The sequence below is a fragment of the Nannocystis bainbridge genome, assembly GCF_028368995.1.
In the GTDB taxonomy this organism is placed as follows: Bacteria; Myxococcota_A; Polyangia; order Nannocystales; family Nannocystaceae; genus Nannocystis; species Nannocystis bainbridge.
On sequence record NZ_JAQNDL010000003.1, the window covers coordinates 864,213 to 921,883 of the forward strand.

Annotated in this window: 40 protein-coding genes (2 of these 40 cut by a window edge); 18 read left to right on the forward strand and 22 right to left on the reverse strand. The window is 72.4% G+C overall.

Annotated elements, in window-relative coordinates:
• On the reverse strand, nucleotides 1-270 hold the 5' portion of the coding sequence (locus tag POL25_RS28790) for a molybdopterin-dependent oxidoreductase (RefSeq protein WP_272089440.1). It extends 444 nt beyond the left edge of the window; 270 of the gene's 714 nt are visible here — the first part of the coding sequence; the start codon lies at nucleotides 268-270; the stop codon falls past the left edge of the window.
• Between the two features lie 327 nt (nucleotides 271-597).
• Nucleotides 598-2,649: an NAD-dependent DNA ligase LigA gene (ligA, locus tag POL25_RS28795; protein WP_272089441.1), complete on the reverse strand. Its 2,052-nt coding sequence runs from the start codon at nucleotides 2,647-2,649 to the stop codon at nucleotides 598-600.
• A gap of 617 nt (nucleotides 2,650-3,266) precedes the next feature.
• Between ligA and POL25_RS28800 the strand changes: the two genes are divergently transcribed.
• A complete protein-coding gene (locus POL25_RS28800; RefSeq protein ID WP_272089442.1) occupies nucleotides 3,267-4,547 on the forward strand; it encodes a vWA domain-containing protein in 1,281 nt (426 codons plus the stop codon).
• A gap of 157 nt (nucleotides 4,548-4,704) precedes the next feature.
• Nucleotides 4,705-7,734 (forward strand): AgmX/PglI C-terminal domain-containing protein, encoded by a 3,030-nt coding sequence (locus POL25_RS28805; protein ID WP_272089443.1) that lies wholly within the window; start codon nucleotides 4,705-4,707, stop codon nucleotides 7,732-7,734.
• A gap of 51 nt (nucleotides 7,735-7,785) precedes the next feature.
• On the opposite strand, the gene POL25_RS28810 is transcribed toward POL25_RS28805, so the two are convergent.
• The 4 genes from POL25_RS28810 to POL25_RS28825 form a co-directional block, all read right to left on the reverse strand.
• Nucleotides 7,786-8,724 (reverse strand): hypothetical protein, encoded by a 939-nt coding sequence (locus tag POL25_RS28810; RefSeq protein ID WP_272089444.1) that lies wholly within the window; start codon nucleotides 8,722-8,724, stop codon nucleotides 7,786-7,788.
• A 135-nt stretch (nucleotides 8,725-8,859) separates the two neighbouring features.
• A complete protein-coding gene (locus POL25_RS28815) occupies nucleotides 8,860-9,576 on the reverse strand; it encodes a tetratricopeptide repeat protein (RefSeq protein ID WP_272089445.1) in 717 nt (238 codons plus the stop codon).
• A complete protein-coding gene (locus POL25_RS28820; RefSeq protein ID WP_272089446.1) occupies nucleotides 9,557-10,108 on the reverse strand; it encodes an RNA polymerase sigma factor in 552 nt (183 codons plus the stop codon). The genes POL25_RS28815 and POL25_RS28820 overlap by 20 nt, the downstream gene beginning before the upstream one ends.
• Nucleotides 10,109-10,153: 45 nt before the next feature.
• On the reverse strand, nucleotides 10,154-11,302 hold the full coding sequence (locus POL25_RS28825; protein WP_272089447.1) for a hypothetical protein: 1,149 nt from the start codon (nucleotides 11,300-11,302) through the stop codon (nucleotides 10,154-10,156).
• A 336-nt stretch (nucleotides 11,303-11,638) separates the two neighbouring features.
• On the opposite strand from POL25_RS28825, the gene POL25_RS28830 reads away from it, so the two are divergent.
• Nucleotides 11,639-12,559 carry a hypothetical protein gene (locus POL25_RS28830; RefSeq protein ID WP_272089448.1) on the forward strand — a complete coding sequence of 307 codons (921 nt, stop codon included), beginning with the start codon at nucleotides 11,639-11,641 and terminating at the stop codon, nucleotides 12,557-12,559.
• A 161-nt stretch (nucleotides 12,560-12,720) separates the two neighbouring features.
• On the opposite strand, the gene POL25_RS28835 is transcribed toward POL25_RS28830, so the two are convergent.
• Nucleotides 12,721-15,927 carry a PAS domain-containing hybrid sensor histidine kinase/response regulator gene (locus tag POL25_RS28835; RefSeq protein WP_272089449.1) on the reverse strand — a complete coding sequence of 1,069 codons (3,207 nt, stop codon included), beginning with the start codon at nucleotides 15,925-15,927 and terminating at the stop codon, nucleotides 12,721-12,723.
• Nucleotides 15,928-16,148: 221 nt separating this feature from the next.
• On the opposite strand from POL25_RS28835, the gene POL25_RS28840 reads away from it, so the two are divergent.
• Both POL25_RS28840 and POL25_RS28845 read left to right on the forward strand, forming a co-directional pair.
• The gene (locus tag POL25_RS28840) at nucleotides 16,149-17,042 is read left to right on the forward strand and encodes an SIR2 family protein (protein ID WP_272089450.1); all 894 of its coding nucleotides are present in this window, start codon (nucleotides 16,149-16,151) and stop codon (nucleotides 17,040-17,042) included.
• A gap of 13 nt (nucleotides 17,043-17,055) precedes the next feature.
• Complete coding sequence (locus tag POL25_RS28845; RefSeq protein WP_272089451.1) at nucleotides 17,056-19,332, forward strand: nSTAND1 domain-containing NTPase; 2,277 nt, start codon at nucleotides 17,056-17,058, stop codon at nucleotides 19,330-19,332.
• 1,782 nt (nucleotides 19,333-21,114) lie between these two features.
• Here POL25_RS28845 and POL25_RS28850 read toward each other — a convergent pair.
• Both POL25_RS28850 and POL25_RS28855 read right to left on the reverse strand, forming a co-directional pair.
• Complete coding sequence (locus POL25_RS28850) at nucleotides 21,115-22,074, reverse strand: ADYC domain-containing protein (RefSeq protein ID WP_272089452.1); 960 nt, start codon at nucleotides 22,072-22,074, stop codon at nucleotides 21,115-21,117.
• A 184-nt stretch (nucleotides 22,075-22,258) separates the two neighbouring features.
• Entirely contained in the window at nucleotides 22,259-25,612 is a 3,354-nt protein-coding gene (locus tag POL25_RS28855; RefSeq protein WP_272089453.1) for a serine/threonine protein kinase, read from the reverse strand.
• A gap of 887 nt (nucleotides 25,613-26,499) precedes the next feature.
• Between POL25_RS28855 and POL25_RS28860 the strand changes: the two genes are divergently transcribed.
• A complete protein-coding gene (locus tag POL25_RS28860; protein WP_272089454.1) occupies nucleotides 26,500-27,363 on the forward strand; it encodes a hypothetical protein in 864 nt (287 codons plus the stop codon).
• Nucleotides 27,364-27,470: 107 nt separating this feature from the next.
• Nucleotides 27,471-28,841, forward strand: coding sequence for an OmpA family protein (locus tag POL25_RS28865; protein WP_272089455.1), 1,371 nt, complete (start codon nucleotides 27,471-27,473; stop codon nucleotides 28,839-28,841).
• 262 nt (nucleotides 28,842-29,103) lie between these two features.
• Here the strand turns inward: POL25_RS28865 and POL25_RS28870 are convergent, their stop codons facing one another.
• The 3 genes from POL25_RS28870 to POL25_RS28880 all read right to left on the reverse strand — a co-directional run bounded on the left by POL25_RS28870 (nucleotide 29,104) and on the right by POL25_RS28880 (nucleotide 31,482).
• Nucleotides 29,104-30,351, reverse strand: a complete 1,248-nt coding sequence (locus tag POL25_RS28870) for a S41 family peptidase (protein ID WP_272089456.1) — start codon at nucleotides 30,349-30,351, stop codon at nucleotides 29,104-29,106.
• A 54-nt stretch (nucleotides 30,352-30,405) separates the two neighbouring features.
• The gene (locus POL25_RS28875; protein ID WP_272089457.1) at nucleotides 30,406-30,831 is read right to left on the reverse strand and encodes an anti-sigma factor family protein; all 426 of its coding nucleotides are present in this window, start codon (nucleotides 30,829-30,831) and stop codon (nucleotides 30,406-30,408) included.
• A 96-nt stretch (nucleotides 30,832-30,927) separates the two neighbouring features.
• Complete coding sequence (locus POL25_RS28880; RefSeq protein ID WP_272089458.1) at nucleotides 30,928-31,482, reverse strand: RNA polymerase sigma factor; 555 nt, start codon at nucleotides 31,480-31,482, stop codon at nucleotides 30,928-30,930.
• Between the two features lie 134 nt (nucleotides 31,483-31,616).
• On the opposite strand from POL25_RS28880, the gene POL25_RS28885 reads away from it, so the two are divergent.
• From POL25_RS28885 to POL25_RS28895, 3 genes are all read left to right on the forward strand, one after another.
• Complete coding sequence (locus POL25_RS28885; protein WP_272089459.1) at nucleotides 31,617-32,621, forward strand: hypothetical protein; 1,005 nt, start codon at nucleotides 31,617-31,619, stop codon at nucleotides 32,619-32,621.
• A 196-nt stretch (nucleotides 32,622-32,817) separates the two neighbouring features.
• A complete protein-coding gene (locus POL25_RS28890) occupies nucleotides 32,818-33,225 on the forward strand; it encodes a hypothetical protein (RefSeq protein ID WP_272089460.1) in 408 nt (135 codons plus the stop codon).
• A gap of 3 nt (nucleotides 33,226-33,228) precedes the next feature.
• On the forward strand, nucleotides 33,229-34,452 hold the full coding sequence (locus POL25_RS28895) for a phospholipase effector Tle1 domain-containing protein (RefSeq protein WP_272089461.1): 1,224 nt from the start codon (nucleotides 33,229-33,231) through the stop codon (nucleotides 34,450-34,452).
• Here POL25_RS28895 and POL25_RS28900 read toward each other — a convergent pair.
• Nucleotides 34,439-35,473 (reverse strand): Rieske 2Fe-2S domain-containing protein, encoded by a 1,035-nt coding sequence (locus tag POL25_RS28900; RefSeq protein WP_272089462.1) that lies wholly within the window; start codon nucleotides 35,471-35,473, stop codon nucleotides 34,439-34,441. The two genes, POL25_RS28895 and POL25_RS28900, sit on opposite strands and share 14 nt — an antisense overlap.
• Before the next feature lie 130 nt (nucleotides 35,474-35,603).
• Here POL25_RS28900 and POL25_RS28905 point away from each other — a divergent pair, with 130 nt between their 5' ends.
• Entirely contained in the window at nucleotides 35,604-36,596 is a 993-nt protein-coding gene (locus POL25_RS28905; RefSeq protein ID WP_272089463.1) for an AraC family transcriptional regulator, read from the forward strand.
• Between the two features lie 125 nt (nucleotides 36,597-36,721).
• Here the strand turns inward: POL25_RS28905 and POL25_RS28910 are convergent, their stop codons facing one another.
• From POL25_RS28910 to POL25_RS28935, 6 genes are all read right to left on the reverse strand, one after another.
• Nucleotides 36,722-37,012 (reverse strand): hypothetical protein, encoded by a 291-nt coding sequence (locus tag POL25_RS28910; RefSeq protein WP_272089464.1) that lies wholly within the window; start codon nucleotides 37,010-37,012, stop codon nucleotides 36,722-36,724.
• A gap of 21 nt (nucleotides 37,013-37,033) precedes the next feature.
• The gene (locus POL25_RS28915; protein ID WP_272089465.1) at nucleotides 37,034-39,082 is read right to left on the reverse strand and encodes an MYXO-CTERM sorting domain-containing protein; all 2,049 of its coding nucleotides are present in this window, start codon (nucleotides 39,080-39,082) and stop codon (nucleotides 37,034-37,036) included.
• Nucleotides 39,083-39,168: 86 nt separating this feature from the next.
• Entirely contained in the window at nucleotides 39,169-40,851 is a 1,683-nt protein-coding gene (locus POL25_RS28920; protein ID WP_272089466.1) for a metallophosphoesterase, read from the reverse strand.
• A 115-nt stretch (nucleotides 40,852-40,966) separates the two neighbouring features.
• A complete protein-coding gene (locus tag POL25_RS28925) occupies nucleotides 40,967-41,524 on the reverse strand; it encodes a superoxide dismutase family protein (protein WP_272089467.1) in 558 nt (185 codons plus the stop codon).
• A gap of 441 nt (nucleotides 41,525-41,965) precedes the next feature.
• On the reverse strand, nucleotides 41,966-42,691 hold the full coding sequence (locus POL25_RS28930; protein ID WP_272089468.1) for a hypothetical protein: 726 nt from the start codon (nucleotides 42,689-42,691) through the stop codon (nucleotides 41,966-41,968).
• Nucleotides 42,692-42,950: 259 nt separating this feature from the next.
• Nucleotides 42,951-43,955, reverse strand: a complete 1,005-nt coding sequence (locus tag POL25_RS28935; protein WP_272089469.1) for an ABC transporter substrate-binding protein — start codon at nucleotides 43,953-43,955, stop codon at nucleotides 42,951-42,953.
• A gap of 103 nt (nucleotides 43,956-44,058) precedes the next feature.
• On the opposite strand from POL25_RS28935, the gene POL25_RS28940 reads away from it, so the two are divergent.
• The 3 genes from POL25_RS28940 (at nucleotide 44,059) to POL25_RS28950 (ending at nucleotide 49,916) form a co-directional block, all read left to right on the forward strand.
• Nucleotides 44,059-45,294, forward strand: a complete 1,236-nt coding sequence (locus tag POL25_RS28940) for a putative porin (RefSeq protein ID WP_272089470.1) — start codon at nucleotides 44,059-44,061, stop codon at nucleotides 45,292-45,294.
• 103 nt (nucleotides 45,295-45,397) lie between these two features.
• Nucleotides 45,398-48,307, forward strand: a complete 2,910-nt coding sequence (locus POL25_RS28945) for a serine/threonine-protein kinase (protein WP_272089471.1) — start codon at nucleotides 45,398-45,400, stop codon at nucleotides 48,305-48,307.
• Nucleotides 48,308-49,352: 1,045 nt separating this feature from the next.
• Nucleotides 49,353-49,916, forward strand: a complete 564-nt coding sequence (locus tag POL25_RS28950) for a hypothetical protein (RefSeq protein WP_272089472.1) — start codon at nucleotides 49,353-49,355, stop codon at nucleotides 49,914-49,916.
• Between the two features lie 141 nt (nucleotides 49,917-50,057).
• Here POL25_RS28950 and POL25_RS28955 read toward each other — a convergent pair whose 3' ends face one another.
• On the reverse strand, nucleotides 50,058-50,534 hold the full coding sequence (locus tag POL25_RS28955) for a nuclear transport factor 2 family protein (protein ID WP_272089473.1): 477 nt from the start codon (nucleotides 50,532-50,534) through the stop codon (nucleotides 50,058-50,060).
• Between the two features lie 112 nt (nucleotides 50,535-50,646).
• On the opposite strand from POL25_RS28955, the gene POL25_RS28960 reads away from it, so the two are divergent.
• Nucleotides 50,647-51,156, forward strand: a complete 510-nt coding sequence (locus tag POL25_RS28960) for a hypothetical protein (protein ID WP_272089474.1) — start codon at nucleotides 50,647-50,649, stop codon at nucleotides 51,154-51,156.
• 296 nt (nucleotides 51,157-51,452) lie between these two features.
• Nucleotides 51,453-52,382, forward strand: coding sequence for a glycine-rich protein (locus tag POL25_RS28965; protein WP_272089475.1), 930 nt, complete (start codon nucleotides 51,453-51,455; stop codon nucleotides 52,380-52,382).
• A 147-nt stretch (nucleotides 52,383-52,529) separates the two neighbouring features.
• On the opposite strand, the gene POL25_RS28970 is transcribed toward POL25_RS28965, so the two are convergent.
• Nucleotides 52,530-55,049 carry a M56 family metallopeptidase gene (locus POL25_RS28970; protein ID WP_272089476.1) on the reverse strand — a complete coding sequence of 840 codons (2,520 nt, stop codon included), beginning with the start codon at nucleotides 55,047-55,049 and terminating at the stop codon, nucleotides 52,530-52,532.
• A complete protein-coding gene (locus tag POL25_RS28975; RefSeq protein ID WP_272089477.1) occupies nucleotides 55,042-55,443 on the reverse strand; it encodes a BlaI/MecI/CopY family transcriptional regulator in 402 nt (133 codons plus the stop codon). Before POL25_RS28975 ends, POL25_RS28970 begins: the two co-directional genes overlap by 8 nt.
• A 351-nt stretch (nucleotides 55,444-55,794) precedes the next feature.
• Here POL25_RS28975 and POL25_RS28980 point away from each other — a divergent pair, with 351 nt between their 5' ends.
• Both POL25_RS28980 and POL25_RS28985 read left to right on the forward strand, forming a co-directional pair.
• Nucleotides 55,795-57,240: a hypothetical protein gene (locus tag POL25_RS28980; protein ID WP_272089478.1), complete on the forward strand. Its 1,446-nt coding sequence runs from the start codon at nucleotides 55,795-55,797 to the stop codon at nucleotides 57,238-57,240.
• A gap of 158 nt (nucleotides 57,241-57,398) precedes the next feature.
• Nucleotides 57,399-57,671 carry the start of a peptidoglycan DD-metalloendopeptidase family protein gene (locus POL25_RS28985; protein ID WP_272089479.1) on the forward strand. The gene runs 786 nt beyond the window's last position, so 273 of the gene's 1,059 nt are visible here — the first part of the coding sequence; the start codon lies at nucleotides 57,399-57,401; the stop codon falls past the right edge of the window.

A 57,671-nucleotide genomic window follows, 5' to 3' on the forward strand; every position in this document is an offset into this window, starting at 1 on the left:
CAGCGGCTGCTCGACCGCTCCGTCGACCACCAGCTGCCACCTGTCCTTCGGCACGACCGGCTTGCGGCCGAGGTCGAGCACTGGCCACTTTCGCGTCTCCGTCTGGCCGACCGGCAGCTTCGGCATCCCGTGGCGATTCGGCGGCCCCGAGCCTTGCGGGCGCGCGTCGGACAGCGCCGGCGAGTCGCGCATCCGCTGCTCCCAGCGCTCCATCAGCTTGTGCCGCGCCTCGACGATCCGCCGCTCCTTCTCGTCCGCGTCCTCGCTCATCGCCGCCGATTGTACTCGAGCCCGCCCGCGCCGCCGAGCGACCTCCCAGGCGCCGGCGCGACGCTCGTCCTGCGGCCCATGACCGCCCACGGACGCGGCGCGGCGGTGACCACGTCCTCGCCCTGGGCCCGCCGCGTCCGCGACCTCGGCGAGGCTTCGTTGACGCGTGGTCCGCCGCGGCCGCGACCGTGCTCCACGGCTGCCGCCGGTCTTCGCCCGCTCCGGCCCGGACAGCGCGCCCTCCTTCCACATGCCCTCCCGGACATGCCCTTATAGACCTGTCGCAAGGGACATGCATCTTCAGACATGTCCATCACACCACCCCGCTCACTCGAGCGAGCCGACCATCGCCAGGAATTCCTCCTCGCTGAGGATCTTCAGCGGCGCCCCGGCGGCGATCAGCTCTTCGGCCTTCTTCTGCTTGCTCGACTTGGCCCCGCGGCCGGCGCCGACCACCAGGAACGACAGCGCCTTCGTCACCCCGGACGGGTTCTCGCCGCCGAGGGCTTGCACGCGGGCTTGCGCGACCTCGCGGGTGAACGCCTCGAGCGTACCGGTGAACACGAAGCTCTTGCCGGACAGCGCCGCGCCCTCGACCGGGGCTGGCGCCGCCTCGCCGGGCAGCACCGTCACGAACTCGAGCAGCCCGTCGATCAGCTCCTTGCGGGCCGCGAGGCCGTGCACGATCGCATCGGCGATCGCGTCCTTGATCCCGCGGACCGCCGTGAGGTCCGCCTGCGTCAGCTCGCGGATCCGCTCGAGCGTGCGGAACTCGCCCGCCAGCAGCAGCGCGTTCTGCCGGCCCAGGTGCTCGATCCCCAGCGCTTGCAGGAACACCGCCAGCGGCAGCTCCTTGTGCCCCTCGATCTGCTCGATCAGGTTCTGCGCGCTCTTCTCGCCCAGCCGCTCGAGCCCCTGCAGATCGACCGCGCGCAGGCGGTAGTAGTCCGCCGGCGTGCTCAGGAGCTCGGCGTCGACCGCTGCGCCGATCACCTTCGGCCCGAAGCCTTGCAGGTCGACCACCTTCGCGAAGTGCTCGAGCTCGCCGAGGCGGGCCTGCACGCATTTCTTCGGCTCGGCGCACCACAGGTTCTCGCCGTCGCGCTTCTTGCGGCGCTCGATCGGCCCGCCGCAGGCCGGGCACTGCGTCGGCAGCTCGAACGGGCGCGACGCCGGGCCCGACTCGACCACGCGCTCGACGTTGGGGATCACCCCGCCGCGGCGGGTCACCTCGACGCGGCAGTTGTGAGTCAGCCCGAGCGCCTCGAAGATGTTGAGGTTGTGCAGGCTGGCGCGGCCGATCCGCGCCCCGCTGAGCTCCACCGGCTCGAGCATGGCCACCGGCGTGATCACCCCGGTGCGGCTGACCGACCAGAGCACGTCGAGCAGGTCGGTCACGCCCGAGTCGCCCTGGAACTTGTAGGCGATCGCGTAGCGCGGGTGATGCCCGGTGAGGCCGAGGCGGCGCTGCTCCTTGACCGACGCCGTGCGGTACACGACCCCGTCGATCTCGTAGTCGAGCTCGGGCCGGTTGCGGGCCCAGCGATCGTAGCTGGCCTGCAGCCCCTCGCGGTCGACGAACTCGTGGTCGATGCCGCCGAGCCCGAGCTTCTTCAGCAGCTCGAACTTGTCGCGCTCGCTGTCGAATTCGGGGCCGATGATGTCGTAGGCGAAGAAGCTCAGGTGCGCGTTGCGGGTGTTCTTGCGCTCCTTCTGCTTGATCGACCCGGCGGTCAGGTTGCGCGGGTTGGCGAAGTCGCCCTTGAACTTGGCGAAGTCGCTGAGCTTCATGTAGAGCTCGCCGCGGACCTCGAGCTCGACCCCGCCGGAGTCGACCGTGCGCGGGATGTCCTTCACCTCGAGCGCGTTCATCGTGATGTCCTCGCCCTCGGTGCCCGAGCCGCGGGTGGCCGCCATCACCAGCTTGCCCTTCTTGTCGTAGCGCAGGCTGCAGGCCACGCCGTCCATCTTCGGCATCACCAGGATCTCGCTGCTGAACTTGCCGGCCCAGCTCTGCAGGTCGGTCTCGCTGTAGCACTTCTCGAGCGACAGCATCGGCCGCAGGTGGCGGACCGCCGCGCCGAACCGCTGCTCCGGCGCCAGCTGCAGCGCCTCGTCGGCGTCCATCGCCGGCGCCTCGGCCGCCTGCGGACCCATCTCGTCGAGCACCGCCGCGTCGGGCCGGACCCGCTTGAGCCGCTCGACCAGTTGGTCGTACAGCGTGTCCGGCAGCGTCGCCGCGTGGTCGTCCCAGTACTCCTTGTTGGCCCGCCGCACCAGCGCCTCGAGCTCGTCGGCCGTGAACGAGGGCAGCCTGGCGTTCACCGCGGCGGCGTCGAGGGTCAGCAGGTCGGAGGCGGGGGTCGTCGAGGCGCTCATGAGGGGCCGCGATGTTAACAAAACCGCGCCCGCACGTCCCCGGCTCGCTTTCGCGCGCACATGCGCGCGACGGGCCCTGCGAGGCCGCAGCGACCTGCGGGCGCGACGTGCGAACCCACGCCGCGAGGTCGATCCCTCGTGACCTCCGCGCCCGCGACCTGCCGCGGCGGCACGGCGACCGCTCGCGCCCCGGCCGACCCCGCCTCACCTCTCCCGTAGCGATGCGACCGGTACCGCGGCGATCCGTGAATCCTGGAACAGCCTTCCTTGTGATGCCGCGTACGATCCTCGTCGATGGCGTGCGCGTCACTCGGCGCCGCGACCTCGCACCTCCGTCACACGGGGTCGCGTTCATTGTCGCCAGCTCGAATGCCAATGTCTTGACTCCGCGTGACGGCGACGACAGCCAACGTGCGACCGCGGGTGCTCGCTCGGTCCACGCGGTCGGCGGATCATGACAGCCGTGTCGTGCGGCCGCGCGCCGTCGCCCGCCGCGGCGCCGTGAAACCGCCCCGCAGCCCGTTTGGAGCCGTGGCACGCCTCTTGAAGAGCTCGGGGAACCTATGACTTTCGCCGCCTGTCGTCCCCTTCGTCTCGCGCTTCTCACCCTTCCGCTCATGACCCTGGCTGTCGGCTGCGGCGATGATGCTCCGAGCGACGAAGGCAGCAGTGCCACGAATGCGTCCTCGCCCGTCGGCACTGAAGGCGGGAGCGGCGGCGAAGAGCCCGGGGACGGTTGGGGCACCGACGCGCCGGGCGACTCGGGCGGCGCCAGCACTTCCGGCGGCGATCCGGGCGGCGGCGGCACCGACAGCGGGCCCGACTCGGGCGGCGGTAGTGACACCGACACCGGCGGCGAGGAGCCGATCGATCCGGGCCAGTTGACGGCCGGCGAATGGCGGGACCTCGATCACTGGGACTTCTGGATCGGTCTGCTCGGCAATGACATGTGGTCGCCGATGCAAAACCTGTGGAAGCTCTACACCAGCCAGCGCTTCGCCGTGGTCGCGCTCTCCGAGCAGGCCCCGGTGGTCGACGCCGAGGTCGTCCTGCTCGGCGGCGATCAGAAGCCGCTGTGGAGCGCGCGCACCGACGTCCGCGGCCGCGCCGAGCTGTTCAACGGCCTCGTCGGCGCCGCGGGCGAGGGCCCGTTCACGATCGAGGTCAGCTCCGGCGAATCGTCCGTCACCCTCGCCGACGTCCAGCCGTTCGCCGGCGACCCCGCGATCGCCAACCTCGACGCCGCCGAGGCGCCGGCCAAGGTGCTCGATCTGCTGTTCATGATCGACACCACCGGCTCGATGGGCGACGAGCTCGAGTACCTGCAGGTCGAGCTCGCCGACGTGATCTCGGAGATCCGCGACAACATCGGCCAGTCGTTCAAGCTCCGCCTCAGCGTCAACTTCTACCGCGACCACGACGACGAGTACGTGGTGCGCGAGTTCCCGTTCACCGAGGACATCGACGCCGCCCTGGCCGACCTCGCCGCGCAGAACTACGACGGCGGCGGCGACTTCCCCGAGGCCGTCAGCGAGGCGCTCGACGCGACGATCCACAACGCGCAGTGGAGCGCCTCGGCGGTGTCGCGCCTGGCCTTCCTGGTCCTCGACGCCCCGCCCCACGAGGGCGCGCAGGACCTGGCGCGGATCCAGGAGAGCGTCGTCGACGCGGCCGCCGCGGGCGTGCGCATCATCCCGGTCGCCAGCTCGGGCATCGACAAGAACACCGAGTTCTTCCTCCGCTTCATCGACATCGCCACCGGCGGCACCTACGTGTTCCTCACCGGCCACAGCGGCATCGGCGGCGAGCACATCGAGCCGACCATCGGTGAGTACCAGGTCGAGCTGCTCAACAGGCTGCTGGTCCGCCTCATCACCCAGTCGGTCCAGGTCGACTGATCTGCCGCCTTTGCCCACGAGCACGCGCCATTTCGGCGCGTGCTCGCGTGCTCTTGCGATCCGCCGATCCTCGCCGAACGACGTACGCTCGCATCTTCGCCGCTTCGCCACGACGCGACCTCGTGCGGAAGTGCGGCCTGTGCCATCCTGGCGCTCGATGCCGTCCTCGCCCCGCCTCGCCGCGCTCGCGGTCCTCTCGGCCGCCCTCGTCGGCTCGGCCTGCGACCGCGCCGGTGATTCTGCGCCCCGCGACGGCGCGCCCGCCGAGGCCCCGGCGACGGACCCGTGGACGCTGACGGCCCTCGAGTCGCTCGGCGAGCGCGCCGCCCTCGTCGCCGTGATCCGGCAAGACACATGGCCGGCGACCGCCGCTCGCCTGGCCCCGCTCCTGCCGCGCAGCGACGCCCAGAGGCCCGCGCGCGCCGCCCTGCTGCTGGCCGGCCAGCCATCTGTCTTTTTGCACATGCTCTTCGGGACAGCCTCGTCCGCCGCGCCGCCGCTGCCCGGCCTCGACCCGGCGCGCCCGCTGGTGCTCGCGCTCGACGAGCCGGCCCTCGCCGCGCCGGCCGGCCTGCTCGCCGCCGAGCTGGCGCGGCGACCCGGCGCGCTGCCCGGGTTGCGGCACGAGCTCGTGCTCCCGGCCCTCGATCCCGCCGGCCTCGCCGACGCGCTCGCGCAGTGGTTCGACGGCCGCGGGCGGCAAGATCCGGCCCTGGCCGCCGGGACCGCGGGCGCGCGAGCGTGGGTGCTCGGCTCCGGCGATCTCGCGGCCGTCGTGCCCACCGCCGACGCCGTGCGCATCGTCGCGCTGCAGCACGCGCTCGCGCCGGCGGGCACGCCGATCGAGGCCGTCCCGTCCGCGCTGCGCGGCGAGCTGCTGCGGGCGAGTCCATCCCCCGCGGCGCGCACCGCTGGCCTCGCGCAGGCAGCCGCCAGCGGCGAGCCGCTGGCCGTGCTGCTGCGCCCGCGCGTGCTGCCAGCGCTGCTGCAGTGGCAGCGCGCCCGCGCCGACGTCGACGCGCTCGCGCAGGTCAGCCACGTCGAGGCTGGCCAGCGGCGCCGCGCCGCCCTGGCCGGCCTGCTGAGCTGCGAGCGAGCGCTCGGCGACGGCGCCGTCGACCTCGAGGACTGGCTGTTCACCGCGACCGCCGATCCGCACGGCCTGCGCCTGCGCGCCTCGGCCGATCTCACCGCCACCGGCGCGCAGGCCCTCGCCGAGCCGCCGGTGGCCCGCGAACCACTGGCAATGCGCGGCCCCGCGGTCGCCAGCGTCGCGGTGCGGCTGACCCTCGCCGATCCGCCCGACCCGATCGCCGGGCGACCGATCGACGCCGCGACCGCGCTGCTCGATTGCCAGGATGTCCTTCCGTACATGGTCTTCGGGACACCTCTCTCGGCGCTGCAGGGCCCGCGCATCCACATCCCCGCGGCGTTCACCGCCCAGCTCGCGCTCGCCGGCGCCGCCGACGACCTGCGCGGCGCGATCGCCCTCGACCTCGCCGCCGCCGCCGACACCTCGCTGCTGCAGGAATTCGGCCGCCCCGCCATCACCAACCTCGGCCACGAATTCACGCTGCAGGCCGAGCTCGCCGGCGATCGTCAGCGCGTGTTCGTCGGCGTCGGCGCCGACCCGCGCGTCGTGTTCGCCGACACCACCGAACCGTCGGGCCTCGTCGCCGCGCGCCTCGATCTGTCCGTGCTCGCGCCCCTGCTCCGCCCCTTCGTCCCCGAGGCGTTGCTGGGCCATCGCCGCGCCGCCTTCGACCTCGCGCGCGACGGCTCGCGGTTGCGCGGCGAGCTCGTGTTCGACGACGGCGAGGCGATCGCCGCGACCCGACCCGAGCCCGCGACTCGCGGCGAACCGACCCCTGCTCCCGCGCCGCCCTCGCCCGGCCTCGTCTGCGCCCGTGCCTTCACGTCTCAGGCGATCGACGCCCTCGACAAGGCTCGACTGCCCGCCGCCGTGCCCACCGGCCAATCGCTCGACCTCCTGCTCGCCGCCGGCGAATCATCGCTGACCTGCGTCGCGGCCGATCCCACCACCGCCGCGCACGCCCCCGCCCTGCGGCGCATGCTGCCGCTCGCCCTCGCCGACCTGCTCGCCGACGCCCTGCGCCCGTCCGAGGCCGCGCGCGTGCTCGCGGGCCCGTGCGAGGCCGGCGATCCGCTCGCGTGCAGCCGCCGCGCCGAGCTCGCCCAGCTGCCCGACGTCACCTTGCCCGGGCTGCACTCCAACTGCCCCGATCACCACGCACGCCACGCCTACCGCCTCGTGCTCGCCGGCGATCGCATGGCCCTCGACGACCGCATCGTCGATCTCGCCGCCTTGCAACAACAGCTCGCCGCCCTGGCCGACGAGCGCGACCCCAGCCTCGAACTGGCGATCGACGCCACCACCCCGTTCGCGGCCGTGCGCCCGCTGCTGGCCGCGCTGGCGCAGCGCCCCGAGATCCGCCTCGGCATCGTCGCCAGCCACGACCGCGAGACCGCTCCGCTCTACCGCATCCCGACCGTCACCCCGCAGATCGCCGCCAGCTCGCCGACCGCCTCGCAGCTGTCGCGCATGCCCGCCCACCAGCGCGTCGGCGCCCTCGTGCTCGCTGCCGACGGCGCCACGCTGCGCATGCGCACCGGCACGACCGCGCTCGGCAGCTACCCCTATTTGCACGCGACCACCATCGAGGCCGACGCGCGCGAGCGGCCCGACAACGGCTTGCCGCCCATGGTCGTCGCCACCGACACCACCCCGTGGTCGACCGTCGCCGTGGCCCTCGCCGGCACCTGCAGGCCGCACGTGCTCGTCGACGCCGCCGACATGCAAGCCCAGCTCGGCCCGCCCGATCGCACCGTCTCGATCCTTTGGGACCCGCACGGGCCCAAGCCGCTGTCGGTCGTGCCCAAATCGCGCGGCCCCAACAACATCAATTCCGGCCTATTCAGCGCCAAGCCCCGCGTCGAATACTGCTACGCCCGCGCCCTCGCCGACCGGCCCGAGCTCGCCGGCGCGGTCGTCGTCGACCTCGCGGTCTCGGCCGCGGGCGCGCTCGATTCGGTCAAGATCGTCTCCTCACGGCTGGCCCACCCGGAGGTCGAGCGCTGCATCATCGACGCGCTGGTCCGCCACACCTCATGGTCCGGGGCCGACGCGGACGTGGTGATCCGCTGGCAGTTCGCGTTCGGCCGGTGACATGACCCGAAGGACATGTCTGGCGACTCTCGCCCTGGCCCGGCGCCGGCGCTACCCCGAAGCAGGCAGGCGCTCCGGGTCGCACGCAGCGATCGCCGCCGACCAGGCGCGCAGCAGCGCGGCCTCGGAGAAGCGCCAGCCCCTGGGCTCGCTCTCGCGGCCCATCACGACGCCGATCGCACGAGCCTCGGCGAGCGGCATGCGCGAGAGCTCGTAGACGTCGAAGCCCGTCGGATAGGTGGTCGAGGCCGGGCTCTCGACGAGCTCGACGTCCTTGCCCCGCCGCAACAGCCCCCAGGACGAAATCACCCGGTTCTCGCGCTGCGACAACAGCAGGTCGTAGCGGAGGGCGAGCCCCTCGTTGCCCACGGGGAGCCGCTCGAGGGCGATGGCTCGCAGCAGATCGATGGCAGCGAGGGGCAGCGCGATCGCGTGCCCGTCGACCACCGCATGCAGCGCCACGCCCTCGTCCCCGGCGGTCAGGTGGAGCTCGAGGTGCTCGACCTCGCGGCGCGTCGGGACCTCGCTCGCCGTCCACTCCCAGGAGGTGTCCATCGAGACCGGTGGGCCCGCGAAGCGGACGCCGGACCAGCGATCGAGGCTGCGGCGCACGCGATCGTCGGCGAGCTCGCCGACGCCGACCTCGTCGTCACCGCCGACCCGCCACAGCGCGCCGAGGCGCACCTCCACGTCGAAGACGCACTCGTCGACCACCACGCCCACCGGGGCACCGCAACGGCAGTGGAGGTTGGCGCTCCCGTCCTCGGAGTAGACGCCGCAGCACCCGCCGCCGCTGGTCTCCACCTGGGGGGCGACGAGATCGTGGGGATGGATCGAGACGGGGAACGGGTCCGTCGGTACGCCCTGCGACAGCTCCCCCGGCTCCGCCCGGCGCCAGAAGCCCTGGGTCGCCTGGATCCCCTGACGACGGATCGCAGGCGGCGGGGCGAACAGCCGCGGATCGGGGACTGCGCGCAGCGGCGTCGTCAACGACGCCTCACACGCGGGGCAGACCAGGACAGCGCGCCCCGATGGTTCATCTCTGGTCGTGCCCATTCGTGGGCGCCGAGTGTAGAGCAGCCCGGTCGGCGAAGCGACCGCGCGCGCGACGATTCACGGCCTGCTTCAATCCGCGCACAGGCCCGCGACCGTGCGCGCGTGCGGCGAATCCGGGAATGTTCGCACCAGCTCGGCCGCCGTCGCCCGGGCCGCGTCGCGCTGACCGAGCTCGCACTGGGCCTGCGCGCGCAGCAGCATGCGCTCCTCGACCAGGTGGCCCGAGGGGAACCCGCGCGCGTGCTGCTCCAACGCCGTGAGCGCCGCGGCCGGGTCCTTGCGCCCGAGCGCCGCGCGAGCGGTCCGCAGCAGCGCCAGCTCGGCGTCCAGCGCCGGCATGTCCTTCGGGACATCCGCCGCGCGCGGGCTCGCCGGCCGCGGTCGAGACTCCGGCGCCGGCTCGAGCGCCGCCGGCTCCGTCACGGTCGCCGGCGCTTCGTCGCCCCTCGGCCGCGGCTCGCCCTGCACGTTCGTCGCCTCCGCGCCGGTGCCCGTGGCCGCCGCGTCGTGAGCCGCCTGGCTGTGCGGATCGCCGGCGGCCCGCTGCGCCAGGCGCTCGCGCGCCCCGACGATCAAGATCAGCACCGCGGCCGCGACCAGCACGGCGCCCCACACCAGGTCGCGCCGCCGCCCCGACGGCGCCGCCTGCGGGGCCACTTCCTCGTCGGCGATCGCCGCCTGCAAACGGACCCACGCGTCGGCGCGGGCGCCCGTGGGCATGCGCTCGCGCCGGTAAGCAGCGACGAGGTCGCGGCACTTCTCCTCATCAAGATTCTGCGGATCCATCGCGACCTCCGGCGACGAAGCTGGCGAATCGCCGGCGCGCGCTGTTGAGACGGGAATAGAGGGTGTTGAGGTTGACGCCGAGCTGTTCGGCGATCTCGGGCACTCGCAGGCCCTCGAGCTCGGCGAGCATGAACACCAGGCGGTGCTCCTCGGGCAAGGTGGCGAGGAAGCGATCGATGAGCGCCCGCGCCTCCTGGACCGCGATCACGTCGTCGGGCGTCGGCCCGCCGCTGGGCTCGGGCGCGACGGTCAGCCGGCGCAGGTGGCGGGCGTGGCTGCGCCGGTGGTGCAGCACCACGTTGCGGGTGATCCCGAACAGCCACGACGGCAGGCTCGCGCGCCCGTCGTAGTCGCCGAGCCGGCGGTGCACGACCAGGAAGACCTCATGGAACGCGTCGTCGCGGCCGGCCCCCTCGACCCCGAAGTTACGGAGCAGCCGCCACACGAAGTCCGCGTGGTCGCGATAGACCTGCTCGAGCGTCGGCGTCGCGCTCGGTCGGGGGCTCGTGTCGTGGGCGCCGGTCTGCTTCACGTCGGACCTGCTGATGATTTCCCGGCTCGCCGCAGATCCGTGAGCTCAGCGCCCGAACCGGAATTCGAGCCCCAGGGCCGCCCGCAGCGACACCGGCGCGATCGTGAACATGGGCCCGAGCCCGACCGCGCCGAAGGTCCCGCCGAGCAGCGGCACGCCGAGGTCGACGCCGAACCACAGCGCCAGCCACGGCCGCGGCGCCCACGCGACCGCGGGCCCGAACACCACCGCGAGCCACGCGATCCGGTCGGTCCGCCCGCCCGGGAACCCGACCCCGGCGCCGATCGCCTGCCCGGCCTCGAGCCCGCCGCACAGCGGAAACTCGACCCGCCCGGCCCGCGGCACCCCGCAGCCGCGCGCGCCGACGGTCCACAGCCGCACCTTCGCCCCGGCCTGCGGATCGACCTGCGTGTACTCGGTCGTCGGCGCGCGGTAGAGGCCGGTGATCTCGACCCGCCAGCGCCGCCCCAAAAGCCCGCCCGCGAGCCCGAACGTCGGCCCCAAGCGCGGCATGCCCAGCGCCTCGAGCCCGCCCGCGACCCGCACGAACCCGCGCGGACGGGCGCTCGGATGAGCTGGCCTCCCGGACCTGTCCGCACGGACATCCTCCGCGGCCGGCTCCTCCGCGGCTGTCCCCGGGGACAGCTCACTCGCGCCCGGCGTCGTCGATGTCGCCGCGGACACCTCACCCGCCGCGGCGTCGCCCGCATAGGTCCCCGAGGACATGTCACTCGCGCCCGGCGCAGCCTCGCCCGCGTCTGCCCCGGAGGACATGTCCATCGGCGCAGGTCCGGAAGAACCTGTCCCCGAGGGCATGTCCACATCGCCAGCCTCCGTCACCGGCGCGGCCGGCACGATCGCCCCGTCGGCCGGGCGCGACAGCACGCCCGGGTCGACCACCACCGCGGTCACGAACGCCGCCGCGTCGCCGATCTCCGCGCACGAGCGCCCGCGCAGGGTCCGCTTGCTGCGGCCCTCCGCCGCCTCGAGCTCGAGCGTGGCCGACCAGCGGCCCTCGCCCTCGCGGCGCACGTCGACGGTCACGCGGACCGGCCGCGACTCGGCGGCGCCGGCCAGGTAGCGCGCCAGGCTGTCCTGAAAGCCAGCTTGCGGACAGCGCGGATCGCCGCGCCAGGTCAGCTCGGCCGCTTGCGCAGGCAGCGCGGCGACGAGCGCGAGGACGAGGGCTGTCACGCCCGGGAGACTAGCGCGGCCCTGGCCCCGGCCCGCCGACAAATTTCGCGGAGCCCCTCACGGAAGTGGTCGGGTGCCGGGAAATCACCCGCGCATGTCCCTCCTGGCCGCTCCCTCGCGCGATCATCCCGGCCTCCTGGCCGCGGCCGTCCCGCGGACCGCGACTCCGCGCCCCGGCGTGGGCCCTCCGTCGCGCACGCTCACCATGAGGACGCCGCTCCCGTCGCGCTGAATTCGAAACGACCCGCGGCGATCGAGCGACGCCATGCGCCGCGCCGAATTTCATCCTTACATCGATTGATACCAACCCTAAGACCCCCACGGAATAACACTACCATGCAGACCCTCCATCGCATCCTCGTCACCCTGCCCGCCCTGCTCGCATTCGGCTGCCTCCCGCCCAAGGGAGATCTCGGGCAATACACCGCCACCGACGGCGAAGAGACCGGTGACGCGACCACCGGCGACGACACCACCACCGCCGACGCCGGCACCACCGTCGAGACCGGCAACCCTGACGACACCGGGCCGGTCGCCACCGCGACCTCGAGCGACGACACCGGGCCGATCGGCACCGCGACCTCGAGCGGCGACAGCGACACCGGCCCCGACGAGCCGCCGGCCTGCGACGGCCCGGGCGAGCCGACCTGGGAGTCGGCGACCTTCAGCTTCGAGCCCGCGCTGGTCGGCGAGGGCTTCGCCGCCGACTGCGAGGTCAGCGACATCGAGACCCACCCGCACGGGGCCGACGTGGCGCTCGCGTGCGGCGAGCAGCTCGTGCAGCTCCGCCTCGAGCTCGACGGCCCGCTGACCGAGTTCGCGGTCGGCGACGCGCTCGCCTTCGACTACCGCATGGTGCAGTCGTTCGGCCAGAGCGAATGGTTCACCGTGCGCCGGCCGGCCCCCGACGGCACCCTCCTGCTCGGCGGCGTGCTCGGCGAGACGCTCACGCCGCCCAACGCCGAGCAGTTCTTCGCCCCGCTGAGCATGACCCGCCAGGAGGGCGTGTGCCCGACGGTGATCGACTGCGACAACATGAGCGAGACGATCGGCGTCGAGTTCACCCACGGCGACGAAACGGCCCTGGTGCTGGCCCTCCACAGCCTGGTGATCGGCGAGTCCGCGCCGTACCGCGTCGGCGCCAGCATCGCCCGCAAGCACTACGACGAGGCCCAGGACGGCCAGGGCGGGTTCTGCCAGTCGTTCGACATCCCCGAATATTACTACGGCCTGATGATCCACCACCTCGGCGAGTGAGCCGCGGGAGCGTCCGCCGCTCCGCATCGCGGGGCGACGAGCGCTGCGAGCTCGTCACTCACGCGCCGTCACGGCGTGCGAGACGAGCTCCGCGCATGCTGTTGCGCCCGGCGAGTGAGCCGCACCATCGGCCCTGTGCGCTTTGCATCAAGCAGCGGCTGTCAGCGGCCGTCGCGGCCGGCGAGCTCGCAGATCGCCGTCACCAGGTCGAGCGGCTCGCACGGCTTGCCGAGGTGCTTCTGATAGCCCGCCAGCAGCGCCCGCGTGCGGTCCTCGAGCCGCGCGTAGGCGGTCAGCGCCAGCGCCGGCGTGCGCCCGCCGTCGTCGCTCGGTCGCTGACGCAGGCGGCGCATCCAGTCGTAGCCGTCCTCACCGGGCATGGCGATGTCGGACACGATCACGTCGGGTCGCTCGCGGCCGACCAGCGTCAGCGCTTGCTCGCCGTTCTCGGCCGTCAGCACCACCGCGCCGGTCGGCTGCAGGAACGCCGCGACCAGCTCGCGCGCGTCGCGTTCGTCGTCGACGATGAGGATCTTCAGCCCGCGCAGATCGGCGTCGCGCGGCCCGGCGGGGCCCAGCGGCGGGCCCTGGACGGCGCCCGGGGCCACCGCGCTGACGCTGCCCGGCGCGCTCGCGCGGGTCGGCAGGCGGACCACGAACTCCGCCCCCTGGCCGACCCCCTCGCTGTGGGCCTGGATCGTGCCCCCGTGGCCCTCGACCAGGTGACGCACGATCGCCAGCCCGAGCCCGAGCCCGCCGTGCTGGCGCGTCGTGCCCGAGTCCTCCTGGCGGAACTTGTCGAAGATGTGCGGCAGGAACTCGGCACCGATCCCGCGGCCGGTGTCGCGGACGGTGATCACCACCTGATTGCGCCCGCTCTGGATCACCGTCAGGTCGACCTTGCCGCCGCGCTCGGTGAACTTGACCGCGTTGCTCAGCAGGTTCCACAGGATCTGCTGCACGCGCTCCGCGTCGCACAGCACCGGCAGCACCGGCGGCTCGGGCCAGAACGCCAGGCGCACGCCCTTCGCCTCGGCGGCCGGGCGGACGATGTCGAGCGCGGCCTCGGCGATCTGAACCAGCTCGGCCGGGCCGACCCGCAGCTGCAGCTTGCCGGTGATGATGCGGGTGGTGTCGAGCAGGTCCTTGATGAGGCCCGCCTGCGCCGACGCGTTGCGATCGATGGCGTCGATCGCCTTTTGTCGCTGCTCCTCGCTCAGCCCCGTGCGCCGCAGCACCCGCGACCAGCCGAGGATCGCCTGCAGCGGGGTGCGCAGCTCGTGCGACACGACCGCGAGGAATTCGTCCTTGGCCCGGTTGGCCGCGTCGACGCGGGCGCGCTCGCGGCGGGACAGCTCGAGCAGCCGCGCGTTGTCGAGGGCCAGGGCGATGCGGCGCCCGAGCTCCTCGGCCAGCGCCAGGTCGTGGCTGTCGTAGAGCCGCCCCGAGCCCTTCCACGTGCCGACCGACAGCGTGCCGAGGATCGCCCCCTGGACCGGCAACGGCACCACCGCCGCCGAGCGCACCGCCAGCGCCGTCAGGGCCGCCATGTGCTCGGCGTCGCGGGCGATCTCCGGCACCAGCGCGTCGGCGTCGGGCAAGAACAGCGAGCGCCCGCTCGCCATCACCCGCGCGTAGGTGTGCTCGCCGTTGCGGTCGTACGGCAACCGGCCCTGCGCGGCCACGTAGGCGCGCAGGCGGGCCTGCATCGCCGGGTCGATGTGGGCCGCCGCCGGGACCGCCAGCGAGCCGTCGTCGCGGCGCAGGTGGATCACACACCAGTCGCCGAAGCTCGGCACCACCAGGTCGACCACCCGCGCCAGCGTCGCGTCGCCGTCGAGCGACTCGGCCAGCACGCGCCCCGCCTCGGCCAGCAGCGCCATCGCCTCCTCGGCCCGCTTGCGCTCGGTGATGTCGAGCACCGTCTCGACGATGCCCTCGATGTTGCCCTCGAGCACCCACGGGTAAAAGCTGACGAGGAAGTGGCCCGGCAGCCCGTGGCGCTGCGGCAGCATCACCGACACCTCGATGTCGGTGATCGTCTCGCCGCGGTCGCGGACCCGCTCGAGCATCGGCTCGATCACCGGCGCCACCCACGGGACCACGTCGGCCAGCTTGTGCCCGTGGTGGATCTCGACCGGCAGGTCGTTGATCGCCGCCAGCGCCCGGTTGATGCGGCGGTAGCGGAGCCCGCGGTCGAACACCGCGAAGCCGATCTGGGCCCCGTCGAGGATCGCCGTCAGCTCGGTCTCGGCGCGCCGGTGCTCGCTGACGTCGAACATCGAGGCGACCATGCGCGTCGGCCGGCCGTTCGGGTCGCGGGCGATCCAGCCGCGGTCGAGCACGCGGACGAAGCTGCCGTCGCTGCGGGCGAACCGGTACTCCTCGGCCCAGCGCTCGGCGCCGTCCTTGATCGCGCGCTCGACCCCGGCGGCGACCCGCTCGCGGTCGTCGCCGTGGATCCGCGCCAGCCACCAATTCATGTCGTCCTCGACCTCGTCGGCGCGGTAGCCGAAGCGGGTCTTGATCGCCGCGTTCCAGCGGGTCTCGCCGGTCTTCACGTCCCAGTCGCGCAGCGCCTCGTTGGTGGCGCGGTTGACCAGCTCGTAGCCCTCCTCGGCCCGCACGCGCTCGGTCAGCTCGAACACCGTCGCGGCCACCCCGGTCACCACGCCGCGGGTGCGCACCGGCTGGAAGCACACGTACCACATGCGCTCGCCGTACAGCGTGAAGCGGTCGATCGTGTACGGCGCCCCGGTCCGCAGCACCTCTTCCATCATCGGCATCGCCCCCGCCAGGTTCGGCGAGATCTCGGCCGGCGTGCGGCCCAGGTGCGACTCCGGCGACAGCCCGTTCAGCTCCGCCAGCGCCCGGTTGACCCGCACGTACTTCAGCTCGCGGTCCAGCAGCGCCAGCCCGACCGACGCCCCCTCGAACAGGGCGTCGAGCTGGGCCCGCACCTGGTCGCCGCCCTGGAACGCCATCAGCGCCGACGCCAGCTCGCGGCTCTGGCCCACGCGCTCGCGGGTCGCGTGGATGTCGGTGGCGGTGCCGACCCACCGCTCGACGGGCCCGGATGGCGGGCTGACCGGCTCGACGCGGGCGCGGTGCCACCGGAGGTCGCCGTCGCGGCGCCGGGCCCGGATCTCGCACTCGTAGGGCTCCCCCTTGCCGAGCGCCTCGGCGTGGCGAGCGGCCAGCGCCTGCAGGTCGTCAGGGTGGATCACCCGGGCCATCACCTCCACGGGGGCGAGCCGGTCCGGCACCCCGGCGTAGCGAAACCAGGCCGCATTGACGAATTCCAGGTCCCCTAGGCCGCCGAAGGTCCACAGCAGGTGCGGCACGGCGTCGGCGAAGCCTCGCAGCATACCTGTATTTTGAGCCAGATTCGTCGCCGATGGGGGTCCAGCGGCCCCCGCTCGCGGCGGATCTGCCTCATCGCGCTGCATTCGCCAAAGTTAGCACGAACGCCCCGCCGCCCGGCCCCGGCGGCGCCGGCCCCGGCGGTCGCAATCATATGGGGTCTGGGGCCGCCAGGGGACTCGCGGCGCCGCGAGCGTCCGTGTAACGTTGGCGCGGGAGCCGAAGCATGCCCTCGCAGTTGACCGACGCCGAATGGAGCCAGCTTCTGTCGCGGATCGAGCGAGGCGAATGCACGCCCTTCCTCGGACCGGGCGTCGCGCTCGGTCGGCTGCCGCTGCCGGGCGACCTGGCGATGCGGTGGGCCGATGCCTATCAGTACCCGCTCGAGGACCGCTGGAACCTGCCGCGCGTGGCCCAGTACCTCGAGCTCGAGAAGGGCCCCCGCTGGCTGCGCGAGGAGCTGGCCAAGGCGCTGGCCGACGCCGACGCCGTCGAGCCCGACGACGTGCTGCAGCTGCTCGCCGACCTGCCGTTCTCGACGTACATCACCACCGGCTACGACGATCTGCTCGCGCAAGCCCTGCGCGGCGCGCAGCTCCGCCGCGACGAGCGGCGCACCGCGCGGAAGCCCCGCCTCGATTTCTGCCGCTGGCAAGAGACCCTGCGCTCGGCCGCCCTGCCGACCCCGTTCGAGGCTGACCCCTATTACCAGCCCTCGGCCGACGAGCCGTTCGTGTTCCACCTGCTGGGTCAGGCCGCCTTCCCGCAGTCGCTGGTGCTGACCGAGACCGACCACTACGACCTGTTCGTCGCCACCGCGCGCCACCCCGGCCTGCTGCCGCCGCCGGTCCAGCGGGCGCTCCGCGGCGGGCCGCTGCTGTTCATCGGTCAGCCGCTGACCGACGCCAACTTCCGCGCCCTCGCCCGCAGCCTCGGCGGCGCCGACTACCGCGGCCTGCAGGACGGCACGCTGTCGGTCCACGTCCGTCCCGAGGGCAACGACGCCGCGATCCACTACCTCGAGCGTCACTTCGGCGCGCAGCACATCAAGCTGTACTGGGGGACACCTCGCGACTTCCTGCAGGAGCTGCGCGAGCGCTGGCTCCGCGACCACGACTGAGCCCCGGAGGTCCATGTCCGCACCCAAATCAGGCCCGCAGAGCCCCTTCCCCGGACCCCGCCCCTACGAGGCCGGCGAGCGCGACCGCTTTTACGGCCGCGCCGGCGAGCGCCGCGACCTCGCGGCCCTGGTGATCGCCAACCGCCTCACGGTGCTCTACGGCCCGACCGGCGCCGGCAAGACCTCGCTGCTGGCGGCCGGCCTGGTGCCCGAGCTCGAGCGCGCCGGCTTCATGGTCATGCCGATCGCGCGCCCCGGCGGGCTGCTGCCGCCCGGCACCAACCCGGTCCACCTGCGCAACATCTACAGCGCCAACGTGCTGATGCACTGGCACCACGGCGACCTCGACGGCGTCGCCAAGCACACCATCACCTCGTACCTCGAGGCGATGGAGGACCCGCGGCCCGAGCGGCCGCTGGCCCTCGTCATCGACCAGTTCGAAGATCTCTTCAACACCCACACCACCCAGTGGGAGCAGCGCGAGGCGTTCCTGCGCGAGCTGGTCGACTGCCTCGCCAAGCCCGAGCGCGGGATCGAGGAGCGGCCGGTGCGGGTCTGTCTGGCGATCCGCGACGAGGAGCTGGCCGAGCTCGAGCGCTACGCCGCGCTGCTGCCCGACCTCCTGCGGATCCGCTTCCGCCTCGACCCGCTGCGCCGCCCGGCCGCGATCGAGGTCATGACCCACGCCGCCGGCGGCATGTTCGCCCGGCCCGACGCCGAGAAGCTGGCGACCGACCTGGCCCACCGGCGCGTGCGCACCTTCGGCAAGATCGCCCTGGTCCCGAGCGAGTTCGTCGAGCCGATCCAGCTGCAGCTCGCGTGCGACGAGAAGTGGCGCCGCGGCGGCAAGAGCGGCGCGATGGCCAAGCCGCGCGACCCCGACGAGGCGCTGGTCCGCTACGTCGACGCCGGCATCGCCCGCGCCCGCGCCGGCTGGCGCTCCGAGGCCAAGATCCGCCGCTTCATCGGCGACAAGCTGCTGACCCCCGAGGGCGGCCGCAGCGCCGTCGTCCGCGGCAAGCGCCACACCGCCGGCCTCCTCAACAAGCTGGTCGACCGCCTCGAGCAGGAGCGGATCGTGCGCGCCGAGGAGCGGCTCGGGACCCGCTGGTACGAGCTCGCGCACGACCGCATGGTCGAGCCGATGCGGATCTCCAACGCCGCATGGTTCGAGGCCCAGCGCCGCCGCCGTCGCGCCCGCCGCGTCGCCCTGCTGCTGCTCCTGCTGGCCGGCCTCGGCGTCGCCGCCTGGTTCGGCGTGCAGTGGGCGCTGGCCACCTACCAGGGCCTCGAGGGCCAGAAGACCGGCGTCGAGGCCGAGCTCGCGGCCGCCAGCCAGACCCGCGAGGACCTCGAGCAGTCGCTCGCCCGGGCCGAGGGCAACTATGCGGTCGAGCGCCTGCGGGCTCAGGCGCGCGGCCTCGACGTCGAGCTCGTCGGCCTCGCCGACGACATCCAGGCCGCCCGCGGCGTGATCGCCGACATGGCGCGCTTCAGCCCGCGCGGCCGCGACAACGAGCCCGCCGACCTCACCAACTTCGTCGCCGTCGCCGCCGAGCTGCCCGGCCTCGGCGCCCGCCTCACCGGCGTGGGCCAGCGCCACGCCGAGCTGACCGCCGAGCTGACCGCCGCCGCCCAGGCCCGCCCGCTCGTCGAGGCTGACCTCAAGGCCCTGGCCAAAGAGACAGCCTCGCGCGGCCCCGAGCTCGAGCGCCTGCGCGCCGACCTCGACGCCGCCACCGCCGAGCAGACCCGCCAGCGCGCCCGCGTGCTGGCCGAGGTGGCCGGCTTCGAGGCCCCGCAGCGCGGCACCAGCGGCGACGCCCGGGCGCGCGAGATGGCCCGTCAGCTGTGGCGCGACGCCTTCGTCATGCTGCAGCGCGGCAGCACCGAGGACGCGCGCGGCCGGTTCGAGCGGGCCCACCTGCGCGACACCACCCACGCCCCCGCCTGGGACATGATCGGCCGGATCGCCCAGACCGGCGGCGACCTCAAGCTGGCCGAGCAGTCGTACCGCAAGGCGCTGACCTACGCGCCCGACTACGGCCCGAGCCTCGCCAGCATGGCCTCGCTCTACCTCACCAAGGAGTGGTTCCTCGACGCCGAGCGCTGCGCCCGCGAGGCCCTGGCCGCCCAGCCCAGCCTGCTGAGCGCCCGCGTCGTCCTGCGCGCGGTCCAGCAGCGGCGCCAGAGCGAGACCGAGAGCGACGAGGAGGGCCTGAGCCCGAAGAACCCCTGCAGCCGCCCCGCCGCCGCCGCTGCGCCGCCCGCAGCCGTACCGGCGGAGTAGCGCGCCCGCGACCGCGCGCCGCCGACGAGAGCCACGTCGCCGGCGCGCGGACCCATTGCCGAGGCCCGCACGCTCGGGCCCGCCTTCGCCGACGGGCGGACCTATGGCCGAGGCCCGCACGCTCGCGCTGGCCGTCGCCAACGGGCGGACCTCAAGGCCGAGGCCCGCACGCACGCGCCGGCCGTCGCCAACGGGCGGACCTCAAGGCCGAGGCCCGCACGCCCGCGCCGGCCGTCGCCGTCACCGGCACGCATTCGCGCCACCTGGCCGCGCTTGTCGGTCCTCGCGCTGCAACCTCTCCGCGCCTGCCGGTCCCGCGCGCTCAGCCGCGTGCACTCGTGCCACCTGGCCGCGCTTGCCGGTCCTCGGGCTCGCGCCTGACTTCGCAGCAAACCGCCACGCGCATTCGTGCCACTTCGCCGGGCGTGCCGATCTCCACGCGCTCGCACCGGCCGTCGACACCGGCACCCGCATTCGTGCCACCTCGCCGCGCGTGCCGGTCCCCACACACTCGCACCCCGTCGACACCGGCATTCGCATTCGTGCCACCTCGCCGCACGTGCGGAGCTCGAGCAAGCAATAGAACTCGTTCCACAGCGCCGAGCTCATCCGACCAGAGCGCCGCGATGCACGCATTCCACCGGACTCAACCGAGCCGAGCGCCACCTGCACGCATTCCATCGCACCGACCTCGACCGCTCGCTCGCTCCGAGCCCCCACGAAACAATCGAGGCACCGCGTGCTATGCAGAAGGTCCGCGCGAACGTCTACAACGCATGTTATGCGCGCGACACTTCGCGCGGCCCACGCTGCGAATCACAACACTGCCGCAGCGCCAACCTTGCGGGAGGTTGTCGCGGAGCTCGCTTCACCATGCCGAGGACCCACTCCCTTCTTTGCACGATAAGCGACGAAACAGGGCAATACGCGGTCATCCCTTTGTCCTCACGCACCATTCGATCGCAGCATCCGCGGGCACGCTGCTTGCTCGCATGCAAGCTCTGCCTCGCGCCAGCAACATGCACGAGAAAACACGACGATACGCGGTTACCCCGAGACCCGACTTGCCGGCCCGCTGACATCGAACGGCCTCACCCGTGAGAATGCCGGGTCCGCTGGCACAATGTGCTCCGGGCGAGCCATCGCGCCGGCTCCCTCGTCCCCACGCCGCAGTGTCCACCCGGCACACCTCGCGCAACAGAACATCGTTCAGGTCGGCAAAGGCCGCTCGCGCCGCCGCATGGCCCGCGCGCCTCTTCGCCGCCGCGACGCCCCCCGCCGATCTGCGCCACGAAACATTGTTCATTGCGCCCATCAGCGCCGAGTAAGGCCCTCCGCCGATCGTCTGCCACGACCCGCCGGACCTCGATTTACCCAATCGAACAACGTTCCGCTGCCCGATCACCGCCAGCTCCATCACCGACCGACGAAGCCACGCGCCCCGCTCACAGAACATTGTTCATCTACATCCCTCGCCACGAATCAGGCACCTCGAGGCCGGCCCGATGTCAATGATCGGCAGCCGCCATCTCTCGACAAACAACGTTCCGCCTTGTCTCGGCAGACAATGCGACCGCGGGCCGGCGCCGCAGGACCCTCTGCCTGCTGCACCGACCCGGATCGCCTCCCGAGAGATCGTGACACCGCGCGACGGGCTCATCGGCACGCCGGCCGCGACCCAATCACACCACCGCCGACAGCCACGCCCTGCGCGAGCGTCTGCCGGGCGCGCCCGCGAATCGCAAGACCGCGGAGCTCGCTCACTTTGCGGGCCGAGCCTGCTCACGCACCCGGTACGTACGTCACCCACTCGCCTTCCGCGAGCGAGTAATCATCGCACGCCGGCAGGTTACAGGCGACATTGGCGCCGGCGATTCGCGGGGCCTCGAGACACAGCGCACCGGAGGCCGACCACACCGCCTCGACCGCGCCCATCTCGCCGGACGACACCACCGTGCCGGCCGCGTTCTCCCAGTGCAGCGGGGTGCCGTTCTGCGTGTAGCTGTGGCCCGTACCGCAATAATCGGCCGTGATCATGCGCAGGGTCGCCTGGCGCTGGGCCAGCGAGGCCGGGTGGCCGGCGCCATCGAAGTCGGACTGCGGCCCGTAGTTCATCAGCTGTAGCTTCGCCGCCGCCGAGCCCGCACACGCCAGGGTCAGCCAGCGCGACTTGCCGGGCTGGATCGACTTCGTCTCGAGGTCGTACGTCTCGCCGCCGATGACCGTGACCGCGCTGGTCAGGACGTCGAGCAGGTCGCCGGTGCATACATTGCGCATGCCGAGGAGCGCGTTCAGGTCGGGGTAGACCAGGGTATACGTGGAGACCTGCGGCGCGCCCGCGGCCCACGAATCGATCTTCTGGTGTCCTAGCACCGTGATCGGCAGCGGCAGCAGCGAGCCCTGCTGATGGACCAGGATGATCGAGCCGATCAGCTGATTGCCGCGCAGGGTGGTCGTGCCCGAGCGCGCCACCAGGGCGCCCTTCTCGACCGCGATATCGAACTTCTGCAGGCTGAGCAGCCCGAGCGGCGGCGGCACGAAGCCGACGATCCGCACGCCCTCGCCGTTGGCCACGCCGTCGAGGTTGAGCTCGCGGATAGCGCGCCCGTTGACCTCGGCCGAATTGAAGCCGCAGCGCCAGACCGGACAGGTCGTGGAGCCGCCGTCGCGCAGCGCGACCGCGTCATCCCCCAGATCCTCGTCCGTCAGCGGTTCGTCGCATCCGCCCGCAAATAGACACACACCTGTGATTGTAAGACAAAGCGCCCGACCCAGCATGATAGCCTCGCTACCCCCGACGTCGCGGACACTATCCACGGCGCCCTGCCGCGTCAAGCATAATATGAAGAGCAGGAGCTGTGATGAATCCACCTTCAGCTCGCGCAGCCGTGTCGCTGCCCTCGCAGCTCCGGCGACGATTCACCGCTCAGCGCCCGCCGGCGCGCGTGCGCAGGCGATCGATCGCCGCCAGCCGCCACGCGAACGCGTCGCCGGCCCCGCTGAACCACTGCTCGGCCGCCGCGAGCTCGACCGTCGCGCGCGCTCTGTCGGCCGGGTCCTGGCTGAGCAGCAGCGAGGTCGCCAGCTCGACGCGGGCTCGCGCGAGCAGCCGCGGCAGCGACACGTCGCGCGCCTGCGCGGCGGCGGTGACGGTCGCCAGACCGGCCACGGCCTCCGTCAGGTGCTCGCGCGCCTCGACCTGTTCGCCCTGGGCCGCGAGGTTGAGGCCGAGGCACAGCCGCAGCTCTGCCTGCTGGACCGCGAGCCACCATTCGCCGCTCGCGGCCGTGGCCGCAAAAACTGCTCGCAACTCGGCGACCTCGTCGCCGACCGGGCCGAGGCGCAGCGCCGCGTAGCCGCGGATCAGCGCGATCTCGGGTCGCGTCAGCGCCGTGTCGTCGGCCGTCAGTTGTCGCGCCAGCACGGCGGCCTCGCGCCACGCCGCGCGGGCCGGCGCCACCGCGCCTGCCTCTTCGTGGCGCTGACCGAGGTGGGCCAGGCACATCGCCCGCTGGGCCACGCGCTCGGCGGCGAACCGCTCGAGCACCGAGCAGCCGCGCTCGAGCACCTCCGCGGCCATGCGCGGGTCGGTCAGCGACACGCTGGCGACGATGCGGATGACCGCGCTGTGCGGGTGGGCCGGGCCCAGCTCCATCTCGAAGATCTCGAGCGCCCGCAGCACCAGCGTCTCGCGCTCGGCCGTGCCGGCGACCACCAGCGCCAGGTTGCTCAGCGTGAAGCCGACATCGACGTGGCGCGGGCCGAGAGCCGCCATTCGCACCGCCAGCGCCTCGCGCAGCGTCACCTCGGCCTGATGAAGATCCCCGATCGCCAGCAGGGCCGAGCCCATGCTGTTCAGCACCAGGCCTTGCAGCCGCTCCGGCGCCTGCACGCGGGCCGTGTACTCGCGGGCCAGGGCGATGTCCTCGCGGGTCTGCTCGGCCTGCCCGATCTCCCGGCTGCGCCGGTGGATCCGCAGCGCCAGCGCCTCCAGGGCCGTCTCGTCCACCTCGGCGCCGAAGGCCGTCAAGTAGGCGCGGCTCAGCAGCGACGCGTCGGCGGCCCACGGGCTGTTCATGTGAATCGTCAGGCGGGCGCGGGCCAGCAGCGCCTCGGCCAGGCCCGGTCGTGAGCCGCGGGCCTCGGCGTCCTTCACCACCTGTTCGGCCAGCTCGATCGCCGCGACCTCGCGACCGGCGCGGTCGAGCGCGCCGACCCGCTCGAGCTGCGCCCGCTGCTCGGCCAGCGCCGCGCGCAGCTCCGGGTCCTCGGGCAGCGGCGCCTCGCTGGCGAGCATGCGCAGGTCGGCGCAATCGTCGACCGGCTGCAGACCGCGGATGATCTCGAGCCCGCGCGCCGCGACCTCGCCGTCGGCCGCGCGCAGCACCGCGATCGTCTCGCGCAGACCGGCCTTGCGCTGGGCCAGACACAGCATTCGCTGGTCCAGCAGCGTCTCCGAATTCTCCCCCCGGCGGTGAGCCTGACATGCCTCTTTGTGGGCATCCCGCCACCCGCCCGCATAGCCGTCGAGCGCCGCGGCGATCGGCGGCCACAGCTCCGTCGAGTGGTGGGGACCGAGGCCGGCGAATCGCAGATCGATCTCCGCGCGCTGGCTCGCGCCCCAGATCGCCGCGATCTCCTGGCCCGAACCATTGCAGGTCTCGTCGACCGGCGCCGGCCTGGCCGCCAGGTAGCCGCCGGCGCCGGCCAGCAGCGCCGCCACGCTCGCGGCGATCACGATCGGGCGCGCGCGCGTCCGGCTGCGATCGAGCGCCCGCAGCAGCTCTTCCATCGAGGGCCAGCGGGCCGAGGGCTCGACCCGCAAGCCGCGGGCGACCACCGCGAGCAGCCAGGCCGGCACGTTGGCGCCGGCGGGCGGCGCCCGCAATTCACCGTACCCGACCGACAGCGCGATGCTCTGCGTCGTCTCGCCGGCGAACGGGCGCTGGCCGTAGAGCGCCTCGTAGAGCGCCACGCAAAAGCTGAATTGATCGGAGGCCGCGTCGACGCCCTCGGCGCGGAACTGTTCCGGCGACATGTACGCCGGAGTGCCGACGAACGGGCCGACGACCAGCGGCAGCTCGGAGCCCGAGGCCGAGCGCGCCGGTGTGTCGATGCGAGCCGCCGTGCTGGCACACAGGCCGAAGTCGAGCACGCGCACGCGGCCGTCTTCGCCGAGGATCGCGTTGGCCGGCTTGAAGTCGCGGTGCACCAGCCCGACCGTGTGCGCGGCGGCCAGCCCGGTGCCGGCCTGCCGGTACACTGCCACCACCTCTTGCCAGCTGCGCCCGCGCTCCTCGGACCAGCTCTGCAGCGTCTTGCCGCGGATGAACTCCATGGCGACGAACACGTCCTGGCGGTGCATCCCGACGTCGTGGACCACGACCACGTTCGGGTGTGACAGTCGGGCCATCGCCTGGGCCTCGCGCAGCAGACGGGCGTTGCCGCGGGCCGAGCTGTCCTGATTACGGGTGTGCAATACTTTGAGCGCGATCTTGCGGTCGAGCTCGGGATCGTAGGCCGAATAGACCACCCCCATCGCGCCACTGCCGAGCCGATCGAGCACGGTGAAGCGGCCGATCGTCTCACCGGGCTGGAAGGCGACGATTCGCGTCGACACCCGCACGGTCTGGCCCGACTGGGTGCTGATCGTACTGTGGACCGGGCCGTCGCGCGGCACCTGGACCAGCCCCGCGCCCTCGATCAGCAGCGCCCGCGTCGCCTCGGCCCGCCGCTTCAGCGCCGCCGCGTCCTGGTCGACCTCGGCGGCGTCGAGCCATACCTCTTTATCTCGCTCGACCGCCAGCGTCCGCGCCAGCGCGTCGAGCAGGTCGCTCCAGCCGTCGATGTCGGACACCGACCCACGAGCCGGCCCCGCCTGCAGCCCGCGGCGCAGCGCGCGACGAATGCGGCGCAGCGTGGTGATCCCGACCCGCTGCCACGGCACGTGGCGCAGCCACCCGCGCACCAGCGCGACGTCGTCGGGATCGTCGAGCGCCTCGAGCAGGCGCGCCGCGAGGTCGCGCAGCACCGCGTCGCGCGACGCCTGCAGCGAGCCCGACGTGGTCGCGCTGATACGGACGAGCACGGCGATCGCCGCGAGCACGCTGGCGTCGTCGGTCCCGCGCGCCATCTCCGAGCCGGCCTGGACCAATAGGTCGGTCGGGTCGCACGGCGCGGTCTTGCGCGCGAGGATCCGCGCCGCCAAGTCGAGGCGGTGCAGGTCCAGCTCGGAAAAGTGCTCCCAGGCGCCGGGGATCGGTCGGTGAGGTGATTCCACGGCGACTTCGTCCGGCCGGTTCATGGAGTCTTACAAGAGGCGCTCCGACGGATCAAGCAAGTCGCGGCGGGCCCCCGGGAATCTCCACATTAACTCGCGTGCACGTGGGCCCGGCCGCCGCCGCCACCGGACCGCGCCGGCGCGGTCGGCCTCTCGCACCATTCAGAACATTGTTATTTCAATGCGCGATCGCCTTCGCCGAACTCCGATTCGCCCTCGCCGCGACGTCCATGGGTGTCGGCGCATCTGTGCGTGTCCGACAATTCAACACCGCAGCCGAGTCGGCTCGGCTGCCAGCATTGCCAGCAACGCCCTCGCCGCCGCGCACTCGCGCGCGATCGCCCGTCTCCCCGCGGCCGGCGGGCGAGCCGCGCTATCATCATTGCGAGCGCGCTTATCGGGACCGTCACCGGCCGGGTCGGTCGATTGAAGACTCCGCGAATTACGGTTGAGCCCGCCGCTTACATGGCAGTAGGTTGCACCTGGCTCCTGAGCGCATATTGATAACAGTGTTATCGAGAAACAATGCCAGTGGGCGTTCGGAGCCGAGATACGCCGGACTCTACTGTTAGACCCACATGCTGAGCGATAGCCCCGGGTCTCCGCGTCTTGCGCCCTCGTGGCGACCCTGGGCATCTCCGCCCGAACAGCGCTCGCCGGCCGATCGCCTCGATCTGGCGCGAGTCGGCCCTGCTCGGGTGTTTTTGGGGCGCCACACAGTCTGCGGACAGGTGACCTCGAACTCCCGAGATTGGCGCTTGACCGAGGATCAGTGCCATGAGAGGGTCGCCATCCAGAAATGGTAGGTCGCGCCTCTCGAAGCTGCGCGCGACTCATGGGAGGAAACGGATATGTACACGCGAATGAATGGATTACACGTCTGCGCTTTGGCGGCTTCGCTCGTGTTCGGCGGGTATGCCTGCAACAGCGACCAATTGCTCGACACCGATACGGCCGGCACGGACGGAGCGTCCGCCTCGGCCTCGGAGTCGGCCACCGATCCTGCTAGCGCCAGCGAGACTGCTTCCAACAGCAACTCCAACTCCAACTCCAACTCCAACTCCAACAGCCAGAGCGGCTCCGAGTCGGACTCCGACTCGCAAGGCACCGCGCCCACCGAGGGGCAGGTTTCCGCGACCGAAGCCACCGCGACCGACGGCACCGACTCCATCGGCACCGTCTCCGTCGGCACCGACTCTGTCGGCACTGACTCCGTCGGCACTGACTCCGTCGGCACTGACTCCGTCGGCACCGACTCCGTCGGCACTGACTCCGTCGGCACTGACTCCGTCGGCACCGACTCCGTCGGCACTGACTCCGTCGGCACCGACTCCAACGGCACCGTCGGCACCGACTCCATGGGCACCGACTCCAACGGCACCGTCGGCACCGACTCCATGGGCACCGACTCCAACGGCACCGACTCCATGGGCACCGTCAGCGACAGCAACGGCACCATGGGCTCCGGTGACACCAACGAGCAGCTGTGTCAGCTCGAGCCGGGCGACGGCGCCTGCGACGAGTGCCTCAAGGAGAACTGCTGCGACGCGTGGGTCGAGTGCAACGAGGACGTCGCTTGCCTGTGCCTGCTCGGCTGCGCCGAGTCGGGCAACAACGCGCTCTTCTGCGGGCTCCAGTGCCAGGTGTCGCTGCCGACCCTGGTCAACACGCTCAACAACGTGCTCGGCGAGTGCGGCCTGATCGGCGAGTGCGGCCTCGCCATCTGCCCGGTCTTCGGGTTCGTGCTGTAGTCGTCCGCGACCGCGGATGAAATCGAGCGGACTCGGCCGCCGCGACCCTCGCGGCGGCCGAGTCCGGCGGTCCCCCTTTTTGTCCGAACATTCGAAGGAGAACGGCATTGAAGACATCACGCTGCTTTACGCTCATCGCGGCTCTCGGGCTGGCGGGATCGCTGGCGACCGAGGCCAGCGCGGCCGAGCCCCGCAAGGCCAAGGAAGAGTCGCGCATGCGGCGGTTTCGCCCCGAGCGCAACACCGGTGAGATCGGCATCTTCCTCGGTACGGCGGTATTCGCCAAGTACCACGATTTCTACGACCCCGCGACCGCGCCGCAGGAGCGGATCCGTCGGCCGTCCTTCGAGGGCGGCGTGCGGGCGGCTTACTTCCCGCTGAGCTTCCTCGGGCTCGAGCTCGAGTTCGGAGCACTGCCGGTCCGCTATGACCCGGGGGGAGACGCGTTCATGTACGCCTTCCGCGGCCACGGCATCCTCCAGCTGCCGTTCTTCCGCATCGTGCCGTTCATCCTCGGCGGTTACGGGCTCATGGGCATCCGCTCGCCGCAGTCGGTCGCCGGCAAGGACATCGACCCCGTCGGCCACTACGGCGTCGGCGTCAAGTTCCACGTCACGCGAATGTTCACCCTCCGCCTCGACGCGCGCCATTTGGTCGCCGCCCAGGCCGCGCAGCAGACCGACGGCACCAGCCACCTCGAGGTCCTCGCCGGCGCCTCGCTGACTCTCGGGCGCAAGAAGCAGCAGCCGGCCAAGGTCGACACCGACCGCGACCGCGACGGCGTCGTCAACGACAAGGACCGCTGCCCCGACGAGGCCGGCGACATGCCTGACGGCTGTCCCGACCGCGACTCCGACGGCGACAGCTTCTTCGACTCCAAGGACCGCTGCCCCGACGTCCCCGGCGTCGCGCCCGATGGCTGTCCGCCCGCCGACCGCGACCGCGACAGCTTCCTCGACGACGACGACAAGTGTCCCGAGGAGCCCGGCGTCGCCCCCGATGGTTGCCCGATCCGCGACAGCGACGGCGACCGCATCCTCGACCCCGACGACAAGTGCCCCAACGAGCCGGAGAACCGCAACGGCTACGAGGACACCGACGGCTGCCCCGACGAGATGCCGGCCGCGATCACCAAGTTCACCGGCGTCATCAAGGGCATCTTCTTCGACCTCGGCAAGGCCACCATCAAGCCGACCTCGAAGAAGACGATGGACGGGACCGTGCAGGTGCTCAAGGACTTCCCCAGCATCCGCGTCGAGATCGTCGGTCACACCGACAACACCGGCTCGCGCGACGTGAACCTCGACCTGTCGCGCCAGCGCGCCGAGTCCGTGCGCGAGTACCTGGTCGCCCAGGGCATCGCCGCCGACCGCATTCAGACCCGCGGCGCCGGCCCCGACGAGCCGATCGCCGACAACAAGACGGCCAAGGGCCGCGCCGTCAACCGCCGCATCGAGTACAAGGTCATCACCGAGTAATCACTCGCGGCACCACGACGCCGCGCGGACGACCTTCGGGTCCGCCGCGCGGCGATCTTGTTTTGCGTTCACAAGTTGGCCTCGGACGCCCGAATCGCCCCGCCCGGCAGCGCCCCCGGTCGATGCGAGCGCGAGCCGCCCGCACAGCCCCGAGCTCATCCGGCCAGGGCGATCCCATGTCCCTCAGGGCATGTCCATGAAAACATGCCCCGGTCGCCATGCCCGTACGGACATGCCCGATCGGACATGTCCGTGGCAAGGATCACTTCGCCTGGTCTTCGAGCCAGGTCTTCGCCACCGTCAGGGCCGAGTCGGCCTCGCTCGGCACCGCGTCCAGCGGGTCGAGCGGCGCGTCGGCGGCGACCGCCACCGGCAGGTGCGGCTTGACCCCGCGGCCGGCCAGCGGCTCCCCGCCGGCGCCGACGAAGCGGCCCGTGCTGAGCTTGATCGCCCAGCCGTTGCCGAGCTCGTGGATGCTCTCGACCGTGCCCTTGCCGAACGTCGGCGCCCCGATCAGCGTCGCCCGCTTGTGGGTCGCCAGCGCGTCGGCCAGGATCTCCGCCCCCGAGGCCGTCTCGGGCCCGATCAGCACTGCCAGCGGCAGCGCGTGCCAGCGGCCGTCGCCCTTCGCCACGGCCGCCTTGACCGGCTCGTCGCGCATCGTCGTCGTCACGATCGCCTGGCCGTCGCGCAGCAGCGAGCCCGAGATGGCGATCGCCGCGTCGAGCAGCCCGCCCGGGCACGCCCGCAGGTCGAGCACCAGCGCCTCGGCGCCCTCCTTCTGCAGCGCCTCCAGGGCCGCGTCGAACTCGGCCGGCGTCGTCTCGGCGAACCCGCGCAGCCGCAGATAGCCGAGCTTGTCGCCGAGCGGCTTCGCCTCGACGTTCTGGATCGCCACCGTCTGCCGCACCAGCTTCTCGTGCCACTCCTCGGTGTCGCGCTGGACGAACAGGTCGATGCTGGTGCCGGCCGCGCCGCGGATCTTGTCGACGATCTCGACCATCGGCTTGCCCTGCACGCGGACCCCGTCGATCTCGAGGATCCGGTCGCCGCGCTGCAGCCCCGCCGCGCCCGCCGGCCCGCCGGCGATCACCTCGCGGATCACCAGGATCCCCGCCACTTGCTCGATCATCACCCCGACGCCGACGATCGTGCCACCGGTGTCGTGCAGCAGCTCGGCCAGCTCGCGCGGCGCCAGCAGCTCGTTGATCGGGTGCGCCGCCGGCTGCCCGAGCCGCGCCAGCATGCCCTCGACCGCGCCGGTGTAGAGCGCCCCCGGGTCGACCGCCGCGTCGACGTAGTGCTCGGCGATCAGCTTGCGCGCGGCGGCGAACGCCTTCTCCGCGTCGGGCATCGCCTCGGCGTGCGATCGGGTCGGCGCCTTGGCGGGCGCCGGCGCCTCGGCCAGCACCGGCGCCGCGACGTCGGTCGCCTCGGGCGCGGCGGCGTCCTCGGGCGCCGGGTCACAGGCGAACAGGGCCAGGGTCAACAGCGAGAGCGGTCTGCGCATTTTACATGTCTCCAGAGTCAGGTGTGAACATCGAGCTCGAGAACGAGAGAATCATCAGAGCACCGGCCGCTGGATGCGCGGCGGGGCGGCCGCGTCGTAGCCGCGGACCCGGGGCGACGTCACCGCGCCCGCGGCCTCCTCACCGGCCGAAGTCCGCGCCAGCCACAGCGCCGCCGGGATCGCCAGCGCCGCCACCACCGCGTAGGCCGGCACCGGGCGGCGCACCAGCGCCAGCCCGCGCCGCCACCAGCTCGGACGGAACGCGCGCTCGACCTCGGCCCGCAAGCGCTGGCGCACCGCCGGCGGCGGCGCCTCGTGGGCGGCCTGCAGCGCCCCGTCGAGGTCGGCGCGCAGCCGGCAATAGGCCACCGCACAACCTGCACATTCGGCCAGGTGACGCGTCACCGCGCGGCGCGGCTCGGCGGCCAACTCGTCGTAGGCGTGATCGATCAGCGAAGCCTCGCACTCTTCACAATTCATCGCCGGAGCCTCCCTCCGTCCGCAGGCCGGACCTCGCGGTCTTCACGTCGCATCGCCCTCGCGTCGCGGGTCGCAGGCCGCGGGGCCTCGCAAGCTTCACAGTGCATCGCCGGAGCCTCCCTCGGTCAGCAGGCGGCGGAACGCCTGGGTGGCCGCGTGCAGTCGCGATTTGATGGTGCCCTCGGCGACGCCCATGAGGCCGGCGATCTCGCGATAGCTCAGCTCGCCGAGCTGCTTGAGCAGGATGAGCTGGCGCTGCGCCTCGGGCAGCGCGGCCATGGCCGCCTGCACCCGCGCGGCCTCGCCGAGGCGGGCGTCGGGCAGCGCTTGCGCCCCCGGCCGCAGCTGCGCCTCGGCCCGCTCGCGCAGCGACGCCTGGCTGCGTTCGCTGCGCTGGGCCATCAGGCACGCGTTGCGGGCCACCGCGAACAGCCACGGCGCGAACCGCCCGCGCGCCGGGTCATAGCTGCGATCGCGGAGCACCTTCAAAAAGACGTCCTGGAACAGGTCGTCGGCGACCGCGGACTCGCCGACGATCCGGCGGATGTAGCCGTAGAGGCGCCGCTCGTAGCGCGCGTAGAGCCGGTCGAAGGCCGCCAGCTCCCCGCCGCGCAGCGCGACCACGAGCTCCTCGTCGGCGACCTCGGGCATCCTCGTCGCCTGGTATGCCCGAGCCGGTGGTTTCGTTCGCCGGTTCGCGCCGGCACCCGCCGCGGGCAGGTGCGCGATCGCACGGGTCGCGCGCCCGCGCCCCCGCCGCGGCGGTCCTGTTACTGTCTCCCGCGATGCCCGTGCCCGCGCTCGCCCGCCTGCTCGTCCGCCCCTCGCCCGTCCTGGCGCTCCTGCTGGCCTGCGGCAGCGACGGCGGCGCCACGACCACCGAGTCCGCGAGCACCACCGATTCCGGTTCGAGCACCACGCACGACGCGACCACGACCTCGCCGACGACCTCGACGACCTCGACCTCGACGACCGCGAGCGACACCACGACCTCGACCGGCGAGCTCACCGACACCGGCGTCGGCCCGAGCACTGGCACGACCACCGAAGACCTCACCACCGGCGACCTCACCACCTCGTCGTCGACTTCGTCGACCGGCGATACCACCACCACGACCGGCTCGACCACCGACGACACCACCACGACCTCGACGACCTCGACCGGTGATGCCACCACCGACGAGCCGGGCCAGCTCGGCGAGCTCTCTGGCGATTGTGGGCTCATCGACGCCATGGAGCTCGAATCACCGGACCCGTTCGTGTTCAGCGGCGCCATCGATTTCGCCATGGTCGGCTACGATTACGACCTGCTGACCCCCGGCGGCCAGCAGATCTACGACGCGGGCAACCTCAACCCCGGCTCGCTGTACTCGGAGATCGTCGCCTACGAGGTGCTCGCGCGCTGCGAGCAGGCCGCGCTGCTCAAGACCGAGGGCACGATCACGTACACCAACCCGATGGGCAAGAAGACCGACTTCCTGGCCGAGATCGACGGCCTCAAGATCGGGGTCAGCGTCGTGCGAGCCGTCGGCTTCCCCAAGGACGCGCCGTGGACCGTCGCCCAGGCCGAGACGATCCTGAAGGGCAAGCTCTCGGACATCCTCGTCAGCAGCGCCAACGTCGCCCCCGCCGACGCGTGGACCAAACAGATCCTGAGCGTCGTCGCCTACGGACCCATGCACCTCGAGAGCCTGCTCGCCGCCTACGAGGGCCTCGACCCGGCCATCAAGGCCGACACGATCCTCGTCATCACCGTCACCGACGGTGATGACGCGTTCATCTACAACTGACAGCATTGCGGGCGGTCCCCGCGTGGCAATTTCGCGCCGCGCATGTCGGCCGTCGCGGACGGGCACCGGCCCCTCGCGCTCGCATGCGCCCGCGCGGATGAAGCGACCGCGCGCGGGCCTCGGGCCAGGCCCCGATCCTCCCTGCATCGCACTTCTGTTACGGTGTCGCGGGGCTCGTCCGGCGAGCGTGCCAGCGATGTTCAAGATCCGCGCGGAACAGGCCGATACGCTCGCTGACGACGACCTCGTCCGCCGCATCATCGCCTACTTGCAGGTCCGCATGCCGGAGCAGATCGCCAAGCACGACCCGTTCGACCTGCGGGCGGCGGTGCTCCACTGCTTCGAGGTCGCCCGCTCCTACGCCGTGACCAGCGAGCGCGGGCTCTTCACCTTCGTCATGGACATGCTGGCCGTCGGCCCGTGCTTCCATTTGCAGCCGAAGATCCAGGCGATCCTCGACCAGCGCGAGCTCGACGAGCAGGTCCGGCTCGACCGGATCGTCGACGACGTCGACGACGTCGCGTGGGAGGAGGCCGCCGTGGTCACCGATCCGGCGGTCTACTGGGACGACGTGCTCAACGAGGCCGACAAAAAGAGGGAGTAGGCGATGGCGGCGGCACGGGCTACGGCGAGAGGGGTCCAGGGCGAGGCGCAGTCGTTCCCGGCGACGCGGCCGGGCGCGACCCGCCCGTGCGATGCCACGGGCCGCAAGCTGCGGGCGGGCGTCTTCTTCGACGGCACCGACAACAACAAGGCCCGCGACGAGCCGCGCCAGGGCCACACCAACGTGGTCCGGCTCTACAACGTCTACAAGGACACCGCCACTCCGCAGGAGAAGTGGGTCAAGCAGTACATCGTCGGCCTCGGCTCGATGGACACCGACGCGCGTCAGCGCCAGGCCGAGCGCGAGCGGGCCGAAGTGAAGGACAAGTGGTTCGGCGCCCGCTGGGGCCGGGAGGTGACCAGTCGTGGCCGGCACCTGGCCGACACCGGGGCCAACGTCGCCGGCCTCGCCGGCGGCCTCGGCGGCCAGGAGCGGCTCAACCGCGCCTACTTCTGGCTGCGCGACCGCTGCGGCGAGCTGCCGCTGCAGGCGTGCAAGACCGTCGACGTGTTCGGCTTCTCGCGCGGGGCAGCGCTCGCGCGCACCTTCATCAACCTCGTCAACATGGCGCTGCGCCGCAGCCAGCCGCACGTCACGGTCCGCTTCGTCGGCATCTACGACTCCGTCGGCTCGTTCGGCAAGGCCGGCGACGACTCGAACCCCGGCCAGAACATGTACGTCGACGCCACGGACATGATGGACCTGCGCCACTTCGTCGCCCGCCACGAGTACCGCGAGAACTTCCCGCTGTCGTACATCACCGGCGTGGACCGCGAGTACCCCGGGGCCCACTCCGACGTCGGCGGCAGCTACCCCCCGCTCGAGAACGGCAAGGTCAACCACCTCGCGTTCATCCCGTTCCGCGACATGTACCAGGCCGGCATTCGCTGGACCCTGTGGAAGCTGGCCTGGACGACCCAGCTGCACGGCCTGGCCGTCAACGCGGTCCAGCCGCTGAAGGTCCGCTCGGACCAACTCGCCGGCCCCGCGACCAAGCCGATGACCTCGCACCAGCGCCTCACCGAGCCGCAGCGCGAGTTCTTCAACCGCTACATCCACGAGTCGGGCGTCCGCCCGCGCGGCCTCGTCGCCGGCGTGTGGAACGACGGCGTCGCCGGTCACGTCACCAACGTCGGCAACCAGATCGATCCCGCCGGCAGGCGGCGGCGGATCCCCCATCGCCGCCTGCGCCTCACCGCCATGCCCCCGTCGTTCAAGTGGAAGTGACGGGCGCATCGACGGCCTCCGCTCGCGCCGCGCGCTGGGCCGCCAGCCGGCGACGATAAAGGCTGTACCACAGCACGATCGCCCGGTCCGACGGCACGAACCGGCACGCGTGCAGCGGCAGGCCCGAGCGCACCACGGCCCGCTGCTGCGCCAGGTCGTCGGGCTGGACGAAGCGCTGCTCGCTCCACACCGCCAGGCGCGCCAGCAGGCCGCCGATCACCGGGGTCGAGAGCGCGTAGCGGAACACCAGCGCCGTGCGGTTCGCGTCGATCGGCGTCATCGCCACGATGAGTCGCCCGCCGCGGAACTCGCCGAACACCAGCGCCGGGAAATTGCAGTTCAGCGTGATCGCTAGGCCGCCGCGGCCGTCCCACGCGTGCCCGTCGTCGCGCCGCAGCGTCCCGCTGCTGTACACGAAATCGCCGTCGAGGCGGGCCTCGTACGGATCGAGCCGATGACCGAGCCCCGGCGTGACGCGGCGGTGGGCGAATGGGGTGTGATGAATGTCGAGGTTGCTCTCGATCGCCAATTGCAGCGGCACGTCCCATTCGAGCGCGCCGGTGGCGGTGCCGCGGCCCTCGCCCTCGGGCATGCCGGCGGGCCAGAACGGCTCCGGGTAGCGCTCGCGCGGCGCGCCCCACCACAGCCACACCAGGCCGTGGGCTTCGCGGACCGGATAGGTGCGCACCGCAAGCTCGGCGCCGATCCGGAACTCGCGGCCCTCGCACGGCGCCGCCACGCAGCGGCCGTCGGCGGCGAAGCGAAAGCCGTGGTACGGGCACTGCAGCGCCCCGTCGACGACGCGACCTTCGCCGAGGTCGGCGCCGCGGTGCGGGCAGGCCGCGTCGACCGCGGCGATCCTGCCATCGTCGCCGCGGAACAGCGCCAGCGCGCGGCCGAAGCGGCGCAGCGCCAGCGGCCGTCGCCGCGGCAGCGAGCGCGCGCGTGCGACCGCGTACCACGCGTCCTCGATGAATTCGGCGGCGTCGCGGCGGATGGAGATCAGGGGTTCGTGTCGCATCGTCGGCTCCTCGCGGCCGGGTTATGCTCGGCCCGTCCGCGCCTCAGCGTGGCGCGGCGGGCCCGAGGCCGCACGCATGCACCGCGCCAGATCGACTGACCGAGCGCGCCACCCGGCGAGCGATGCGACCATGGGCTCGCACCTGCCCGCGCGCCTGTTCGCGTTCGCCGTCGGCCTCGGCCTCGAAGAGACAGGGCTGCGCGCGCGCACCGGCCTCGGCGCCGCCGCGCTCGCCGATCCCGACGCGCGCGTGCCCCTGTCCGGCGTCTACGAACTGATCGAGGCCGTGTGCGAGCGCCTCGGCGACGTCGCCAGCCTGCGCTTCATCGCCGGCATCGAGGCCGGCGACCTCGACGCGCTCGGCTTCCTCCTCAACACCTGCCCCGACCTCGGCGTCGCGCTCGCCCGCTTCGTCGCCTTTCAGGCCCTCTACAACGACGGCGAGCGGTTCGAGGCGATCGACGTCGGCGACGACGCCGTGGCCCTGCGCTACACCCCGTTCGGCCCGCCCCGGCGCGCGCACGCGTGGATGGCCGAGGTCACCTTCCTCGATTTCCTCGTCAACGGCCCGCGCTGGCTCGGCCGCGATCTCGAGGTGCGCGCAGTCAGGTTGCGGCGCGTGCCGACCGAGGATCTCGAGCTGCGGCGCGCGCTCGGCCCGGTCGAGTTCGGGGCGCTTTGCGACGAGCTGGTGCTGCCGCGCGCGGCATTGCAGGTGCGCATGCCGGGCGCAGACCCGGCGATGCAGGCGTTCTTCGAGCGATTCGCCCGCGACCAGCTCGCGCGTCTGCCGAAGGATGGCAGCCTGCGGGCGCGCGTGCGGGCGCAGGTGGCCGCGCGGCTGCACCAGGGCGCGCCGACCCTGCTCGAGCTCGCGGAAGCCCTCGGGCTGGCCCCGCGGACCCTCCAGCGCAAGCTGCAGGCCGAGGGCGAGACGCTCGCGGCCCTGGTCGACGCCGTTCGCCGCGAGCGGGCCGCCGCGCTGCTCGCCGGCCCGCAGCCGCTCTCGGAGGTCTCGTACCGGCTCGGCTTCTCGGCCCCGAGCGCCTTCTTCCGCGCGTTCCGCCGCTGGACCGGCGAGACCCCCGAGGCCTACCGCGTCCGGGTCCGCACAGGTCCCTGAGGACATGTCCCTCGGGACCTATCATCATAGTCTCCGAGCGACCAAAAAACGATGACGCGGGCCGGGGTCCGGCGCCCGCGTCATCGTCGATTCTTCAGTGAATCAGCGCCCTGGTCCCGTGGGGATCAGGCCCGGGCGGCGAAGCGGCGGATCTCCTCGCGGAACCACGAGTCGGCCTCGTCGGTGAACTTGTAGTTCTCGCGGATGTACGCCATCGTGTCCTTCTCGACATCGGTGTACTTGCCGCCGTCGGTGACGGCGCCGATCAGCTCCTTGGCGTCGGTGAGGGAGATGCGACCGTCGCCCTTGCCGGCGGTGGTCCGCTCGGCGATCTCGAGCATCTGCTTGTCGAACTTCTTGCCTTCGATGATCTTGTAGTACGTCTCGGACATGGTGCCGGGGACGATACCGAACATGGCGGGCTCATGCATGACCGCTCATCGCCGGCGTCGACGGGCGAATGCGAGCAGCACCAGCAGCAGGGCCGCCGGCGGGCGCGTTGTCGCGCGGCAGCCACAACCCTCGCCTGACCCCTCCGAACCGGCGGTCGCGCCCGAATCGCTCGCACCGCCGGTTTCGCTCGCATCGCCGCCCGTGAGGCCGCCGGCGGTCGGGTCGTCTCCGGTATTCGCCGTCGTGGTCGGGGCCGAGTCGCCGCCCGAGGGCTCGGGCCCGTCGGTGGGATCGCTACCGGTGGTCGGCCCGTCGCTCGTCGACCCGTCGCTGGTGCCCGGGCCGTCCGAGGTCTCGCCGTCGCTGGTCTCGCCGCCCGGGTCACCGCATTGCGGCGGCGGGGTGGTCTCGTCGACGCCCTCCGCCCGCGGGCCGTAATTCGGCGCGTCGCAGCCGGCCTCGAGCGCGCCGAGGTCGGGCGCCGCGCCGAGGAACCCGCCGTATCCGTGGAGCAGAGCGCCGGCGTCGACCGCGAGCGAGCTCGGGGACAGGCTCACGTCGACCGCCTCGACGACCGGCATGTAGCTGGTGGGCGCGACGTAGCCGCTGGCGAAGATGTCGGCGGTGAGCAGGGTGCCGTGGGCCTCGAACACCCCGGCGGCCTGCATCGCCGCGAAGTCGGGGTAATCGCCGACGCCCTCGAACTCGAACGCGCCGTCGGGCCAGTAGCCGTTGTAGTCGATCACCGCGTTGTCGATCGGCGCGCTCAGCAGCACCGTCTGCCCGCCCTCCGGCTCGGCGCGGGTGACGTAGAGGTTGTTGACGAGGTGGAAATCGTGGGCGGTGTCGGTGGTCTGGACCTGATTGGCGCGGCTGGGGCTGACGAAGGTGTTGTGAAGGATCACCGCGCCGACGGTCTCGCCGGTGTCGCTGTTGGCGTGCAGCTTGGTCTGCTCGTCCTTGACGTTGACGACCACGTTGCGCAGCGCGTAGGCCGGGCCGCCGAAGATCGGCTGGAAGCTGAGCGGCGAATAGGAGTTGAGCAGCAGGTTGCGCATCGCCCGGGTGTTGCCGGCCGAGGCGTCGAGCTCGATCGCGTTGTCGTAGGCCGAGCGCGAGACGTTGCCGTAGATGTCGATCGCCCGCGCGCCGTCCTGCTCGGTCTTGATCGCGTCGCCCCAGCCGACCAGCTCGTTGTGACAGACGACGTGGCCGAAGCCCTGGATGACGATGCCGTCGACGTTGGCGTTGACGCCGCCGTCGTCGGAGTAGACGTTCGGCCACGCCAGCGGGCCGGTGAGGGTGTTGTCGCAGAGGTAAAAATCGAGCTGGTCCTGACGCGCGCCGATGCCGAGGTTCACGTCCTCGATATGGAGGCGGCGGACGACGTTGCCCTCGGCGCCGGCGGTCTGGAAGCGAATGGCGCGGTTGGCGTTGCGGATCGTCAGGCGCTCGATGTGCACGTGACTGCCGTAGACCTCGAGCACGTTGCCGCCCGCGCCCTCGCCGTCGAGGATCGTGCCGGCCGTGCTGGCGCCGCGAACGACGATCGGGTCGTCGGCGGTGCCGCTGGCCTCGATCGACCAGGTGCCGCCATAGGTCCCCGCGGCCAGCTCGATGACGTCGCCCGGCTGGGCCGCGCCGAGGGCGTCACCGAGGCCGCCGGCGTCGCTGACCTGGATCACCTTGGGCGCGGCCGGATCGCCCGGCACCGGCCGGGTGCTGGCGGTCACCGTCCACGTCTCGTCGAGGCCGTCAGGGTCGCGGGCGTGCAGCTCGAGCTCGTAGGTGGTGTCGGGCCGCAGGTCGAACACGCTGCCGGCGAACTGCTGCGGCACCTGCAGGTTCACGACCTCGGGCCGCACGCGGAACAGCGGCGCGCCGACCTGCCACGCGGCCTCGCCCATGACGCGGTAGCGCAGCTCGATCGCGGCGTCACGATCGTCGTCGCCGGCGATCAGCACCTGCACGCCGAGAGTGACCACCGTGGGCCGGTCGAGCACGGTCTCGAGGATCTGCAGGTCGTCGGCGGCGCGCGCAGGCGCGGCAGTCGTGACGATGGCAGCAGCAGCGAGGAGCGGGATCGTACGCATGCGCCAGGCAGCGTAGACAAAAACCGCGGGCGGTTGCGCCCGGGGCCGGGCCGGCGGACGTGGGCCAGGCCGGGGCCGCGGGCACACTATTCGACGTCGAGCTCGATGGTGTACTGCTGGTCGGCTCCGAGCAGGTAGCGATCGAACAGGGGCGAATAGCTCCGCACGTGCATGGTCTTGCCGTCGGGGAGGAGCTCGAGGAGGCGCAGGTAGCCCTCGCCGCCGAGCTCGCGCATCTGGTAGTTGGCGAGCATCTGGTGGACCACGTTGCCGCGGTCGTTGATGCTCTCGAGGTGACCGGTGCCGTCGCCGAGCACGTGGCCGTTGAGGGTCAGCACGAAGCGGTGGCGACGGACGAGCTTCTGCCACAGCTCCTCGCCGTCGTTGACCCCGCCGGGCGTGTTGTACTCGTGCGGGTTGAAGTCCTGCGGCGACGTGCTGTCCTTGTGGTCGTAGCGGCGGTCGTTGTTGTTGAGATAGGCGTGGGTGACGAAGATGCCGAGGCGTTCGGGGTGCTGCTCCATCACCGTGTTGGCCCAGTCGACCACCTCGTCGCGCGGGCCCCACTCGAGCATCATGGCGATCCACTCGTGCCCGCCGGCGGTGAACAAATGATAGGTGTTGTCGAGCTTGCCCTTCTCGAACGCGCCGCCGAAATTGGGGCTCATCGCGGCGTCGTCGAAATCGAACCATTCGTTCATCTTGGTGCCGCGCGTCGAAGCGTCGCCCGACGGGCCATAGTCGTGGTTCCCGGGCACGATCCCGTACGGCACGACCCCGTCGAGCAGGCTCATCGAGCCGCTGGCACGCTCCCACTCGAGCTCGGTGTTGTTGTTGACGATGTCGCCGAGGTGGAACGCGTAGGCGATGCCGAGCGCCTCGGCGTTGCGGGCGATCCACGCCGTCTGGGCGTCGAACACCCCGGGGTAGCGCAGCGAATAGACCTGGGTGTCGGGCAGCACCGCGAACACCGTCGAGCCTTCGGTGAACGGCAGCGACTGCGGCGGCGGCGTCGGCCGGATCGGCAGCGTCTCGCGCACGCACACGCCCTCGACGTGGGCGGCGAGGTTGGCGAAGAAGTTGGTGATGAACGCCTCCTGCTGCAGGTCCGAGCCCATCGGCGCGTCGAGCGGCAGCGTCGACAGCAAGATCCGCCCCTGGCCGTACGCGCCCTCGAGCAGCGCCCCGTTCGAGCCGTCGCCCGCGCCCGCTAGCACGATCTCGAAGCCGCCCTGCTCGACGAACGCCTCGCGCCCGAGCTCGCCGCGCCAGGCCAGCCGCCCGCCGTCGATCTCGACCCCCGCGAGCAGCGGATGGTCGGGCTCCAGCACCTCGAGCTCGACCAGCTTGGCGCGCGCCCGCCGGGCCGTGTGCGTGGTCGGCAAGAACGGCGGCTCGGCCTCGGCCTCGGCCGACTGCGCCAGCTCGAGCAGGACGTTGGCCTCGTCGACGAAGAAATACAGGTCGTCGGCGTAGCTCTGCATGTACCCGGGGTACTCGGGCAGCTCGGTGGCGCCCGAGCCGAACACGATCAGCCCGTCGAGGCCCCACGGCGAGCGGTCGAGCGGCAGCGGCTCGACGATGAAGCCGGCGAACTCGAGGCGCTCGCGCACGCCGTCGTAGTCGGGGGCCATCACCCACGCGCGCGGCTCCCCGTTGCCGCAAGGCAACACCTCGACGACTTCGGGCGGGGGCGCCACCTGGCAAGCCGCCGACGACACGTATCCACCGAGGAAGAGGCCCGCGCGCACGCTCCGACGAAACGCCATGGACCGAGCCTATCAACGTCGTGCATCGGCACGGCGGAGGCTCTGCAATTTTTCGCCCGCGATTGTCACGACCACGTGCCGGCGGTGCACGCCGGCTCGCGGGTCGACCTTGCGCTTATGGAAGGATCGGCTGGGTCGTGCCCGACGGCGCGCGAATGACCCCACATGCCAGCCGCGCGCCCGAGTTGCCGGCCGGATCGGTGATCAGGTCGTCCGCATCGGCGTGCACCACCATCGATCGTCCGAGCACCCCGCGCGGCCCGGCGTCGAGCGTGATGATGTCGGTGGTCATGGCGATCGCGGCCCGCCCGGCGCCGTCGGCCTCGATGTTGCCGAGGTCGCCGAGGTGGTGATCGGGGCCCTCTGGCCCGCCGTGGTGCTTGTGCTCGGGGTTGAAGTGCGGCCCGGCGCTGCTGCCGTCGGCGGCCGAGCAGTCGCCGAACTCATGGATGTGAAATCCGTGGGGCCCGGGCGTGAGGCCCTGGATCTGCGCGCGCACCCGCAGGCGATTGGCGGTGACGCGGGTGAACTGGACGGTCCCGCGCACGCCGCTGCCAGCCAGCGGCTCCAGCGTGGCGATGGCCGCTCCCTCCTCGCCGCTGGTCCAGCAGGCGAGCGACCCCAACAGCGATAGCAGCGACGAAGCGACGATGAGCGAGGCGAATGGGCGCATGGTGAAATCCTCGATCCGCAAGCGTGGGCCGACCTCCGACACCGGCAACCACGCGCCCCAGCCGACCCCCGCGTATCCCCGGTCGTCCGCTCGCCCCACTCCATCGATTCCTGTAGAGACCGTCACGTCCCGCCGGCGGCGGCTCCGCGAGTCCGACGCCGGAGGGAGGATCTCCGCGAGCCTGCTCGGGCGCAGGCGCGGCCCCCGACACCGCCAAGGCCGCCCGGCCGGCCGCGGAATCTGGCCCTTACCGCGGCGAGCGCCGCGCCGCGGCATGGCCGCAGGTTTGGGTACAAAAGGACATGCTCGTTTGGACATGTCCTCGTGTACATGTTCCTTCAAACATGCCCGATCGGGCATATCTCCGGCATGGCGCCTCGCGGACGGCGCTCCTGGCGAAGCGGCCCCGGTTCGTCGTCGAGGCGCGGCCGCCTCCGCAGGTCAGCCGATGAGTTCGCCCCAGAACGGGATCGCGGCGACGGCGTCGAAGTCGGTGGCGGACCGCTCGTATTCGACCCCGACGAAGCCATGCAGCTCGGCGAGCAGATAGTCGCGGAGGTCGTGGCCGTAGACGATGATGTCGCTCTGCCACACCGACAGCACCAGCGTCGGCCCCTCGGCGAGCACGTGGCGGTGACCGTAGATCGGCAGCAGCCGCGGTGCACCGGCCACCAGCGCCGCCACGCGGGCGCGCCGCTGGTCCGCTTCGCCGGGCCGCGGGCCCCAGCTGTCGCGCCACAGCGCATTCGCCTCGACGTCGAATACCAGCCCGTCGAGCACCTCGGCGAGCGCTGCCTGAATCGCCGCCTCGTCGCGCTGCCAGTGGTAGAAGCCGGGCTCTTCGCGCGGCACCAGGCGATCGTCGGCGGCGAACCCCGCGCCTCCCATCCACGGCTCGGTCGCGTGCAGCAGCTGCAAGAACGGGCGATGATCGGCCGGGAAGCGGACCGCGAATCGTCGCTCGATCTGCGCCAGCTCGGCGTCGGACAGCCCGCCCGTCCACCGGGTCCCGCGGCGCCAGTGCGAGCCGCCCACGCCCCACGCCTCGTAGTCCGCGAGCGTCGGCTCCTCTTCCCGGCTCCACGCCTCCTCGGTCGCGGCGCCCAGCCACCGCAGGAACGGCTCGCCGAACTCGCCCGGGACCTCACTGCTGCGACGCTTCGCCATCGATCGCTCGGGGGCAGCGTATCACACGGTCATCCGGCCATGATCTGCGGTGCCCCTGCGGGCAGCCGCGCGAGCATCCGCCGCGATGGCGGCGCCGTCTTTTTTCCAGAAGAGAGTCGATCCGCGGCTGCTCGCGCGGCCGCGCCGGGCACTTCGAGGCCGGCGGCCGCGAGCCACGACACGAGCACGAGGGAGCTGGCGCGCCTGATGAGCGACGTCTCGCGCCGGCGCGCGGCCCGTCGCAATCGGCCGATCCCGCTCAGGCTTTCTCGGCCGCGGCGACCAGCTCGGGCGCGAACAGCTGCTGCAGGTCGGAGCCCTCGAGCTTGACGAAGCCGAGCTTCTGCGCGTCCTCGGCGCTGCGCACCAGGGCCTCCGGCACCGGGTCCGACGTGAACTCGAGGTTCTGCCACGCGCGGTCGATCGTCGCCGGCGCCAGGGCCTTGCCCGTGACCTTCTTGATCGCCGCGTTGGCGACCTCCCGGGCCTCGCCGGCGTTCGCCGCGATCCACTTGTTGGCGGCCACGTGGCCGCGCACCAGCGCCTGCAGGGTGGCCCGGCGGGCCTCGATCTGGCCCTTGCGCGCCAGCAGCACCGTGGTCGTGTAGCGGCGCTCGGGCCACAGGTCGCGCTCGTCGATCAGCACCTTGCCGCCGCCCTCGAGGATCAGGCGGGTCGCCCACGGCTCGGGCACCCACGCGCCGGCGATCTCGCCCGACTGGAAGCTCTCGAGCGTCTGTGCGTTCTCCTGCGGGGTGACGCTGACATCGCCGCCGCCGAACTCGTCGACCTTGAAGCCCTGGCCGATGAGCCATGTCCGGAGGGCCACGTCCTGGGTCCCGCCGAGCTGCGGGGTGCTGACCTTCTTGCCGCGCAGGTCGGCCGCGCCGGCGATCTCGGGGCGGACGACGAAGAACGCCCCGCCGGTGGCCGCGCCGGCGATCACCTTGACCTCGCCCTTCGACTTGACGAACGCGTTGACGGCCGGGTTGGGGCCGACGTACGTGGCATCGAGCGCCCCCGACAGCAGCGCCTCGATCGCCGCCGGGCCGGCGTTGAACGTGAACGTCTCCAGCGCCGTGCCCTCGGCCTGCAGCGCCTCGCGGAACAGCCCGCGCTCGACCCCGACCAGCGCGGTCGCGTGGGTGATGTTGGGGAAGTAGCCGAGCCGCAGCGCCCCGGTGTTCTCGCTCGACGGGCGACACGCGCCGGCGAGGGCGAGGGCGGGCAGGCTGGCGACGAAGCTGCGGCGGGTCAGGGGCATGGCGGAAGGAGGTTTACCATAATGGATATTCTCCAGCATACTGAACAACGTCGCCCTGGCCTTGCGACGCCCTCCTGCGCTACCTCTCGGCCCCCCGCGCGTCATGCTCCAATTGCTCCTGCTCGCCGCGCTCGCCCCGCCGCCGCCCGCGCCTGCCCCCGATCCGGACCGCTTCTATCCGCCGGCGCGCGAGCACCTGCTGCTCGCCCCGGGCACCGTCGGCGACGGCCCGCTCAAGTTCACCGCGGGCAAGGGCCTCGAGGTCAAGAGCAAGGACGGCCGCTACGCCCTGTCGCTGAGCCTGCGCACCGGCTTCATGTACAGCGGGCGGCGCCAGGGCGGGGCGGCCTACGAGCACGCGTTCGAGATCCGGCGCCTGCGCCTGGTCTTCTCCGGCAACGTGTTCAGCAAGAGCATCAAGTACTTCGTGCAGCTGGCCGTGGCCCCGCGCGAGCTCAACTTCGTCGACGGGGTCGCGCGCGCCGGCCCGCTGCTCGACAACTACGTGGTGTTCGACCGCCTGCGCGACGCCAACCTGCGGATCGGCATCTACCGGGTCATGTACACCCGCGAGCGCAACATCGCCGACATCAACCCGCTGCTGGTCGACCGCTCGCTGGCCAACGGCGAGTTCAACGTCGACCGCGACATCGGCCTCGACGTGCGCTCGGAGGACCTCGGCGGCCTCGGCAAATTGCGCTACTACGCCGGCGTCTTCATGGGCGACGGGCGCGATCAGAACCGGTTCAGCGACCCGGGCCTGATGTACACCGCGCGCCTCGATTTCCTGCCGTTCGGACTGTTCGACGACTACGAGGCCAGCGACCAGACCCGCCTGCGAAGGCCGAGGCTCAGCCTCGGGTTCGCCTACGCCTTCAACGACCGCGCCCGCAACAACCGCGGGGTGCTCGGCAGCCCGCCGGCCGACGGCGGTAGCACCAACTATCACAACCTCACCACCGACATGATGTTCAAGTGGGCCGGCTTCAGCCTCGAGGCCGCGTTCCTGTGGCGCGACGGCCGGCGCAACCCCGGCGGGGCGGTCGACGACATGGGCGCTCCGCTGCCCGTCGAGGCCGCGCGCAACGGTCGCGGCTGGATGATGCAGGCGGCCTTCCTCATCCCGCGGACCGGCCTCGAGCCCGCCATCCGCACCAGCGGGATCCGCGGACTCGGCGTGACCTCGATGCCCGACCGCAACGAGCTCGGCGGCGGCCTCAATTATTACTTCGCGGGTCACAACCTGAAGCTCCAGCTCGACTGGTTCCGCACCTGGGACCGCGGCGCCGCCGATCTGGCCGCCGACCTGGTCCGCCTGCAGCTTCAGGTCGCGCTGTGACCGGCGGCCCATCATCGTTTCGCGGTTCGAGAACGCCGTCAGCCTCGCCGCCCGGGCGCTGACGCGCCTTGACCCGCGCGCAGGTCCTGCCCATACGGCTGACGTGCAGGTGGTGCCGGTGGAGCTGGGCGACCGGTCATTCGCAGGACATGTCCCCGAGGACATGTCACGAATGGCGGTCGGCGACTTCCGGGCCGGGCTCGAGGTCGTCGGCGTGCGCGACCCGACCCTCGTCGCCACCCTCGACAACTGCCCCGAGGGCCGCTCGACCTGGCCGCCGCGCGACCTCCCCCCGCGCGGCGAGGCCCGCTACGAGTTCGGCGAGGTGTTCGCGTCCGGCGGCCTCGGCGTGGTCCGGCGCGCCGAGGATCGCCGCCTCGGCCGCGTCGTCGCCATCAAGGAGCTGCTGCGCGACAGCCCCGACGCCCAGCGTCGGTTCGCCCGCGAGGCCGCGATCACGGCCCGCCTGCAGCACCCGAGCATCGTCCCGCTGTACGACCTCGGCCACCGCGCCACCGGCGAGCCGTTCTACTGCATGAAGCTCGTCGACGGCGCCAGCCTCGACGCCAAGATCCAGGAGACCCGCGATCTCGGCGAGCGCCTGCGTCTGGTCGAGCACGTGATCGCCGTCGCCGACGCGATCGCCTACGCCCACGACCAGCAGGTCCTGCACCGCGACCTCAAGCCGGCCAACGTGCTGATCGGTCGGTTCGGCGAGACGGTGGTGATCGACTGGGGCCTGGCCAAGGACCTGGCCGGTCGCAGCGACAGCGAGGCCGAGCAGACCACGCGCTCGGGCCAGCGCAGCCGCACCGGCGAGGACCTCACCGAGGTCGGGACGATCGTCGGCACGCTGCGCTACATGCCGCCCGAGCAGGCCCGCGGCGAGCCGGTCGACGCCCGCAGCGACATCTACGCCCTCGGCGCCCTGCTCTACCACGTGCTGTCCGGGCGCCCGCCGTTCGCCGAAGTCACCGGCGACGCCCTCGTCGCGCGGGTGAAGGCCGCCGATCTCGAGGACCTGCGCGAGCGGGTGCCCGGGGTCCCGCGCGAGCTGGCGGCGATCGCCCACCGGGCCACCGCGGCCCGCCCCGAGCAGCGCTACCCGACCGCCGCCGGGTTCGCCGAGGACCTGCGGCGGTTCCAGGCCGGGCGCGTGGTCTCGGCCCACAGCTACACCGTCGCCGAGCGGCTGCAGCGGTGGATGAAGCGCCAGCGGATCTTGCTGGCCTTCGCCGGCCTCGGCGTGGCCGCCAGCTTCTTCGCCTTCAAGGCCCACGAGGCCAGCCTCGACCTTTGCAGCGGCGGGGCCGCGGAGATCGCCGCCGCCTGGGACGGGCCGCAGCGGCGGGTCGCGGCCGGCAACTTCGTCGCCGCCGGGGCAGCCTTCGCCACCGAGGTGTGGCCACGCGTGGCCAGCTCGCTCGACGCCTACGCCGCCGCCTGGACCGCCCAGCACCACGAGGCGTGCGTCACCCATCGCCGCGGCGAACAGTCGGATCCGCTGTTCGATCGCCGCATGGCCTGCCTGGGCGAGCGCAAGGCCGCCCTCGCCGAGGCCACGGCCCTGCTCGGCGAGCGCGACCCCGCCGTCCCGCTGCACGCGCTCGAGCTGGTCGGCGGTCTGCCGGCGCTGAGCCGCTGCAGCGACGTCGCCGCCCTCGACGCCGCCGTCGCCCCGCCCGCCGACCCCGAGGCCGCGGCTCGCGTCGCCGCCGTGCGTGACGGCCTGGTCAAGCTCGCCGCCATGGGCCGCGTCGCCCGCACCCCGGCCGCGCTCGCGCTGGCCGACCGGCTCGTGCGCGCCGCCGAGGCCACCGGCCACGCGCCGACCCTCGCCGAGGTCCTGCTGCGCCGCGGCGAGCTGCGCCTCCACGACGACGCCGACGACGCCGCCGCGCGCCTGCAGCAGGCCCTGCTCACCGCCGTGCGCGCCGGCGCCGACGAGATCGCCGCCGAGGCCGCCGCCCTGCTGGTGTTCGTGCGCGGGCGCCAGGCCGACGGCACCGCCCGCGGCCTGGCCGAGCTGCCGATGGCCGAGGCCCTGGTCGCTCGCCTGCCGCCCCACGATCGCCTGCGCGGCCTCCTCCTCAACAACGCCGCCGTGCTGGCCCGCTCGACCGGCGAGTTCACGAGAGCCCGCGGGTTGCTCGACGAGGCCCTCAAGGTCCAGCGCGCCGCGCCTGGCCCCGCGCGGGTCGAGGCCGCGTACACGCTGACCAACCTCGCCCTGGCGACCGACGACGCCGCGCCCCGCGAGGCCGCGCTGCGCGAGGCGCTGGCGATCCTCGAGCGCGAGCTCGGCCCGGCCCACGCGCGGACCATCGAGCTGCGCGTGCTCGCCAGCCTCCACACCCGCGATCCCCGGGTCGCGCACGCCCTGCTGCGCCCTGGCTGCGACGCCCTGGCCCGCTTCGCCCCCGGCGCCTCGCCGGACCGCGCCCGCTGCCTGGCCCACCTGGCCCACCACGCCGACGAAGCCGGCGACGACGACGCCGCCACCGCCCTGCGCAGCGAAGCGCTCGGCCTCGTCGACCCGCATTCCACTCTGGTCGAGGACATCGTCCTGCGCGCCCACCTCGACCTCGCCGGCCTCGCCCGCAGCGGCCACGGCGACGCCGTCGAGCGCCTGCGCGGCGTGCTCGTCACCGACCTCGCCGGCGACGCCTGGTGGGTGCGCGAGCGCCGGGCCGAAGTGCTGCTGCTGCTCGGCCTCCACCTGCGCGCCAGCGGCGATCTGGCCGCCGCCCGCACCGCCCTGCAGGGCGCGATCGACGATTTCGTGGCGGTCGCCGCGATCGCCAGCAGCGTCGTCGCCGATCAACAGCTCGCGCGCGCCCGGGTGGCCCACGCAGAGCTCGCCGCCGCCGCCCCGACCGACCCTGCGTGGCGCGCCCTGGCCCTGCTCGACCTCGACGCGGCCGACCATTGGTACGCGGGCGCCGGCGAGGCCTACGCGTGGCGCAGGCACCCGCTGCGGGCCCTCCGGCGGCAATTGACCGAGCCCGGCTGACCGGCCCGATCGTCCGCCGCTCCCGCCTGCCGTTGCCAACTTGCGACTCGGTCCGCGGCCTGGACCGACGGGCCGCATGGGACTCGAGCGTGCGCGCGACCATGGGTGGCGCGATCTCCTGGGGCCCGCATGCGCTCCGTACCGCGCGGCTCGTCCTCCGACTCGCAATCGCGCCGGATTCGTCGACTCGCATTCGTCGCGCATCCACCCACGCCCTCGACTCGCATCGGCGCGTGCATCCTCGGGACTCGCACCCGGCTCGCGTCTGCGAACCCCTGACGCGACTGTGACCCGCACGCCCCGCGTTCTCCTCGACTCGCATTCGCCCCGCGCCTACGAGCGCGTCCCCGACTCGCTCGCGGCTCGCACGCCCGCGCGCTCTCGACTCGCATTCGCCATGCATCGGCGTGCGTGTCCTCGGGACTCGCATGCGACCCACAGCCACGACTCGTCCCCTCGACACGGCCACGCCTCGGACGGCGCGGCTATGCCGCCACGGACTCGCATTCGACTCGCATCCACGACGCGGCCCGCCTCGGACGTCTCGGCTACGTGGCCGCGGACTCGCATCCGACCCGCATCGACGACCTCGCCCGCGGACTTCCATTCGACCCGCATCGACGACCTCGCCCGCGGACTCGCGTCCGACCCGCCTCGACGACCTCGCCCGCGGACTCGCATTCGCTACGCACCCACGACCTCGCCCACGAACTCGCATCCGCTCCGCATCCAGAACGCAACATCGGACGCGCATCGGACCCGAGCGCCGCCGGGCCCGCCGCGGCCGCACGCGTCGCCGACTCGCATATCGCCGCTCCGCCCTCCTCGATCCTCCAGGCTCGTCCGCCGACCCGCGCGCTGCGGGCTCACCGCGACCTGACCTTCCGGCCGACGACGCGGGCCCATTCGCCTGAGACCGCTCTGCGCGAACGGGGCCCGCAGACCGCAAATTCCGGGCTTCTGCCGCACAGATCCGCGCTCGCCGCCGATCTCGGCCACAGGGCCGCCGCCCGGAATAATGATTCGGCGCTATAGTTTGGGCTCGATGACCGCCGCTCGCGTGACGTCCTTCTCCGCCGGTAGCACTCGCTGGGCGCTGTCCGCCGTCGCCGCGGCCGCGCTCGTGGCCGCGACCTCCGCCGACGCCGCCGCCGACGCGCCGAAAATCTCCACCAAGATCACCGCCAAGGGCGAAGTGGTCGCCAGCGTGACCCTCGCCGTCGCGCCGACCGCCGTGCGCGAGGTCCTCGGCAAGGCCGAGCGCTCGCACGGTCTGTCGCCCTTCACGGTGTCGGCCAAGGCCACCCCGGACGGCAACTGCGAGCGCGTCAAGCTCAAGACCCGCGGGCTGCTGTCCCCCTTCGAGCTCGAGACGCGCCGCTGCCCGACCGCCCACGGCTGGAAAGAGACGCTGATCGCCTCGGAGCACTTCGTCGAGTACTGGAACGAATGGGTGGTCGAGGACGCCAGCACCGGCGGCACGACGGTCACCTTCCGGACCCGCACCATGCCCAACGTGGCGGTCCCCGAGGCGATCATCCAGTCGGAGACCAGGCGCGTGCTGGCCAAGCTGATGCACAACCTCTCGGCCGCCGTCGGCGGCGGCTGAGCACCGGGGCGGCCGCGCCGCGGTCGCCCGATGACTGTTGGGACATGCCCTCCTGGGCATGTCCCAATCATCATGTCCCTATCGACATGTCCTTTTGACCATGTCACATGGGGCATCTTCTGGCACCCCATCGACGCCGGCTCAGGTCGGCGGCACGAAGAAGCTGCTGAGCGACTCGCGGATCTTCCACCCGCCCGGCGTCTTCACGTACTTGTCGGCGTAGCCGCCGCAGGTCTCGCTCACCCCGGCCCCGGGCGGGCTCTGCGGCACCGACTTGATGAGGAAGTACCACGACCCGGTCGCCGCATGATCGCCGACCTCGAGGATCGGGCTGACGATATAATGGGTGGTCCACCGGGTCGCCTGCGGCAGAATGTTCTCGCAGGCATTTAATAATTGGGCCCGCCCCTCGTAGCGCCCGAACGGCCCGAGGTCGAGGATCCCGTCGACCGTAAAAAGGTCGGCGAGCGCCGCGGCGCTGGCCGCCCCCGGATGATTGAACACGGCGTCGGCCTTGCGGGCGTACTCCGCCTTCAACGCCTCGATCTCCGTCCGGCTCACCAGTCGCTTCAGCCGCTTCTTCTGCTCGTCATCCGCAAGATCCGTCAATTTGTTCACACTCCTTCGCCACGGTATCACGGGCCCACCGACCGGATCGCCGCACTCGTAAACAGCCGTGAGCGCCCGCGTCCGTGGATCGGCGGCTCGCCGGCAGGTACGCTGCGAGCCCATGGCCTCCGAGGACGAGCTGTTCGGCACCTGGATCGAGGACCCGCCCGAGCCCGATCTGGATGATGACGACGACGATGTCGACGACTCGATGCAGCTCCACGCGCTCGTGCTCGGCCGCGACGCCGCGGGTCGAGGGCTCGCGCGCTACGGGCAGATCTACGCCTCCAATCACGGCACCGACGAGCAATACGGCGAGGGCACGTTCCGCTGCGTCCAGGGCGGGCTCGTCGTCGACCTGCCCGCCCTCGGCGACTGGAGCGACGCCGCGGGCCTCGGCTACGAATCGCGGCGCTCGCAGGTCCGCGCGCGCCGCTTCGAGTTCATGCGCAGCGTCGTCGACGGCGAAGCGATCGTGCTGACGAGCCACCTCGACCCCGGCTTCCCAAGAGTCCCGCCGGCGCGCTTCGTGCGAGTGACCGACCCGAGCGCCGAGCTCGCGCAGCTCGACGCCCTGGCCGAGCGCGCCCGCGTGCGCCAGGGCGGCCTCGCCGACCGCGGCGCCCCATGATCACATGCCTCTTTAGCCATGTCCGAAGCGACATCTATGTAGAGCCCGGCACGTCCACTCCGCGCGGCCTCGACGCGGCGGCAACATGTCCACGAGGACATGTCTCTTCAGCCATGCATTGATTCGGCGGGACCTACACGCAGCGCGGCATACCGCACGATGCAAGCCTGTGGATCGGGTCACGCGGCGGATTGCCCGGCGCGCGAGCTGATGAAGAATGGGATAAAGACCGCGGATATCGGCGCCCGGGGCAGAGCATGCGCCCGGGTGCTCCCTGCCGTCATCGGAGCTGTGCCATGTCGTTATCCAACCACGTATTGCTCACCACCAGCCTCGTCCTCGCCGTCCCATTCGTCCACGAATGCGACCTCGACATACCCGTCGAACAAGAGACAGTCGACGAGCCCGGCGTGTGCGGGGATGGCCTGCTCGCCATCGGCGAGCGCTGTGACGACGGCAACCTCGCGGCCGGCGACGGCTGCGACGGGCTGTGCGGGCTCGAGGCCGTCGAGTTCCCGTACACCGGCGCCGTGCAGAGCTACATCGTCCCGCCCGGGGTCACCCGCCTGCGGCTCGAAGTCTGGGGCGCGGCCGGCGGCACGACGACGTCCGCCGTCTGCGACCCGCCGGACATCGGCGGCCTCGGCGGCCGCGCCGTCGGCGAGCTCGCGGTCGAGCCCGGCCAGACGCTCGCGGTGCGGGTCGGCGGCGCGGGCGGTGCCGGCGACGCCCCTGGCTACAACGGCGGCGGCGGCAGCTGCCCCACGCTCGCGGTCTGCTCGAGCGGCGGCGGCGCGACCGACATCCGCGCCGGCGACGACAGCCTCGAAGCTCGCATCATCGTCGGCGGCGGCGGCGGCGGGGCCGAGTTCTCCTGCGGCGGCCACGGCGGCGGCCACGGCGGCGGCCTCGAGGGCACCCCCGGCCTCGGCGGCGACGAGGTCCTGGCCGACGGCGGCGGCGGCACGCAGGCGAGCGGCGGCGCAGGCGGGGACTCCGACAGCAGCGTCGGCAGCCCCGGCGGCTTCGGCTTCGGCGGCAAGGGCCCCGAAGTGGTGGGCAACACCCACGGCGGCGGCGGCGGCGGCGGCTGGTACGGCGGCGGCGGCGGCGGCGACGACGGCCACGGCGGCGGCGGCTCGTCCTACCTCGGCACCCTCGCCGAAGCCGCCACCGAGCCCGGCGCGCGCGCCGGCGACGGCCTGGCCGTGATCACCCCGCTGTGAGCGGTGCCTTCGGGCATGTCCGTTCGGACATGCCCCTCAGAAAATGTTCCGAAGGACATGGCCGTTCGCGCATGTCCTTCAAGCCATCCAGCGAACGGACACCAGGGGCAGCGCCGCGGGGTCCGGCCCCGCGGGCGCTCCGGCTCGCTAGCCGCCCTCGCTCGCCTTGCGGGCCGCGTCCTCGATCCGGCGCTGCTCCGCGGCGTCGATCACCCCGTCGCGCAGCGCCCGGTCGACCTCGCGGCGGACCGCCTCGCCGGCGCGCACGCGAGCGCGCTGGGCTCGCTTGGCCTCCTCGGTCGCGCGCCGGCTCTCGGCCTGCGCCCGCCGGCCATCGGCCTGCACCCGCCGGGCCTCGGCCTCGACCTGCACCCGCTCGCGGTCGGCGCGACGCTGCTCGCTCAGCACCTCGCGCTGGGCCGCCCGCTGCGCCTCGTCGAAGCCGCGCTGGCGCTCACGGTCGGCGCGCTGCAGCTCGCGGGCCGACGCTCGCAGCGAGCGCTCGACCTCGCGTTCGACCTCCGCGGTGAGGTCGTCGACGTCGAGGTGCTCGAGCGCGTCGGCCAGGCCGGCGAGGTCGAGGTGCTCCACCTTGCGCTCGACCTCGGCCGCGATCTGCTCGGCGCGACCGGTCAGCTCGGCCAGCTGCTCCGGGCTCAGCTCGGGCGCGCGGCGGGCCAGCTCGGCCGCGCGGGCCTTGAGCGCCTCGACCTTGGCCGCGTCGAGCTTGCTCGCCTGCTTGGCGATCGCCGCCGCCGCTCGCTCGAGATCGCGGAGCTGCTTGACGTCGATCACCTTGGCCTGGACCGCCAGCTTGCCGCCCTGGCGCAGCAGCTTCTCGGTCGTGCGCGGGACCACCCGCACGTGCGAGCGCGACGGCCCGTGATCGTCGGAGCAGCTGTCGTCGTGCTCGACCGTCACCGCCAGGCGAACCCCGGGCGGCGTCGGCGGCGTCGGCGGCGTCGGCGGGCGCGGGCTCACCACGATCTTCGGCGGCGTCGGCGGCGTCGGCGGGCGCGAGCCCACCGCGAACTTCGGCGGCGTCGGCGGCATCGCCATCACCAGCGGTGGCGTCGGCATCCCGCGCATCGCCGGCTCCGGCACGAACACGTGCATTGGCGCGCTCGGCCCGCTCTCGTACTGAAGTCGCACCGCCTTGCGCTCATGTCGCTCGGCGCGACGCAGCGCGCGGCGTTGCTTGACCGTCGGCGACGGCTCGCCCATCGCGCCCGGGGGCGGCGGCGCGGCCACGCCGAGCAGCGACCCCGGCGGCACCGGCGGCGCCGGGGCCACGCCGAGCACCGTCGTCGGCGCTGCCCCGCTCGTCGCCGCGAACACCGGCTCCGGCATCAGCTCGGGCGGCTCGTCGGGCGCGGGCGGCTCGGGCACCTCGGCGCGCGCGATCGACAGCGAAAGACCCGGCGCGCCGAGCCCGACCATCGCCAGCAGCGCCGCGCCCAGCAGCCCGCGCCAGCGCCTGGCCCAGCGGCCGCGGTCGCGCGTGCGGGCGTCGAGCAGGCGCTCGACCCGACGGACCAGCAGCGAGCTGCGCGCCGCCATCGGGCTGACGAACTTTTCGAACCTGTCCGATCGGCCAGGCCACTGCGCGACCTCGGTCAGACAGCGAGCCAGGTGCAGCCCCGACCCGGTGTGGCGCACCGCCCAGTCGTCACACAGCTCCTCGGCCGCCTCCTGCATGCCGCGGCGGGCCACCCGGTTCAGCGGCTGGAAGAACAGCGCCGCCTCGAGCACCGACGCCAGCACCTGCCAGGCCGGATCGCGGCGCAGCACGTGGGCCAGCTCGTGGGCCAGCATCGCCTCCTGCTGGCGCGGCGCCAGCCCGTGCGCCCGCGCCGGCACCACGATCTCGCGGCTGGCCAGGGCCATCGGCGAACCTACCCGTTCGGACATGGTCAATCGGACACTGTCCTGAGGGACACGTACGTGCGCCATCAGCCGCGCCAGCCGCTCGCGCAGCGGGCCCTGACGCAGCGGCGTGCGCCCGCGGAGCCCGCGACGCAGCCGCACCGCGGTCGCCCCGAGCCGGCCGAGCGACAGCGTCGCCCCGAGCCCGAACAGACCGGCGAAGATCCACGCGGCCAGCCCGGCCTGCGACTCGCCCCCCGCCGCGACCACGGGCCCCGGCGCGAGCGGCGGGGCCGGCGGCACGAACGACGGCGCCGCGAACACCACCGGCTCGAACTCGCCGATCGTCGCCGACTCGACGAACACGACGTGCTCGACCTGCACGTGCCCCGGCGCGGCCAACATCGCCGTCACCTCCGCGTCGGCGAGCAGCATCCCCGGCGGCTCGCAGCCGACGCACCCGTGCACCTGCGGCATCGCCACTGCGACCTCCAACGGCGGCGGCGCCATCGCGGTGGCCGACATCGGCGGCGGCCCGGGCGGCCCCAGCGAGCCCGCCTCGACGTTGACGCTGCCCAGCAGCGGCTCGACCCCGAGCCCGGTCTGCAGCGTCGCCGTGAACAGCCCGCCGACCAGCGACATCTTCCAAAGCAAGCTGCGGGTCAGCGCGTCGAGCGGGAGGAAGCGGGTGAATGCCCACACCCCGCCGACCAGCACCGAGCTGTGCACGAAGTACGTGCCCAGCCAGCTCACCACCGTGTGCACCGCCGGGTCGGCGAGAGAGGCTGCAGGATCAAGCATCGTCGTCGTCCTCCGCTTCGCCGGATCTCGCACCGAGCAGCTGCTTGAGGCGCGCGACGTCGTCCGGATCGACATCCTTGTCCTCGACCAGATGGCTGACGAGCGCCGACACGTCGCCGCCGAAGAAATAATCGGTGACCCGCGACAGCATCGACCGCCGCACCTCGTCCTCGCTGACGAGCGCGCGATAGATGAACTGCCGCCCCTCGACGCGGTGCGTCACGGTGCCCTTCTTCTCGAGCCGCGACAGCATCGTCGACACCGTGGTCGGCGCGAGCTCGCGATCCTGCTCGAGCAAGGCCGTGTGGACATCGGTCGCGGTCGCCTCGCCGCGGTCCCACAAGATCCGCAGCAGGCCGAGCTGCAGATCGCTGAGTTGGTGTGACTCGCTCATGAACGACAGCCGTAGTACTACACGTGTAGTAAGGGGTCAAGCGAGGTGCAGCGGTCGCAACGCCCTACCCGGATGCCCGCCCAGGAGGCCCCCCGCGGCCCCTGGTGCCCACCTGCCGCCCGCGCGGAGTCGCGCAGAGCACCCCACCTTCCTCGTTCGGACCGCATTGTCCGACCTCGAGTTTCACCCGGCTCGCCTTCCTCTTCATTGCGCGGTCGTCGAAGCACGCACCACACTTCGCGTTCGATCACCGCTCGCACACGGGCATCGACGAGCGCGCACGAGCCCATACCGCGTCCTGCCGCCCCGCCTCGCTTGTGGGCCTCGCGGCCCGCGGATACGCTGGCGATCGTGAACCCTCCCGGCGTTCCATACGACGATGTGGCTCTCGGGCTCAGGGCGTCCACCGGCCACCGCATCGCCGGCGCGCTGATGATCGTCAACGCGGCGCTGGTCCTGTGCGAGACCTACATGATGCCCGCGTCGACCCGCGGTGATCTGCTGACCGGCAGCTTCCCGATCGCCGCCCTCATCGACGTCGCGCTCGGCGTCAGCCTGCTGAGCGGCAGCACTGGCGCAGTCACCCTCAGCATCGTGCGCGTCGGCCTCGGCCTCGTCCTGTTCACCTTGCTCCGCGCGCTCACTGGCGAGTGGCTGGCCGCCGGCATGCAGGTCGGGGTCAGCCTCGCCTTTTTGCTGCTGCTCGTCGGTCACGCCAAGCGCGTGCGCATCGGCCTCGCCGCGCTGCTGTTCGGCCTCTACCTCGCGCTCGAGAGCTTCGGCCTCTACATCCTCGTCACCGGCCAGAACCCGCTCGCCCACGCCGTGATGAGCGCGCGCGGCGAGCTGACCGGCGAGCCGGCCGGCGACGTCGTCGGCGGGCTCGTCGACTACCGCCTGCGCGCCCCCTCGGACCGCTGGTATCTGCGCACCGACGAGGCCGCCCGGCGCGACAACCCGCTCGCCGATCGCTGGCTCGTCCGCCCCGACCTCGACGCCCACATCCTCATCATCGCCGAGCGCGTGCCCGACACCATGGTCCCGCTGGCGCCGTTCGTCGACACCGTCGTCGGCAACATGCGCAGCGCCGCCAGCAACTTCGAGCTGATCGACAGCGCGCCGCTGCCCGGTCACCTCGACACCGGCAAGCTGCTGCACATGCGCGCGAGCGTCGACGGCCAGGACGTCGAGTACCTCGCCGGCCTCGTCACCGCCTACGGCTCGGCCTTCCAGCTGATCGGCTTCACCGGCGCGCGCAACTTCGCCGCCGTCGAGCCCGAGCTGCGCGCCGCGATCGAGTCGTTCGTCCTGCCCGCCAGCGCTGCCCTGCCGCAGGGGGCCGGGCGCGTGGTCGGCAGCGCCGCGCCGTACGCCGTCACCGCCCCCGACGCGCGCTGGATCACCGCCTCGCCCGAGATGCTGGCCCAGCAGAACCCCGACAGCGACCGCTGGCTGGTGCGGCCCGACGTCGACGCCCACGTCACCGTCATGCTCGAGCCGCTCGGCGAGGAGACCGCCGTCGACGCGCTGATGCAGCAGCTGCCCGAGCGCCTGCGCAGCACCTGGCCGACGGCCACCCTGCAGCCCGCCGAGCCGCTCGCCGGCGACCACGCCCAGGGCCAGGTCCTGCACGCCAGCGTCGCCGGGGCCGCCGGCGCGTTCGAGATCGACTACGCGATCTACGTCGTCGGCCTGCGCGCTTTCCACCTCCTCGCCACCGCCCCCGCCCCCGCCTACCCCGGCGTGCAGGGCCAGCTGCGCCAGGTCCTGCGCTCCTTCGAGCCGCCCGGCGATTGACCCGCGCATGTCCGCTCGAACATGCCCTCGAGGACATGCTCGATCGAGCATGTCCTCCAAGACATGCCCTTTAAACCATGCGCGATCGGGACCCGCGGACGTCTGCGGCCGCGGGCGTGAGGCTTGAATTCGTGTGCGCTTTCGAGTACCCCGGAGGCATGCAGGTCCGCCCGCGTCCGTGGCTCGCGCTCGTCGTCTTCAGCACCGCTTGCGCCTCGGGGGGCGAGCCCCAGTCGACCGACTCCGCCAGCTCCCCGTTCCTCACCGACGGGTTCGAGGACAGCGACAGCACCAGCGGCGGCTTCGACTCCGACACGACGACCACCACCGGCCTGCCCGACCCGACTTCGACCACCACCAGCACCACCGACCCGGGCGAGTTCACCACCACCACCGGCCCCGAGCCGACCGGCCCCGGGCTGACGACCAGC

Bases quoted from the DNA above. Each gene is read 5' to 3' on its own strand.
- ligA (WP_272089441.1), bottom strand. From the start codon at position 2,649: ATGAGCGCCTCGACGACCCCCGCCTCCGACCTGCTGACCCTCGACGCC.
- POL25_RS28800 (WP_272089442.1), top strand. From the start codon at position 3,267: ATGACCCTGGCTGTCGGCTGCGGCGATGATGCTCCGAGCGACGAAGGC.
- POL25_RS28805 (WP_272089443.1), top strand. From the start codon at position 4,705: ATGCCGTCCTCGCCCCGCCTCGCCGCGCTCGCGGTCCTCTCGGCCGCC.
- POL25_RS28815 (WP_272089445.1), bottom strand. From the start codon at position 9,576: ATGGATCCGCAGAATCTTGATGAGGAGAAGTGCCGCGACCTCGTCGCT.
- POL25_RS28830 (WP_272089448.1), top strand. From the start codon at position 11,639: ATGCAGACCCTCCATCGCATCCTCGTCACCCTGCCCGCCCTGCTCGCA.
- POL25_RS28835 (WP_272089449.1), bottom strand. From the start codon at position 15,927: ATGCTGCGAGGCTTCGCCGACGCCGTGCCGCACCTGCTGTGGACCTTC.
- POL25_RS28840 (WP_272089450.1), top strand. From the start codon at position 16,149: ATGCCCTCGCAGTTGACCGACGCCGAATGGAGCCAGCTTCTGTCGCGG.
- POL25_RS28845 (WP_272089451.1), top strand. From the start codon at position 17,056: ATGTCCGCACCCAAATCAGGCCCGCAGAGCCCCTTCCCCGGACCCCGC.
- POL25_RS28870 (WP_272089456.1), bottom strand. From the start codon at position 30,351: ATGCGCAGACCGCTCTCGCTGTTGACCCTGGCCCTGTTCGCCTGTGAC.
- POL25_RS28875 (WP_272089457.1), bottom strand. From the start codon at position 30,831: ATGAATTGTGAAGAGTGCGAGGCTTCGCTGATCGATCACGCCTACGAC.
- POL25_RS28880 (WP_272089458.1), bottom strand. From the start codon at position 31,482: ATGCCCGAGGTCGCCGACGAGGAGCTCGTGGTCGCGCTGCGCGGCGGG.
- POL25_RS28885 (WP_272089459.1), top strand. From the start codon at position 31,617: ATGCCCGTGCCCGCGCTCGCCCGCCTGCTCGTCCGCCCCTCGCCCGTC.
- POL25_RS28890 (WP_272089460.1), top strand. From the start codon at position 32,818: ATGTTCAAGATCCGCGCGGAACAGGCCGATACGCTCGCTGACGACGAC.
- POL25_RS28895 (WP_272089461.1), top strand. From the start codon at position 33,229: ATGGCGGCGGCACGGGCTACGGCGAGAGGGGTCCAGGGCGAGGCGCAG.
- POL25_RS28900 (WP_272089462.1), bottom strand. From the start codon at position 35,473: ATGCGACACGAACCCCTGATCTCCATCCGCCGCGACGCCGCCGAATTC.
- POL25_RS28905 (WP_272089463.1), top strand. From the start codon at position 35,604: ATGGGCTCGCACCTGCCCGCGCGCCTGTTCGCGTTCGCCGTCGGCCTC.
- POL25_RS28910 (WP_272089464.1), bottom strand. From the start codon at position 37,012: ATGTTCGGTATCGTCCCCGGCACCATGTCCGAGACGTACTACAAGATC.
- POL25_RS28915 (WP_272089465.1), bottom strand. From the start codon at position 39,082: ATGCGTACGATCCCGCTCCTCGCTGCTGCTGCCATCGTCACGACTGCC.
- POL25_RS28920 (WP_272089466.1), bottom strand. From the start codon at position 40,851: ATGGCGTTTCGTCGGAGCGTGCGCGCGGGCCTCTTCCTCGGTGGATAC.
- POL25_RS28925 (WP_272089467.1), bottom strand. From the start codon at position 41,524: ATGCGCCCATTCGCCTCGCTCATCGTCGCTTCGTCGCTGCTATCGCTG.
- POL25_RS28930 (WP_272089468.1), bottom strand. From the start codon at position 42,691: ATGGCGAAGCGTCGCAGCAGTGAGGTCCCGGGCGAGTTCGGCGAGCCG.
- POL25_RS28935 (WP_272089469.1), bottom strand. From the start codon at position 43,955: ATGCCCCTGACCCGCCGCAGCTTCGTCGCCAGCCTGCCCGCCCTCGCC.
- POL25_RS28940 (WP_272089470.1), top strand. From the start codon at position 44,059: ATGCTCCAATTGCTCCTGCTCGCCGCGCTCGCCCCGCCGCCGCCCGCG.
- POL25_RS28950 (WP_272089472.1), top strand. From the start codon at position 49,353: ATGACCGCCGCTCGCGTGACGTCCTTCTCCGCCGGTAGCACTCGCTGG.
- POL25_RS28960 (WP_272089474.1), top strand. From the start codon at position 50,647: ATGGCCTCCGAGGACGAGCTGTTCGGCACCTGGATCGAGGACCCGCCC.
- POL25_RS28965 (WP_272089475.1), top strand. From the start codon at position 51,453: ATGTCGTTATCCAACCACGTATTGCTCACCACCAGCCTCGTCCTCGCC.
- POL25_RS28970 (WP_272089476.1), bottom strand. From the start codon at position 55,049: ATGCTTGATCCTGCAGCCTCTCTCGCCGACCCGGCGGTGCACACGGTG.
- POL25_RS28975 (WP_272089477.1), bottom strand. From the start codon at position 55,443: ATGAGCGAGTCACACCAACTCAGCGATCTGCAGCTCGGCCTGCTGCGG.